Raw genomic sequence first — 55,198 nt, 5'->3', positions numbered from 1 at the left:
CTCCTGGGCCCCCGATAGCGTGCTAATGGACTCCAAGATGTGGTTGGCCGCGTACACCCGCTCTTCGGCTGGGAGATTCTGCAGGACGCGTCGTACCGTCCCTGCCACATGGCGAGCCAGGACATGAGGTACAGATTCCGCGCCCACCGAGTCACTCACGGGGTGCCATCCCAGGCTGGCGAGCTCCTTCAACTGCTGCTCAAAGCGGAGAGTGATGAGCTGCTCGTACAACCCAGCGTGAGTGACAGAGGCGTCGTGGCGGCCCTGAGCCATGGGTCTAATCCCCCGTTGAACGTGTAGCGGACAATGCACGTGTTCTATCCAGCGAGAGCCGACAACACATGGCTTTCTGGGATAACGGTGGTTGACCCGCACGCCGCGACTGTGGCCCTACGTGCTGGCCTGATCCGTGCTCAGCTGGATAAGACGCGGCACCGGCCCTGTTTGCTTGACCGCATCGTTGCCGACTCGCCGCGGCGTACTCCTCGGCTTGGCCTATCAGGCCAGGGCCCCGTGACACTCCCGATACGATTCTCCCGACCCACACCAACACCCCGCCCCCCGCTCCGGCGGCCACGACACCGCCCGCCCCCGAGCCGCCAACGTCGTCGCATACTGCGGCAGCAGTGACACGTCCTCCGGGGACGTGCCCTCCGACGCCGCGAAGGCCTCGTATGACGGGACCGTGCCCGGCACGATGCCCAGGTTGGGCGTGCCGGACGTGGCCAGTTCGCGCAGGGACGTTTCTATCGTCGTCAGGTGGGCCTCGTGTGAGGGGTACTCCGTGGCCAGTGACGGATACGCGTCCACCAGCTCCGCCAGTTCGTCCGCCGGCCAGTGGAGGACCGCTACCGGGAACGGGCGGGAGAGGGCCTCGCGGTAGGTGCCGAGTTCCGCTCTCAGGCGGGAGATCTCCGCTTCCAGTTCCGCCGGGTTGTCCGAGCCGAGGGACCAGACGCGCTTCGGGTCGTGGAGTTCGTCCAGGGACACCGGGGACGAGTGCAGGGTGTCCGCGAGTACGTCCCAGTCGTCGTGGGGGACGCCCAGCATGCGGCGGACCCGGTGGCGGCCGAACAGGAGCGGGTGCATGGAGTACGGGGGCTGCTGGACGTCCGCCAGCAGCAGCCTCGCTCCCTGCGTGAAGGTCTCCTGGGCCGCCTCCAGCTCGTCGTGGGATTCCAGGGCCTCCGCGACGATCACCCAGGGGGCCGGGTCGCGGGGGGACGCGGCGCGGACGCCCTCGATGATCGCTCGGGCCTCGGCCTCGTGACCGTACTCCCAGAGGTTCGCGGCCTTGAGGGCTCGTACCAGATGGGGGTTCTCCAGGCCGGTCGGTGACGACAGCAGGCGGTCGTAGAGGGTGCTCGCGGCGGGGCGGTCGCCGGCGAGTTCCAGGTGGGCCGCGGCCTGCAGGAGCAGGGCCTCGGCGTCCTCGGGATACAGGCCGGCGGTCCGCTCCAGGCGTGCCGCTTCGGCGGGGTGGTCGACGTTCTCGGCAGGCGTGTCGGGGCGCATGGGGGACACCGTACTGCCGAGAGGTGTCGGAGGAGAGGTACGTGCAGGCCAGGGCGGGCCAGAGGGCCATGTCTCCCGTGCACGGGTACCGGGCCGCCGGGCGGGGTGGGGTCGCCCCCGCCCCCCACCCCGGGCTGATCCGAACGACGGCCCCAGGGCCGCGGCGCGGGCGCTCCGCCGATGAGTTTCCGGCGGTCGCGCCGTCTAACCTTTCGACGAAGGGAGCGCACCATGCGCAAGATCATCGTTTGTACGTTCCTGACGCTGGACGGCGTCATGCAGGCGCCGGGCGGTCCGGACGAGGACGCTGAGAGCGGCTTCGAGCACGGCGGCTGGCAGAAGCCGGTGTCCGACGACGAGGTCGGCGCGGCCATCGCCGGTTGGTACGAGCACTCCGACGCGATGCTGCTCGGCCGCAAGACGTACGAGATCTTCGCGTCGTACTGGCCGACCGCCGATCCCGGCAATCCGTTCACCGACCGGATGAACAGCATGCACAAGTACGTGGCGTCTCGGACCCTGACGTCCGTCGAGTGGCAGAACTCCACGCTGCTGGAGGGCGACACCGTCGACGCCGTACGCGAGCTGAAGGCGTCCGACGGCGGCAACATCAACGTCGTCGGCAGCGGCGACCTCGCCCAGACCCTCATGCGGCACGGCCTCGTCGACGAGTACCGGCTGACCATCCATCCGGTGATCATCGGCACCGGCAAGCGGCTGTTCGCCGACGGAGCGATCCCCACCGCGCTGGAGCCGGTCAGCGTCTCGACGACGAAGGGCGGCACCGTCGTCGGCGTCTACCGGCCCAGCGGCAAGCCCACCTACGACAGCTACTAGGCGGCGTCCGGCCCGGTGCGGGGCCGCCCACGGCGGCGGGGAACGCACAGGCGTGCCATCGCCTCCATGAAGGGGGGCTCGCCGGCCGGGGCCCCTTCCGCGGGCCCCGGCCGCCTGGAACCACCTAGATCGTCACCCCGTCGATCTGCAGCGTCTGTACCGCCTTCGCCGCGAACGGGACCGCCACCGTCTTGCCGCTGAGGCGGGTGTCCGAGTACGCCGTGTACTTGTCGCCGCCCGTGGTGACCGTGTTCCAGCGCGGGACCAGGCCGCCCGAGCCGCCGCTGACCGTGGTGAAGCGGGAGAGGTCGAAGGTCAGGGTCTGGGCGGCGGTGGAGGTGTTCAGGGCGACGATCACCAGGCGCTTGGCCGAGGCGTCGTAGGCCGCGGCGGCGTAGCTGACGCCGGTGTCGAGGATCCGCATGCCGGGGCGGATGTGGCGGCTGAACTGGGCCATCACGTAGTGCTTCGTCTGGACCGTGGTCGGCTGCAGGGTGTTCGCGTCGTACGCGATCATCGCCCAGCCCGCGGACGGGTCCATGACCTGCCAGTAGACCCAGGCGGTGGGGTGCAGCCAACGGAAGTCGTAGAGCAGGTTGCTCGCCATGGTGAAGCCCGTGCCGTCCTTGTCGCCGGTCTCCGAGTTCCACAGCGCCTTGCCCGACGTGGTGACGACGTCCGAGTAGAGCAGGTCCCTACGGCCGCCCGAGCCCTGGTAGCCGTGTACGTTGACCCGGTTCACCAGGGCCTTCGTGGACGAGCTGAAGGAGTTCCAGGTGGTGCGCGCGAGGTCGTAGCTCGTCTCGTCCGAGGCCGAGATCCTGGTGGCGGTCAGACCGCGCTTGTCCAACTCGCTGCGCATGTAGGGGAGTACGGCCGACTGGACGGTGGCGTCCATGTGGCAGCCCTCCTGGGTGCCGGTCGCCGTCCACCAGGACGACGAGGGCTCGTTGAAGGGGTCCACGGTCGCGAAGTTCACGCCCCAGTTGTTCTTCGCGCGCAGCGCCACCGCGGCCAGATGGGAGGCGTGCTGGCGGTAGTTCCAGGACTGGAGGTTGTTGCCGCCGTCCGAGGCGCCCGACGGGTTGTGGTTGAGGCACATCCACCACATCGGGGAGTTCGCGAAGAGTTCGGTCGTCGCGCCCCGGGACGTCGCCTTCACCAGCATCGCGCGCTGCTTGGCGTCCGCGTTCCAGTTCCAGGCCGAGGACGCGGGGTCCTCGTTGTTCCAGTCCTGCCAGTAGCCCTCGATCTGCTTGAAGGAGGGGATGTTCGGCGAGGCGGTCATCGACGTGCCGCCCACGCTGTTCCAACTGCACGCGCCCAGGTTGTAGCGGGCGATGTTCAGCCCGAGGCCGGGCAGCGCCGTGCCGTTGTACGACACCGACTTGGTGGTGAAGAAGAGGTCGGCGAAGTCGTCCCGGGCGCCGAAGACGTTCGCCCACCAGGCCAGCGAGGTGCCCCAGCCCTCCCAATTGCCGTACGACGTACCGGGGTTGACGGCGATGGTGGCGTCCGCTCGCGCGGTGCCGGTCGCCAGGGCGCTGCCGAGGAGGGTGCCGCCCGCGGCCGTGAGCAGCGTTCTGCGTCGGATCATGGCTTCTCCGAACTCCGAGTCGATCGACGCCGGTCCCTGAACCGGGGTCGTGGCCTGTCCCGCTGATGCCAGGACGAAGCATCGGGTGTGGCGCGTGAGGTTGTCGAGGGTTCTGCAAGCCCTTTCTAAAACCTCTGGAGGAAGTCCGGTATACCGAACGGGCCGCCACACCTTGGGCGTTCGGGCTGGTGACTTCGAGGCCCCGCGCCTATCGTGCGGGCGGCCCCGGTCGAGGGCGTACAAAAGGGCGGGAGGCGGGAGGCGTCCGCATGCGGCTTCACGTCGTGCACCACGGCATACGACGCCGGCGCGCCCTGCGCCGACGGGCGCTGTGGGCCGGGGGCGAACTCCTCGTCACCGTCGGGGTCCTGATGCTGCTGCTCGTCGCGCACCAACTGTGGTGGACCAACCGCCAGGCCCGGCAAGGCGCCGAGCACCAGGTGGAGGCGCTGGAGCGGGAGTGGGAGGGCGGTCACGGCGACCCCGGCGGCAGCAGCGACACCGGCGAAGGCGGCGACCCCGGCGGCAGCAGCGACATCAGCGAAGGCGGCGACCCCGGCACCGGCGATGGCCGCGATTCCGGTACGTCCGTCCCGTCCGCGTCCCCGGACCCGCCGAGGGAGCGGCCCGCCGCCGACGACCGGCCCTCCACACCCCGCCGCTCCCAGGCCTACGCCATCCTCACCGTCCCCCGCCTCGACCTCCGCGTCCCCGTCGCGGAGGGCATCAGCAAGCCGAACGTCCTCAACAAGGGGTACGTGGGCCACTACCCCGGCACCCAACAGCCGGGCCAGGCAGGGAACTTCGCCCTCGCCGGGCACCGCAACACCCACGGCGAGCCCTTCCGGTACATCAACCGGCTGCGGCCGAAGGACACCGTCGAGGTCGAGACCGGGACCGCGACGTACACGTACACCGTCGACCGGACCCTCCCGCAGACCTCGGCCCGGGACGCCGGCGTCATCCAGCCGATCCCGCGGTCCACGGTCCACCCGGGCCACGGCTACACCGACCCCGGCTTCTACCTCACCCTGACGACCTGCACCCCCGAGTACACGTCCAGGTACCGGCTCGTGGTGTGGGCCAAGCTCGCAAAGGTGCGGCCGCGCTGACTTACCATGGCCGTGGCAGGCGCAAGAGTCGCAACAGCCGTACGAGGGGAGGGGAGTGGCCGTGATCCGTCGCTGGACAAGCTGGACGAGCTGGAGCAGTTGGACCAGCCCGCGCCCCTCCGCCGTACTGCTGATCCTGGTCCTCGGCGTCGCGCTGCTCGACGCCGGCGGCAGCCTCCCGGCCACTGTCGCGTTCGCCGCGACCGCCGCGGCCGGCGCCGCACTCGGCGTCTGCTGTCTGCTCGCCTCGCGCGCCGCGCCCGCCGTCCCGCCCACCCGGGTGCGTACGGCCATCCGCGACCGCGCCCGCCGTACGGCGTTCCTGCCGCAGCGAGACCCCGACGCCAAGGGGCGCAGTCGCCCCCGAGCGCCCGGGCACGCCCTCCCGACGACCGTCGCGTAGGGCACCCTCTTCCACGGGCCGGACCCCGCGCGGGTCGTCATGCCGTCCTCACCACTCCCGGCACGACGAGACCCCCGGAGGGCTCACCCATGTCCGTTTTCGCCGACCTGGTCCAGCACCTGGCCGACCTGCTCCAGCCGCTGTTCGGCGCCACCGCGGCCGCCGCCGCGATCGTCCTGTTCACCGCACTCGTACGACTCCTCGTGCACCCCCTGTCCCGGGCGGCGGCCCGCGGCCAGAAGGCGCGCACCCGGCTCCAGCCGAAGATCGCCGAGCTGCGGAAGAAGCACGCCAAGAACCCCGAGAAGCTGCAGAAGGCCGTCCTCGCACTGCACGCCGAGGAAAAGGTGTCGCCGCTGTCCGGCTGTCTGCCCAGCCTGCTCCAACTGCCCGCGTTCTTCCTGCTCTACCACCTGTTCTCCAGCACGACGATCGGCGGCCGGACGAACGAACTGCTCACCCACCGGCTGTTCGCCGCGCCCCTCGGGGACCGCTGGACGGACGCGCTCGGCGGCGCCGGGATGTTCGGCGGCGCGGGACTCGTGTACGTCGGCTTGTTCGTGCTCGTCGCCGCGGTCGCCGCGTTCAACTACCGCCGTACGAAGGCGATGACGGCCGCCGGTGCGACGGTGCCCGTGGCGGGCGGCGAGCAGCTGCCCGGGCTGGGCGCGATGAGCAAGGTCATGCCCTTCATGTCCTTCTTCACGCTGTTCACCGTGGCGGTGGTGCCGCTCGCCGCCGCGCTGTACGTGGTGACCAGCACGACCTGGAGCGCGGTGGAGCGGGCGGTGCTGTACCGCTGAGCCGGGGCCGCACCGAGAAGTACCGGGACCTGCGCCGGTCCAGTCCGTGAACCGGGTATTGCGGACTGGACGCCCAGCTTGGAGGATCGACCAGTCCTCCGATGGCTGCACCCGTCGGCGGAGCGCCCGCGATCGAGGGAGATTGGGATCATGAAGCTGCTGCGAGTCGGTACGGCGGGGTCGGAGCGGCCCGCGCTGCTGGACGCCGAGGGAGTCCTGCGGGACCTGTCCGGTGTCGTTCCTGACATCGACGGTCCGCTGCTCGCCGACGAGACGGCCCTGAGCCGGATCCGCGCCGCCGCCGACGAGGGCTCGCTGCCCGTGCTCGACGCCACCGGGCTGCGCGTCGGACCGCCGCTCGCGCGGATCGGCAAGATCGTGTGCATCGGGCTGAACTACCACGACCACGCCCGTGAGACGGGGGCCGAGCCGCCGCCGGAGCCGGTGATCTTCTTCAAGGCCGCGGACACGGTGGTCGGACCGCAGGACACGGTGCTGGTCCCGCGCCGGTCGGTGAAGACCGACTGGGAGGTCGAACTGGCGGTCGTCATCGGACGTACGGCCCGGTACGTGGAGTCGGCCGAGGCCGCGCTCGGGCATGTCGCGGGGTACGCCATCTCGCACGACGTGTCCGAGCGGGAGTTCCAGATCGAGCGGGGCGGAACCTGGGACAAGGGGAAGAACTGCGAGACGTTCAACCCGCTCGGGCCGTGGCTGGTGACCGCGGACGAGGTTCCCGACCCGCAGGACCTGTCACTGCGGCTGTGGGTCAACGGGGAACTGAAGCAGGACGGGACGACCGCGGAGCAGATCTTCCCGGTGGCGGAGGTCGTGCGGTACGTCAGCCAGTTCATGACGCTCTACCCCGGAGACGTGATCAACACGGGGACGCCCGCGGGAGTGGCGATGGGGCACCCTGAGCCGAAGCCGTATCTGCGGGCCGGGGACGTGGTGGAGCTGGAGATCGCGGGGCTGGGCCGGCAGCGGCAGGAATTCAAGGACGCGTAGCGCTCCGCGGACAGAGCCGGGGAACTGCGGCGAGCCCGCCGGCCGCGGGCCGGCCACGGCCCGTCGCGAGTTCCCCGCGCGGCCGGCCGTGGCCGGTCGCGCCCACGCGGCGGAGCCGCACATCGATACGGCCCGCGCTCCTCAGGCCAACAGATCCGCGAGTCGGCTCCAAGCCGCCCTCGGCAGGATGCCTCGCGGCTCGCCGTCCACCACCTGGAGGGCCACGTGGTCCGCGCCCGCGTCGAGGAAGGCGTCGATGCGGGTGCGGATCGCCGACTCCTCGCCCCAGGCGAACAGCGCGTCGATCAGGCGGTCGCTGCCGCCGTCCGTGAGGTCGTCCTCCGTGAAGCCGTGGCGGAGGAAGTTGTTGGTGTAGTTGGGGAGGCCGAGGTAGATGGCGAGGGCCCCGCGGGCCAGGGAGCGGGCCCGGGCCGGGTCGGTCTCCAGGACGACCATCAGCTCCGGGGCGAGGAGCGGGGTCTCGCCCAGGATCTCGCGGGAGTAGGCGGTGTGCTCGGGGGTCACGAGGTACGGGATCGAGCCGGCGGCGCGGTCGCGGGCCAGCTCCACGGTCTTCGGGCCGAGGGCCGCCAGGAGACGGCGGTCCGCGGGTACGCCCGCCGCGTCCAGTGCGTCGAGGTGCGCGACGAGCGCCGAGTACGGGCGGCGGTACTGGTCCGTGGTCTTGGCGTGACTGACGCCGAGACCCAGGACGAACCGCCCGGGGTGGGCGGCCTCCAGGTCGTTGAAGGCGGCGGCGGTGTCGGCGGGCTCGTGCTCCCAGATGCTCTGGATGCTGGTGCCGACGACGATCCGCGAGGTCGCCGCGATCAGCGGGGCCGCGTCGGCGGCGGAGGTGTTGCCGCCCAGCCAGATCGCGCCGTACCCGAGCTGCTCCAGCTCGGCCGCGGCCTCGGCCGCCGCGCCGCGCCGGGCCGGGTCCTTGGAACGCATGCCACCCCACCAGATGCCGTAGCGTCCTACGGTTTCCTTCACGGCGTTGCTCATGGATTCGGTCCCTCCGGTCGAGGTGCGGTACACGGGTGCCAACGGGAGGGTGCTCGGGGATCTTCCCCTGACTTCCCGTAAGGAGCTCCCCGTATCCTCCCGTCCCGCCCGTCACAGCTCCAGGAACTGCTCCAGCGCTTCTACGACGAACCGGTGGTCCTGCAACTGCGGCAGCCCGGAGACGGTCACCGCGCCGATCACGCCCACGCCCTCGACGGTGATCGGGAAGGAGCCGCCGTGGGCCGCGTACTCGTCCGGGTCGAGGCGCGAGGACTCCTCGAACGTCGTGCCCTTGGCGCGGCAGCGGGCGCCGACCAGGTAGGAGGCGGAGCCGTAACGCTCCACGACCCGGCGCTTGCGGGCGATCCAGGCGTCGTTGTCGGGGGCCGACCCGGGCAGGGCGGCGTGGAAGAGCTGCTGGCCGCCGCGGTGGATGTCGATGGCGACCGGCGCCTGCCGCTCCCGGGCCAGCTCGACGAGGAGGGAACCCAGCGCCCACGCGTCGTCGTAGGTGAACTGCCGGAAGACCAGGCGCCGTTCCTGCGTCTCCAGTTCCTCCAGGGGCGGGGTGAGCTCCGGGTGGAACTTCGGGGTGATCTCCGGGTTGTGCGTCACAGCTTCACCGTCACTCCATCGTGGGCCGAACGGCGTGCCGCCTCCAGTACGTCGAGGGCGGCGGCCGCCTCCAGCGCGGTCACCGGGTTGGCGCCGCCGTCCGTGAGGGCCCTGGCCACGGCCGCATAGTAGGCGGGGTAGTCGCCCGGCAGCGTCGGTTCGGGACGGCCGCCGCCGGTCAGCGGGGACTCGCCGGCGCCGACCCGCCCCCACAGGTCCTCGGGTTCCCGGCCCCACCCGGCCGCCGTCGTGCCCGGGCGCTGCCCCTCCCGCAGGGCCGCCTCCTGCGGGTCCAGGCCGTACTTCACATAGCCCGCCTTGGAGCCCAGCACCCGGAAACGCGGGCCGAGCTGGGCGGTGGTGGCGGTGGCGTACAGGTGGGAGCGGACGCCGCCGGCGTGGGTGATCGCGATGAACGTGTCGTCGTCGGTCTCCGCGCCCGGGCGGCGGATGTCCGACTCGGCGTACACGGAGACGGCCGGGCCGAAGAGGACCAGCGCCTGGTCGACGACGTGGCTGCCGAGGTCGTACAGCAGACCTCCGATCTCTGCCGGGTCGCCGGACTCCCGCCAGCCGCCCTTCGGCTGCGGACGCCACCGCTCGAAACGGGACTCGAAGCGCCATACGTCGCCCAGTTCGCCCTCGGCCAGGAGCTTGCGGAGGGTCAGGAAGTCGTTGTCCCAGCGGCGGTTCTGGAAGACGGAGAGGAGCAGGCCGCGGTCCTCCGCCAGGGCGGCCAGCTCGCGCGCCTCGGCGGCCGTACCGGCGACCGGCTTGTCGACGACGACCGGCAGGCCGGCCTTGAGGGCGGTGGTGGCGAGCGGGACGTGCGTCTTGTTCGGCGACGCGACGACGACCAGGTCCAGGTCGCCGGCCCGGTCGAACAGCTCGTCCGGCGTGGCGACCGTGCGCACGTCCGGGAACTCGGCGCGGGCCTGCCCCTGCCGCTCGGGGTCGGACGTCACCACCGTGTCGAGGGCGAGGCCCTCGGTGGCGGCGATCAGCGGCGCGTGGAAGACGGCCCCGGCGAGGCCGTAGCCGATGAGGCCCACGCGCAGGGGCGTACCGGCCGTGCCGGTCGAACCAGTCGATCCAGTAGTCGTACCTGTCATGTCTCCCACTTTCGCAACGCTGTTGCCAAAGTGCAAGCGGTGGGGAGAATGGTGAGGTGAAGAAGGCGGAGAGTGGCGAGGTGGACGCGTGAGTGAGGTGGGCGGGCGGGCCGGAGGCATGCGGGGAGTCGGCCTTGGCGTGAACCTGCTCGCCCTGCGCAGTCACAACACCGCGCTCGTCCTCGATCTGTTGCGTACGGCCGGTGCGCGGGGCGTCAGCCGGCTCGAACTCGCCGAGCGGACCGGGCTCACCCCGCAGGCGGTCAGCAAGATCACCGCGCGGCTGCGGGAGGACGGGCTGGCGGCGGAGGCGGGCCGCCGGGCGTCCACCGGCGGCAAGCCGCGCACGCTCCTGCGGTTGGTACCGGAGGCCGGACACGCGGCCGGGGTCCACCTCGACCGGGACGAGCTGCGGGCCGTGCTCGTCGACCTCACCGGCACCGTGGTGGGCGAGCGCCGGGCCGCGCTGGACCTGGGGGCGGGCGCGGACGCCGTGGTGACGGCGGTGGCCCGGGAGACGGAGGGCCTGGTGGCCGACGCGCTCGGGGCCGGTGGTGCGGGCTCGCTCACGGCGGTCGGTTCCCTCCTCGGGGCCGGCGTCGCGCTGCCCGGGCCGCTCGACCACACCCGGGGCGTGCTGCACCGCGTCACCGGGTTTCCCGCATGGGACGGGTTTCCCTTGCGGGACGCCCTGGCGCGGCGGCTGGGAGTGCCGGTCGTCGTCGACAAGGACACGAACGCCGCCGCGCTGAGACTCGCGGTGGTCGGCGAGGACGAGAGTGAGGACGGGGGCCGGTCCTTCGCCTACCTGCACCTCGGTACGGGGCTCGGCGCCGGGCTGGTGATCGGCGGGAGCGTGCACCGAGGGGCGCGGACCGGGGCGGGGGAGTTCGGACACCAGGTCATCCAGCTGGACGGACCGGTGTGCGGGTGCGGGAACCGGGGGTGCGTGGAGGCGCTGTGTCTGGAAGCGGTGGCGCGGGGGGAGTGGGAACAGGCGGCGCGGGTTCTGGGGGAGGCGGCGGCGAATCTGGTGGCGCTGCTGGATATCGACCTGGTGTTGCTGGGGGGCCGGACGGTGGCCGCGGATCCGTCGGTTTTCGTACGGGGGGTCGGTGCGGTGCTGTCGGATCGGGCCCGGCGCGCAGGGGGGCGGGACGGAGGACGGGGCGAGGGAACGGACGGGAGCGTGCCCGTGCGGGTTGCCTCCGGCGGGGTGCGGGGAGTCGCGGAGGGGGCGGCGCAGTTGCTGTTGTCGCCGGTGTTCGGGCGCGGGGACGGGTAGGCGGGGCTTGTCCTGGGCCACGGTGCTCGTCCCGCCGGGTAGGCAGGGCTGTCCTGGGCCCCGGTGCTCGTCCCGCCGATCGGGCGGCATCGCGCGTCCATTCGGTGAACCCCGCCGGGGCGGCGCCGATCACCCGGCATCCCCGCCCGGCATGGTCATGTGTTTATGCGACTGCCTATGACGTCTGTTCTGCTCTGTCTCGCCGTCGCCGCCGGTGTTCAGCTTCCGTCGGTGAGTCCGGCGTACGCCGACTCGTGCGCGGCCGGGTCCCAGGGGCCGGACTTTCCGGTCAGGGCTCGGATTCACGGAGGGCCCGGGGTCTATCAAGCCGGGGGCGGGTACGGCGTCTGGTATCTCGATCTGACCAACACCACCGACCGGACCTGCGGGAACATCCACCCGGTGGTGATCCTCGTCGACGAGCGGCGGGTTCTCGAACCCGGGCAGCCCCGGCTGGAGTTCTACGAGGAGACGGGCAACGGGACAGGGAGCGGTGGTGTCCGTGCGCACCCCGTTCCGTTCGAGCGGACCGACGCCGATGAGCTCGTCGGGGTCTTCGCGGGAGAGAGGGACCGGTTCCCCGGGTTCACCGTCGGGCCGGGGAAGACACTCAGCGTGAAGGTGCGGCTCGCGGTCGGCTCGGACGCCGTGGCGAACCAGGTCACCGCCAACGCGGCCGTCGTACAACGGCACCACGATGAGGATGACGGCGACTGGGTCGGGCAGTCGAACGACTACCGATTCCGGATCGACTCCGAGGCGGACGCCCCGATGCCACCGGAACCGTCGGCGCAGTCGCCGTGGCAGTCACCATCCCAGGCGCCATCGCCATCGCCATCGCAGTCGCAGTCGCCATCGCAGTCACCGCCGCTGTCGCCGTCGCAGCCCCCGCGTGTCGATGTCACCGCACCCGGGACCAGCCGCCTCCCCTTCGCCGACGAGCTCGCCCGCACCGGTCTCGGTCCGACCACCGGAGCCCTCGCCGCCGCCCTCGCCCTGCTCCTCGTCGCCGCCGGCACCCTGCTGCTGGTCCGCAGGCGCCGCTGATCCGGCCTCTCCCGCCGCCCCTGCCCGAACCGGCCATTCCCTCAAGATCCGGCGCTGTTTAGGCTGGGGCCCCGCAGCACCGCGTACTCGCGTACTCGCGTACGGCAGGAGATCCCGCACATGGCAGAACGCAGGCCCATCGAGTCGTGGCTCACCGACATGGACGGTGTGCTCATCCACGAGGGCGTACCGATCCCCGGCGCCGACGCCTTCCTGAAGAAGCTCAAGGAGTCCGGGAAGCCCTTCCTGGTCCTCACCAACAACTCGATCTACACCCCGCGCGACCTGCACGCCCGGCTGCGCCGCATGGGCCTGGACGTGCCGGTCGAGTCCATCTGGACCTCGGCGCTGGCCACCGCCCAGTTCCTGGACGACCAGCGGCCGGGCGGCTCGGCGTACGTCATCGGCGAGGCCGGGCTGACCACCGCGCTGCACGACATCGGCTACATCCTCACCGACCACGAGCCGGACTACGTCGTCCTCGGCGAGACCCGCACCTACTCCTTCGAGGCCATGACCAAGGCGGTACGCCTCATCGAGGCCGGCGCCCGCTTCATCGCCACCAACCCCGACGAGACCGGCCCCTCCACCGAGGGCCCGCTGCCCGCGACCGGTGCCGTCGCCGCGCTGATCACCAAGGCCACCGGCAGGCAGCCGTACTTCGCGGGCAAGCCGAACCCGCTGATGATGCGCACCGGGCTCAACGCGATCGGCGCGCACTCCGAGACCAGCGCGATGATCGGCGACCGGATGGACACCGACGTGCTGGCCGGCATGGAGGCCGGAATGCAGACGTTCCTGGTGCTCACCGGCCTGACCCGGCCCGAGCAGGTGGAGAACTTCCCGTACCGGCCGTCCACGGTCGTGGACTCGATCGCGGACCTCGTGGACCGCGTCTGAACCCTCCGGGAGTCCGAGCCGGATCTGAAACCCCGCGGGCGGGGAAAACGACCCGTTCGGAGCAGTGCCGCCCCGCCCGGGATGCGGGGGCGGTGCCCCGGGGGGAGTCTCCAGGTATCTGGAGGTTCACGATGGGTTCAGCAAGAATCACTCTCTGTGCCGGCGTCCTGGCGGCCGTCGCCGCCGTGCCGGTCGTCGCGTCCGCACCGACGGCGTACGCGCAGGACGGCGGCATCTCGGTCAGCCCCTCCGCCCCGGCTCCCGGCAGCGACGTCGCCCTGCGGATGAGCGGCTGCGGGGAGAAGACCGCCACGGCCGTCTCCGCCGCGTTCGTCGCGGACGTCGAACTCGCCGTCGTGGACGGCGTGCTCGTCGGCGAGAGCCGCGTGCGCTCCACGCTCACGGCGGGCACGTACGACGTGAAGGTCAGCTGCGGCGCCGAGGCCCGCAAGATTCCGCTGACCGTCGTGGACAGACCGGCGCGGCCCACCACCCCCGCCTCCCCGGTCGCCCCCGTGCACGCCGGCGGCGGCGGCACCGCGCACCTCGTCGCCGTGGACGAGGCCCGCGAGGCCGGTCCCGGCACGGTGCACGCGGTGATCGGGCTGCTCCTCGCCGGGGTCGCCGGGGTCGCCGTCGCACTGCGCGGCTGCCGCCGGAGCCGCAGGACGGGCTGACGGCCATGTCGGAGCACGAACACCTCTCCGCCGACGACCACCCCGCCGACGGCGCACGTCCCTCCGGCACCGGCCGGCTGGTCACCGGCGTGGCCTGGGCGCTCCTGCTGCTCGGACTGTGGCTGTGGGGCCGGGAGGTGACCGACGTACGGCCCGGCATATCCGCGCCGGCCACCGGCGACATGGCGGCGGTCGGCCGACCGCCGGACGTCGAACTGCCGCCCCCGCACCGGCCGCTCGCGAACGCCCTCCCGCAACGCGTCGACGTTCCCGAACTCGGCATCCAGGCACCGGTCGTGGCCCGCGGCCTCGACGGGCAGGGCGCGATCGACCCGCCGCCCTTCGATCAGGCGGGAGTCGTCGGCTGGTACGCGGACGGGGCGAGCCCGGGCGCCGCCGGCACCGCGCTGATGGTCGGACACGTCGACACCGAGACCCGGCCGGCCGTCTTCTACAAGATCAGCGCGATGAAACCCGGCGAGACCGTCCGGGTGGTCCGCGACGACGGCAAGGTCGCCGAGTTCACCGTCGACGACGTCCAGGTCGTCACCCGCGACCACTTCGACGCCCAGCAGGCCTACGGCCCCCGCCGGACCGGACGGGCCGAACTGCGGCTGATCACCTGCGGGGGCACCTTCGACCGGGAGACCCGCAGCTACACGGCGAACGTGATCGTCTCGGCGTACCTGACGGGCACCGGACCGTGACACGCGCCGGAGTGCCACGGCACCCGGCGTGTCACCGCACCCGACTGTGAGCGCCGGGCCGGTCGACGCGCCCGGCCCGGTCGGCGGCCCGCTCCCCCTGAAGCCGTCGACCGGGCTGGTCCTCAACCGCGCGCGCACGGGCCGCGGGAGTGACCCGGCGCCGGCGCGGGAGGTCTGGAAAGCGACGGTGGTATGTGACTGTGGCCGGGGACCGGGGCCGTATGACACGACTTTAGAACGGATGCGCGCCCCGGCCTAGAGGCTGATCGACGCCAACTCCCGCGCGGTGGCGATCCGTCATCCGCCCAGGTGGCCACGGTCGCGAGTGCGGCTCCCGCGGGCCGCTCCGACAGCGGGCGCGTACAGCCGTACCGCTACGGCGTCCCGTCACCCGGTCCCGCCGGCTCGCGGCGCAGCTCGGCGTCGTCCAGGAGACCCTCGACGACCGCGCTCGCCACCTGGTCCAACGGCAGCCGGTGGCGCCGCGCGTACTGTCTGAGGGCGTTGAACGCCTGGTCGACTCCGGTCTGCCGACGCTCGGCGAGCATGCCCTTCGCCTGCTCGATCCGGGCCCTGCTGGACAGCGCCCGCTGCAACTGCCCTGACCGGGTGCGGTACTGATCGTACGTATGGTGATTGCGCAGCCCGAGGGCCGCCGCGTCCGCGAGGGCCTGCGCCACCAGCAGTTCCCCGGCCGTGCCGTCCTCCTCCGGCGCGGGCGGCGGTGTCGCCACGAACACGGTGAGCGCGCCGAGGAGCGTCTCGTGGCGGCGCAGCGGGACCGCGAAGGTCGCCAGGATGTCGTGCCTGAGGGCCCGCTCCGTGAAGTCGGGCCAGCGGGCGTCCGCGTGGGCCGCCCGGATCGACACCGGCGGCACCGGCTTCCCGGAGTCGTAGCTCTCCATGCAGGGCCCGCCGCCGCGCTGCGCCTCCAGCAGCTCCAGCGCGAGTTCCTGGTGCCGGCTGCTGCCCGCCAGGGACACCGCCCGGCCGTCGTCGATGAGCATCACGCCGGCCGCCCGCGCGGCCAGGAGGTCGACACAGTGGTCGGACACGCGTTGTAAGTGAGGGGTGGGCTCGAAGCCGTCGGCGAGGGTGTCCGCCGCCTCCACCAGTGCCGCCGCCAGCCGGAACTCCCTGGTGGTGTACCGCATGCCGAGCACTCCCCTTCTGATGACGAGCGCCCCCGCAGGGCGCGCGCGCACCCCGCCGCCGGGGCTGTAACAGCTCACCGACAAGGCTCCGGCGACCTCGTGGGCGGCGCGAGTGGTGTGTCACGATTGAGACTTGGAACGGTGCACCCAAGGGGGAGTTGGATGTACGTCAGCAACGGGGCCGGAACGCGGGCTGCCGTAGCGGTGCTGGGGGTGGCGCTGCTGGTCGCAGGCTGTTCGTCGGGGGGCGGCGGGGGCAAGAAGGAAGGCGACGCGTCCGGTGCGGCGATCAAACAGCAGCCCAAGGAGGCCGACCCGTTCTGGGTGAACCCGGACGGCAACGCGGCGAAGCAGCTGGCGGCCTACCTGAAGGCCGGCAAGAAGGCGGAGGCCGAGCAGATCCGCAAGATCGCCGAGCAGCCGACCGGCGAGTGGATCGGCCCGGAGAACCCGGAGCAGGAGGCGCGCGGCTTCACCGAGGCCGCCGAGAAGGCCGACCGCACGGCCATCCTCGTCCTCTACAACATCCCGCACCGCGACTGCGGCCAGTACTCGCAGGGCGGCGCCGCCGACGGCGACGCCTACCGGGCCTGGATCGACGGCGTGACCAAGGGCATCGGCGACCGTTCCGCCACGGTGATCCTGGAGCCCGACGCCGTACTCCACCTCGTCGACGGCTGCACCGGCAAGAAGTTCCACGAGGAGCGCTACGCCCTCCTCAACGAGGCCGTGAACAAGCTGGCGGCCCTGAAGAACACCAAGGTCTACCTGGACGCGGGCAACGCCGGCTGGGGCCACCCCGACCAGATCTTCGAACCCCTCCAGCGCGCGGGCGTCGGGCAGGCCGACGGCTTCGCCGTCAACGTGTCCAACTTCTACTCCACCGAGGACTCCATCGCCTACGGCAAGAGGCTCTCCGCGAAGGTCGGCGACAAGCCCTTCGTCATCGACACCAGCCGCAACGGCAAGGGCCCGTACAAGGACGGCACAGCGAAGGAACGCTGGTGCAACCCGCCCGGACGGGCCCTGGGAGAGACCCCGACCACCAAGACGGCGGACCCCCTGGTCGACGCCTACGTCTGGGTCAAACGCCCGGGAGAGTCGGACGGCGAGTGCAAGGGCGGCCCGAAGGCGGGCCAGTGGTGGGCGGACTACGCACTGAACCTGGCCCGGGATTCCGGCTGACGGCCAGTTCCCCGCGCCCGAAGGGGCGCGGGGCCGGCGACAAAGTGACTCTGCGGAAGCGCTACGGCACCTTCACCCACTGCGCCTTGGACGGCGTGCCCTGGTCGTCGTCGACGAACAGCATGTACCACCCCGACTGAACCAGGTTCTTGTTCTTCGGCACGGTCACCGTGATCTTGTCCCCGGACGCCTTGAAGTCCAGGGCGATCGACCGCTGGTCCACATCCGTCACATGCGTCGAGGCGCTCGGCCGGATCAACCGCGCCTTCTTCACCGACGAGGCGTGCTGGGACGTGAACGTCCCCGACCCGCCGCGCTCGATGGTCTGCGGCCCGCCCGACAGCGACGGCCGGGAGTCCCGGTACAGATACGGCGGCGTGTACATCTCGATCCGCTGCTCGAACGTTCCCGGCTTGGTGTTCGCCTTGTCCCCGTACAGCGAGTCCGATCCGAAGAACATCACCCGCCCGTCCGGCAGCAGCAGCGACCCGGAGTGGTAGTTGCGCCCCACCAGCGGATCGGCGACCTCGTCGAACGTGTTGGAGTCCGGGTGGTACAGCCGGGCCTCGAGGATGTTGGAGTCCCCGCGTCCCCGGTAGTCCTCCGAACCCCCGGACACCAGGACGGAGTCGTCCGGCAGTACCGAGGCCTGCGGGTACCGCGTGCCCTTCTCCAGCGTCGGCCCGTCCACGAACTTCGGGTCGGCCGCCTTCAGGTCGACGATCCGGGTCCGGTTGCTGGACAGCTTGGACTCGCCGACCCCGCCGCCGCCGATCACCATGAACTTCTCGTCCTGTGCCGGAGGCAGCAGCACGGTCCCGGACGTCTCCATCCGGTCCGGGTCGCTCAGCCCCGGGATCTTCGTGAACTTGTTGCCGGCCACGTCCCACACGCCCGGGTCACGGCCCACGTCGTCCGGCCCGTAGCCCGCGTTCGAGCCCGAGTAGAAGACCTTGCCGTTCTGCATCAGGAACAGCGCGGGGTACGTCGGGAACTGACGGGTCTTCGGCAGGTAGGTCCACTTCCGGGTCTTCGGGTCGAAGACCTCGTTCTTGCCGGGGACCAGCTGCCCGATGTCGTCGAGGCCGGAGACGCTGAGGATCTTCCCGTTGCTCAGGGTGGTGAGCGTCGGGTACCAGCGGGCCTCCTTCATCGGGTCGACCTTGATGTACTTCTCGGCGATCGGGTCGAACTCGAAGGCGTCGCGGATGCCCTGGAAGTCCTTCTTGTCGAGGGCGAGTTTCTGCGCGATGCCGTACGTGTTCTTCGCGTCGGCGCCGGTGAGGCCCTGGACGGTGTAGTTGTCCTGGGTACCCGTCTCGTACGTGGCGCCGCTCTTCTGCGCCTCGACGTAGATACGGCCGAGTCCCGGGGTGTTGCCGAGGAACTTGCCGGTCTCCTTGTCGAATTTCTTCGTGGCCCGCTCGACGACGACCGGGTCCTTCGACACGAAGGTCTTGCCGTTCTCCTTGCCCACGAACTTCGTGCCCGCGGGCAGCGTGATCGGCTTGTCCGGGTTCTCGTTGTGGACGATCATCAGGCCGCCGGCCTTGGTGACGTCACCCTTCAGCTTCTCGTACCGCTTGGTGCCGCCCGCGATCAGCAGATTGCCGTTGGCGAGCTGGGTGTGGCCGGTGCAGAACAGGTCCTTCGGCGTCGGGATCTTCTTGATGGTGCCCTTGACGGGATCCCAGATACGGGTGTCGAACTTCTTGTCGTCGAAGTTGTCCTGGTTGTTGCCCGAACCCGCGACGAGCAGCACCTTTCCGGTGCGCAGCAGTGCCGCGTGAATGGTGTTCTGCCGGTACTTCTCCGGGAACTGGATGATGTCCCACTTGCCGTTCTCGGCTTTGTATTCGGGTTTGTTGATCTCGTACTGGTGGTATTTCGCGGTGCCGAAGCGGTAGAGCCACGGTCCGTTCATCCCGGCCAGCGCTAGCACCACCGCCGTGCCGATGGCGAGTCGACGGACACGGCGGCGGCCGGCCTGGTCCTTCATTCCTTACGTCCCCCAAGTCCACCAAGGGCGATCTGCATGGTCTGGTCGCCCGTGCCGTTCGAGTCGGCCCAGCTCGGCTTCTGCTGCGGGGCGTGCTGGGCCGCGGTGCGCTGCGTGGGCAGCGGATGCGGCTCGTAGGCACCCGCGGCGGCGGCGGACTGCGGGGGCTGGGCGACGGGAACCGCGTCCTGCGGCTCCTGCTCGGGCACCGCGGGCTTCTTCTTCGCCTGCCGCAGCATGTGACGCCAGGCGAAGATCGGCGTCGCGGTGATCAGCGTGGCGAAGGCCGCCCAGATGATCATCGCGGGGTGCGAGTGCCCGAAGACGAAACCGGCGGTGATCGAGGCGCCGAAGATCGCGATGAAGTACCAGTGGTACCGGAAGGTCGCGAACCACCGGTCCGGGCTGGCCGAATCACCCTTGGGAGTGACCACGAACTTGCTCTTGCGGCGCAGCACGGAGTCGAGCAGCGCCTTGGCGTAGAGCGGCGCGGACAGTGCGGACATCACCATGCCGGCCACACCGCCGGAGCCCTCCGGCTCGTGCGGGGAGACGTTGTGCCGGCGGTTCCAGATGTACAGGCCGATCTGCAGCGCGGAGGCGTTGCCGTAGAGCATCAGCCACACCGTCGGGTCGATGTTGACACCCGAGGCGCCCAGGCCCAGGAACAGCGCGCAGCTCAGCGCCGCGAGGATCCAGTTGAGGGCGGACATCGGGTAGAAGATGATCATCATCGTGTAGTTGAAGAGCTTGCTCGGCGGCAGCGAGTACCAGCCCTTCCAGTACTGCTTGAGGATCGTCTCGTACGTGCCTCGCGACCAGCGCATCTGCTGGGTGAAGAAGTCCGTCCAGGCGCTGGGGCCCTCGCCGACCGCGAGCACGTCCGGGGTGTAGACCGAGCGCCACTTCTTGCCCGTCGCCGGGTTCTTGGCGCGGTGGATCTCGAAGCCGGTGGCCATGTCCTCGGTGATCGAGTCGTACAGGCCGCCGATCTGCTTGAGCGCCTTGATCCGTACGGCGTTCGAGGTGCCGACGAACATGGGGGCGCCGTACCGGTTGCCGGCGCGCTGGATCAGCGCGTGGAAGAGGAACTGCTGCGACTCGGCGGCCTTGGTGACGAAGTTGTCGTAGTTGCCGTAGACCTGCGGGCCGATGACGAAGCCGATGTTCGGGTCACGGAAGAAGCCGAGCATCCGCTCCAGGTAGTTGGGCAGCGGTACGTGGTCGGTGTCGACCGAGGCGAAGAAGTCGTAGTCGTCGCCGTGCGCGTCCAGCCAGGCGTTGTAGTTGCCGTGCTTGGTCTTGGCGCGGTGCGGGCCCGAGGGCTGGTTCCACTTCGCGACGCCCTTGCGGGAGAAGTGGTGCACACCGAGGCGCGCGCAGACCTCCTTGACCGCCGGGTCGTCGCCCTCGTCCAGGAGCCAGACGTTCATGAGGCCGCGGTGGCGGATCCGCACCGCGGCTTCCAGGGTCTTCGTCACCATCTCCAGCGGCTCCTTGCCGGGCACGAAGGAGGTGAGGAAGGCGACTCTGGTGCCGGTCTCGGGCACCACCGGGATCGGGTCGCGGGCGACCAGGGTGGCGTGCGCGTTCGACAGCACGTTCATGCAGCGGAAGAACTCGATCAGACCGATCGAGACGAGCATCACGATGTCGAGCGCGGGCAGCCAGTCGAAGGCCGGGTAGTCGCGCTCGGTCCAGTGCTCGGGCTGCAGCAGCCAGCCCAGCAGCACCAGCGACAGCAGCGGGGCGGCGGCCAGCATCAGGGCGACCCGGATGCGGTGCGGCTCCTGCGAGATCAGCGAGCGGTACTGGACTCTGTAGGGCTTGGTCGGATCGGGCTGTGTGAGGGGTCCCGCGAGCCGGCTGTAGTGCTCGTAGTCGTACTTCGGCAGCGTCTTCTTTATCCGGCGGAAGGCACCGGTCCGATGCGAAGGCACCCTCAGTTGGGTGGTCTGGGACGGGTCGTGGTTCTGCCGGGCGCCCGTCGGCGTCGACGTCATGAGTCATCCCCCCACACGCGTGTCACCGCGTGGTGTCGTTTCTTTCCACTGGTCGGGTCCCCCTAGACCCTTCACAGTCGTACCAGCTGGGCCACAGTCGTCACATCGTCCACCTTCATGGACACAGGACTGAGGCCTTCCGGTTGCATGATGCCGTCCTCGGCATCACTTCATGAACGGGGCCCCCTCTCCCCGGCAACCGGCTCCTGCCCCCCAACTGCCGCGTATACGCAGCATCTTGAAAGCCAGGGTTCTACGGTGCTCATCATGATCGCAAGATGCGAAACGCGGTGTTTACCGGTCATACGCGTTCATTGTGGCCTGTGTGGGGACCTTGTGGAGCCGTTGTGGACAGGAGGGTGCGGATGTTGCCGAAGTGCTCGCTTGTGACCACCTCCGCACATGTCGCGAGACCTGACTGTGTGCCTCGCCCGGCGGCATGTCGGCCGGACCCCGGTGGAGGTGGCGTGAAACGCGCGGTCGGTCTCGGGGAGGCCGCCCCCCGGCGGCCTCCCCCTCCGGTTCCATACGGTCGACGGGGGCGTCCAGTTCAACGAGACCCGTTTCCGGGAACATCGCGACGAGACCGCCCTCCGGAAACGCGAAAGCCCCTCGCTCCCGCGAGGGGCTTCCCACTGTCGTGCGCCGCCAGGGACTCGAACCCCGGACCCGCTGATTAAGAGTCAGCTGCTCTAACCAACTGAGCTAGCGGCGCCTGCTGACCTGCACAACCTTACCGGATCTCGGAGGGTGCCCCGGACCACCCGCCCGCCCGTCGCCGACTGCCCGCCGACCGTCAGGGAGGGCCCGCCGTACATCATTCGGACCGTCAGCATGCGCGTCGGGACGACAGTTGAGAAACTGGCGAACGTGTACAGGATCGGACATTTCACCCAGGATGTGAGGGGAATCGTATGGCGGCTCCGGTCTTCGAGGAATTCGATCCCGCGAGCGACTGCGACTGCCCCGGATGCGTTCACTGGCGGCGCGTGCCATCGCGTGCCCGGACCGGCCGTCACCCGGCCGCCCATCGTGCCGTGATCGTCGCCGCCGCGGCCTCCGCCGCGCTCGTCGCAGGTCATACGGCACCCGCCGAGGCCGCCCCGCACGCCCCCGGGCGTCCGGGCGTCGCCCCGGACGGCGAGTCCGGCACCCCGCAGGGCGGCCGGGCGCCGCTGCGCGGCCCGACCGGAAACTCTCAGAAAGCCCCGGTCAAGGTGCCCACGACCACCCGCGCGGAGATCATCGAGCGGGCCCGGCAGTGGGTCGCCGCCAAGGTGCCGTACAGCATGTACGAGTCCTGGAGCGACGGGTACCGGCAGGACTGCTCGGGCTTCGTGTCGATGGCCTGGAACCTGCCGGGGAACGAGTGGACGGGCAGCCTCGACCAGTACGGGGTGCGGATCGCCAAGGAGGACCTCCGGCCCGGCGACATCCTGCTCTTCCACAACCCGGAGGATCCCGGGCGGGGTTCCCACGTCGTGATCTTCGGCGGCTGGACCGACTACCGGCACACCTACTACATCGCCTACGAACAGGCCCGCCCGCACGCCCGCCGGCGGGTCACCCCGTACGCCTACTGGAGCCACTCCGACGACTACGTCGCCTACCGCTACAAGGGGCTCGAGGGCGCCACGGCGGGCGCGACACCAGGGACACCAGGGACACCAGCGATGCCGACGACGTCAGCAACCCCAGCCACCTCGGCTACGTCGGCCACGTCGGCAGGCGCGGAACCCGACACCGCCAAGCCCGGTGCGGCCGCGCCGACGCCGTACCCCGGGCGGGCGTACTTCGGTCCCGGGGCGAACAACAAGTACGTCACCCAGCTCGGCCGGATGCTCGTCGAGCGCGGGGCCGGGCGGTACTACACCTCCGGGCCCGGCCCCCGCTGGTCGGACGCGGACCGCAGGGCCACCCGGGCGTTCCAGGAGGCGCAGGGCCGGCGCGGCCGGGGCGCCGGCGGGCTGCCGGGCCCGCTGACCTGGGAGCTGCTGGTGACGGGCGCGGGCCGGGACATCGGCGCGGGCGCGGCGGGTGCGCCCGCGCCCTCCTCGCGCGGGGTGCCCGCCTATCCGGGACGGGCGATGTTCCGGCCGGGCGCGCAGAACGAGTACGTCACCCGGCTCGGGGAGCAACTTCTGAAGAAAGGGTTCGGCATGTACGGCACCACCGGCCCGGGACCGCGCTGGGGGGAGGCGGACCGGCGAGCCGTCGAGGCCTTCCAGCGCGCCCAGGGCTGGCGTGGCGGCGCGGCGGACGGCTTCCCGGGCCCCGAGACCTGGCGTCGGCTCTTCTCCTGACCACGATTTCTTTCGCCGGCCACGGCCTTCTGTCCTTGGCAACGGCTTTCTGCTTTGACACGGCTTCCTGCCGTGACCCCCTGTTGTGAAGCACCTGCCGCGGAGGCTGGAGGCACCCATGAGTACGACCACTTCCCACATCCCCGAATCCGAGGGCCCGGCCGGGAGTACGTCCCGGCCCGCCCGGCTCATCCAGAACGAGGCGACCACCGAGATCCCCGTCCATCTGCTGTTCCGCGACGAGCCCGACCAGGTGACGGTGCCGCTGGAGCCCGCGGTCGTGGCACGCCGTCAGGGAACAGGCGAACAGCCGCGCGTGCGACGGCCGATGCCGTCCACGCCCCGGCCCGAACCGGAGGTCGACCCCGAACTGACGGAACGCCCCGCACGGGTGCTGCCCGGCGCGGTGGGTGTGCTCGCCGGTGCCTGCGGGGTGACGGGGGGCGTGGCCACCTCGTGGTGGACGGGCGTGCTGCCGCCGCTCGCCGTACACGCCCTCGGGCTGCCGGCGTCCACGGCGGCCGGACTCGGTCCCGTGCAGTGGGCGGCGTACGCCGGGGCGGGCGCCCTCGGGCTGTTCGGCTTCGGCGGGCTGGCCCGGGGCCGGGCCGGACGAGCCTGGGTGCTCGGCCTGTTCGGCCGCTACCGGGGCACGGTCCGGCGCACCGGCCTGCTGTGGGTCAACCCGCTGCTGCTGCGCCGCCGGGTGGACGTACGGCTGCGGCACTGGCGCAGCGAGGAGATGCGTGCCGCCGACGCGAGCGGGGTCGCGCTGCGGGTGGTGGTGCTGGTGGTGTGGCGGGTACGGGACACCGCGCTGGCCACGCTGGGTGTCGAGGACCATGAGACGTATCTGCGCGAGTGCGTGGAGACGGGCCTGGCCCGGGTGGCGGTGGAGGTGCCCGGCTCGGGCCGGGGGTCCGCCGACGCCGCCGCGGAGGCACTGACCCGGCGGGTCGCGGCGGACGCGGCTCCGGTCGGCATCGAAGTGTTCTCGGTGCAGCCGCTGCGGGTGGAGTACGCCCCCGAGGTCGCCGCCGTGATGAACCGCCGCCGGATCGCCGCGCTGGACGCCCAGCAGCGGGCGAGCGTGCTGACCTCGGTGGTGGACTCGGTGGAGGACACGGTGACCCGGCTGACCATGCGGGGACTGGTGGAGCTGGACGACTACGAACGCAAGGCGCTGGTGAAGGACCTGACGGTGGCGTTCTGTTCGGGACGAGGGGAAGCGGGCTGCTGATTGGTATGGACATGTTCAAGTAACCGCAATAATCTGGCACTTGGTCTAGACCTACCTGCACAGCTCACTGAACTTCCCCCACGTTCTCCAGGAGCGGCAGCATGCGCAAAAAGACCAAGTGGTACGCCGCCGTGCTCGGTCTCGCGACGACCGGAGCGCTGGTTCTCTCGTCCCAGGGCGCGAGCGGGCACGGCTACACCGACCTCCCCGTCAGCCGTCAGAAGCTCTGCCAGAACGGCTCCGTGGCCAACTGCGGTGACATCCAGTACGAGCCGCAGAGCGTCGAGGGCCTCAAGGGCTTCCCCGGCTCCGGTCCGGCCGACGGCCGGATCTGCTCCGGCGGCAACACCCGCTTCGCCCAGCTCGACAGCCCGAAGACCCCGTCGGGCGGTGCCTGGCCCACCACCAGGGTGACTGGCGGTCAGAGCTACACGTTCCGCTGGCAGTTCACCGCCATGCACGCCACCACCGACTTCAAGTACTACGTCACCAAGCCGGGCTGGAACCAGAACCACAACCTGGCCCGCTCCGACCTCAACCTCACCCCGTTCCTGACCGTCCCCTACAACGGCCAGCGCCCCCCGTCCACGCTCTCCCACTCCGGCACCCTGCCGTCCGGCCTGAGCGGCCACCACGTCATCGTCGCGGTGTGGACGGTCGCGGACACGACCAACGCCTTCTACGCCTGCTCGGACGTCACGTTCTGACCCGGCTCGGGGGGTGCCGCAACCTTGAGGGTTCCTTGAGGCCGTCCGGCACTCCCCGCGGGTAGGTTCCCCTCACGCCGCCGAACGGGACGGCGTACGGATCTCGGGGGACACCATGGAAGCGTTCTTCTACGTCGTGCCGCTGCTCATGATCGGTCTCGTGTCGTTCAGCGCGTTCACCGTGATCCGCCGGGCCCGGGACATCAGCAGTGCCTGGGGCAGCGGCCTGACGGCGGAGGCGCGCTGTCTGCGGACGTACACGACGACCAGCGGCGGCGGCCAGACGTCCGTGAGCACGACACTGCACCACGTCTACGAGTTCGCCACCCGCGAGGGCCGTCTCGTCCGGTTCGACGAGACGGGCGGCCCGGGCACCACCGTCGAGGGCGATTTCGTCACCGTGCGCTACGTGGCGGACCGCCCCGAACGGGCCACCGCCAAGGCGCCGGCGCCCGGGAAGCTGGCGGCGGGCACCGGCTGCCTGCTGACGCTCTTCGCGGTGATCATCCTTATCTGCCTCGGTTTCATGGTCGTGGCCCACACGATGTTCGGCGCCATGGGCGACTCGGTTCCGTAGCCGCTCTCCACATCTGACGGTACGTCAACTACCGTGCCCGCCCATGGAGTCCAGTCGGCGCGGCACGGTGGCGGAGTTCGTGGCGGCACGGTGGGACGACCACCGGCCGGGGCTGTGGTGCGGGGAGCGGACGCTCACGCACCACGACGTGGCGGCGGGGGCCGCGGCCCGGGCCGCCCTCCTCGAAGATCTCCTGCCACCCGCCTCACACATCGGCGTCCTGCTCGACAACACCCCCGAGTACCCGCTGTGGCTGAGCGCGGCCGCCTTCGCCCGAGCCGCCGTCGCCGGCATCAACCCCACCCGCCGAGGCCCCGAACTGGCCCGCGACATCCTGCACACCGAGTGCCGGGTCCTGATCACCGAACGCACCCACCTGCCCCTGCTCAAGGGCCTCGACCTGCCCGGGGTACGCCTGCTGGTGACGGACACCGAGGAGTACGACGCCCTGCTCGCGCCCTACGCCGACGCCCGGCCGGACCCCTCCCGCGCCGCCCCCGCCGACCGCCTCCTCCTCTACTTCACCTCGGGCTCGACCGGCGCCCCCAAGGCCGCGCTCTGTTCCCAGGGCCGGCTGGCGGCGGCCGGCCGCTCGCTGGCCGACCAGTTCGCCGTACGTCCCGACGACGTGCACTACGTCTGCATGCCGATGTTCCACGGCAACGCGGTGATCGCGGACTGGGCGCCCGCCCTGGTGGCCGGGGCGGGCGTGGCCCTGCGCCCGCGGTTCTCGGCGTCACGGTTCCTGGCGGATGTGCGGCGGTACCGGGCGACGTACTTCACGTACGTGGGCCGTGCCGTGCAGTACATCCTCGCCACCGAGGAGCGCGACGACGACCGGGACAACCCCCTCCGCCTGGGCTTCGGCACCGAGGCCGGCGCGGTGGACGCGGCGGCCTTCGAGCGGCGGTTCGGGGTGCGGCTGGTGGAGGGCTACGGCTCCTCGGAGGGCGGGGCCGCGATCCAGTGGCGGCCCGGCACACCGTCCGGCGCGGTCGGCCCGGCGACACCCGGCCTGGTCGTGCTGCACCCCGAGACGCGTCAGGAGTGCCCGCCGGCCGTCCTCGATCCGGCGGGGCGGCTGCTGAACGGGGACGAGGCCATCGGGGAGCTGGTGAACTTCGGGCCGAACCCCTTCGAGGGCTACTGGCGCAACCCTCAGGCGGAGTCCGAGCGCCGGCACGACGGCGGCTACTGGACCGGCGACCTCTTCTACCGGGACACCGACGGCTTCCTCTACTTCGCGGGCCGCACGGACGACCGCCTCCGCGTCGACGGCGAGAACCTGGCCGCCGCGATGATCGAGAACATCCTCGCCCGCTACGGGGGTGCGGAGGCCGTCGCCGTCTACGCCGTCCCGGACCCGGTGACCGGGGACCAGGTGATGGCGTCGATCGCGGGCGACTTCGACCCCGGCGACTTCGCGGACTTCCTGGACGCCCAGCCGGACCTGGGCACGAAGATGGCACCCCGGTTCGTACGGGTGGTGCGGCGGATGCCGGTCACGGCCACGAACAAGATCCACCGTTCGCGGCTCAGGAAGGAGGGGGTCCGGTGCGCCGACCCGGTGTGGTGGCGGCCGCCCGGGGAACAGACGTACCGGCGGCTGACCAGGGAGGACGCCGAAGGGCCCCTCGTATCCCGAGAGGCCCTTCACCGGTGCGCCGCCAGGGACTCGAACCCCGGACCCGCTGATTAAGAGTCAGCTGCTCTAACCAACTGAGCTAGCGGCGCGTGACTCCCGTCGACCGCGCTCGGCGGTCGACGACGGAGAAAATACTACCTGGTGTTCAGGGGTGCTCCCGACCACCCCAGGGTGCCTAGATCGCGAGGGACAGCAGGACCGGTGCCGCGCCCCGGTTCAGGCGGTCCGCGGCCTGGCGCAGGCGGTGGGCGTGCTCGACCGGGAGGGACAGGGCCAGGCAGCCGACCGATGATCCGGCCGTGATCGGGACGGCCGCGCAGACCGTGCCGACCGCGTACTCCTGGAGGTCGAGGTGGGGCACGGTCGGCGGCTGGGACTCCAGTCGGGACAGCAGCAGCTTGTCGCTGGTGATGGTGCGCGAGGTGAGGCGGGCCATCTTGTGCCGGGAGAGGTGGTCCCGCCGGCTGTTGTGGTCGAGCTGGCCGAGCAGGCTCTTGCCGATCGCGGTGGCGTGGGCGGAGTAGCGGAAGTCCACCCACTCGTTCACCGCGGGAGTGGTGGGGCCGGCGGCGTACTGGGTGACGTTGATCTCTCCGTCGACGTACCGGCTGATGTAGACGGCGGCGCCGACGGAGTCGCGCAGCCGGTCCAGGGCACCCTGGAGCTTCTCGCGCAAGGCCTGGTCGCGGTCCTGGGCGGAGCCCAGGCGGGTGAGGGCGGCGCCGGTGACATAGGCGCCGTCGGTGACCTGCTCGACGTAGCCCTCGCGGCGCAGCAACCTCAGGAGCGTGGTCAGGCGCTCCGGGTCGATGCCGGTCAGGCGGGCGAGCAGGCTGTCGGTTACTCCGGTGGTGTGCCGTGCCACGGTCTCCAGGACGCGCAGGGCGTCCTGGGTCGAGTGGTACGGCGCGGTCGGCTCGTGCATCAGCGCCACGGTGTTCCCCCTGCGCTCGCTCGGTCGCTCAACGACTGGGCCGTAATCCGGACAGCGGATCCCTCCACGATAACCGGCAAGAGGCTTGCGGTGAGCGGTTGTTGGGGAGATTGCGACGGGCCCGTGCCGCTCTCAGCAGGGGCGCTGACCCCTGCCATATGCCAGCGGCAGGACCCGGCGCCGCGACCTCGGAAGTTGAACGTCGTTCACTTCTCAGGGGGCCTCAGGGACCTCGGAGATCAAAGCACCGCCCCGAGAAACTCGCGCGTCCGGTCGTGCTCGGGCTCGCCGAAGATCTTCTCCGGGGGCCCGGACTCGATGACCCGGCCCGAGTCGAACATCAGGACCTGGTCGGAGATGTCGCGGGCGAAGTTCATCTCGTGGGTCACACAGAGCATCGTGATGTCGGTGGTTTGCGCGATGTCCCGCAGCACGTCCAGGACACCGGCGACCAGCTCCGGGTCCAGCGCGGAGGTGACCTCGTCAAGGAGCAGCACCTGCGGCCGCATCGCCAGCGCCCGCGCGATCGCCACCCGCTGCTGCTGCCCGCCGGACAGCTGGCTCGGGCGGGCGTCCGCCTTGTCCGCGAGGCCCACCAGGTCCAGCAGGTCGCGGGCCCGTTCGTCCGCCTCGTCCCGGGACATCCCGAGGACGGTGACGGGGGCCTCGGTGATGTTCCTGAGGGCGGTCATGTTCGGGAACAGGTTGAACTGCTGGAACACCATCCCGATCTTCTTGCGGACCTCGCGGACCTGCTTCTCCGGCGCCGGGAACAGCTTGCGGCCGTCGACGGTGATCGTGCCCTCGTCGGGCTTGGTCAGCGTCATCAGCAGCCGCAGGATCGTCGTCTTGCCGGAGCCGGACGGACCGATCAGCGTGACGTGCTTGCCGGAGTCCACGGAGAAGTCCAGCCGGTCCAGGACCGTGTTGGACCCGAACCGCTTGGTGACGTGCTCGAGACGGATCAGCTCGCTGCCGTCCACCGGCGGGTTGGAGTGGGAGTCGGGCTCTTTCATCAGGGGGGCGTCAGTGGACAAGACGTCGCTCCAGTGCTCGCAGGAGAAGGGAGGCCAGATAGGAAATGACGATGAAGGCCACGCCGATCACGGTCAGGGGCTCGGTGAACTGGAAGTGCTCCTGGGAGTACAGCCGCGCCTGCCCGAGCATCTCCAGCACCGTGATCACCATCAGCATCGGCGTGTCCTTGAGCATCGCGATCACGTAGTTGCCGAGCGCCGGCACCACGCGGCGGATCGCCTGCGGCAGGATCACCACCCGCCAGGTCCGGGCCACCGGCAGGTTCAGCGCCGTCGCCGCCTCCCACTGACCGGCGGGCACGGCCTCGATACCGGCCCGGTAGACCTGCATCGTGTACGTCGAGTAGTGCAGCCCGATCCCGATGACGCCGGTGGTCAGGGCCGACAGGGTCACGCCCCACTCGGGCAGCACATAGAAGAGGAAGAACAGCTGCACCAGCAGCGGGGTGTTGCGCACGAACTCCGTGATCACCCCGACCGGCCAGCGCACCCAGCGGGTCGGCGTGCGCATCAGCAGCGCCCACACCAGGCCCAGCAGGAAGGAGATGACCGACCCCAGCGCCAGCGCCTGCAGGGTGACCAGCACACCGTCCCAGAAATGCGGCATGAAGCCGCTCACCGCGTCCCAGTCCCACTTCACTAGATACCACCTCCGACCCCGGTCGTCTCGGCGCGCTTCAGCTCATGCGCGGACACCTCGCGCTGCGGCGCCTTCCCGACGCCCGTCTTCAGCTTCTTCTCCAGCCCGCGCATCAGACGGGTGAGCAGGAAGGCGATCGCGAAGTAGATCACCAGCAGATACGAGTAGATCTCCGCGCTCTCCTGCAGCGCGAGGCGCACCAGGTTGCCGCTGAACGCCAGGTCGCCCATGCCCATCACCGACACCAGCGCGGTGCCCTTGAGCAGTTCGATCAGCAGGTTGGAGAACGGCGGGATCATCTCCGGCACCGCCTGCGGCAGCAGGATCAGCCGCATCCGCTGCCAGGGTGTGAAGCTCAGCGCGATCCCGCCCTCCTGCTGCGCCGGGTCGACGGCCTTCAGCGCACCGCGCACGATCTCCGAGCCGTACGCCCCGTAGGTCAGCCCGAGCGCGAGCGTGCCCGCCCACATCGGCACCAGCTGCCAGCCGAAGGCGATCGGCAGCACGAAGAACACCCAGAAGATCATCACCAGCGCGGAGGTGCCGCGGAACACCTCGGTGTAGAGGCCCGCGAGGAAGCGCACGATCCACAGCCGGTGGGTGCGGGCCACGCCCGCGACGAAGGCGACCGCCGCGCCCAGCAGCGCGCTGAACACGAGCAGCTGGACCGTGGTCCATATGCCCTTGAGTACGAGTTCCCACAGTCCGGAGGTCATCCGCCGCACAGCTCCTTCGCGGTGAGGTCGGTCATTTCGGCCTGGGTGAACCCGAAGGGCTTGAGGATCCGGAACAACTCCCCACTCTTCTTCAGCTTCCGCAACTCCACGTTGAAGGCGTCCCGCAGCCCGGTCTCGGTCGGCCGGAACGCGAAGGCCCCCCCGTCGACATGCGGCTTGCCGTCGACGAGCGGGGCGAAGGCCTTGGTGGCCTCCGCCTTGCCGGACTTCTTCACCACCTCACGGGTGGTCAGCGCGGTCCCGGCGAAGGCGTCGACGCGTCCGGCCTCCACCGCGTTCAGCCCGGCGACCTGGTCCGGCACGATCAGGATGTCGCTCTCCTTGTACCCGGCCTCGACGGCGTACTGGATCTCCGCGTATCCGGTGCCGGTCGCGAACTTGGCCTTCTTCTCGACGATGTCCTTGTAGTCGTGCAGGCCTTTCGGGTTGCCCTTGCGCACGATGAAGGAATCGAGCATCTGGTAGTCGGGATCGGCGAAGATGACCTGTTCGCAGCGCTCGGGATTCACGTACATCCCGGCGGCGACGACATCGAACTGCTGGGAGTTCAGACCGGGAATCAGCGAGCCGAACTCGGTCGGCACCGGCTGGACCTTGTCGATGCCGAGCCGTTTGAAGATGACCCGGGCGAGTTCGGGTGCCTCGCCGGTCAGGTCGCCGTTCTTGTCGATGTACCCGAAGGGAATCTCACCCGCGATTCCCAGCCGTACGACACCGGCGGCCCTGAGCCGGCCGAGGAGATCACCGCCCTCGGTGGTCGAGGCGGTCGCCACGCGCGAGCAGCCCGCCGCACCCAGCGCGCCGAGCGCCGCCACCCCCGCGAGCAGCGACCGGCGTGTGGGTCCGGACGTGTGTGCGCCATGTTCCGTAGGTGGAGCCATGGCGGCGCAGCTACCCGAGAGCATGCGAGTTATGCAGGCCGATTTCAGCCCCGATCTTCGACCGGGCCCTCTTGACTGCCGGGAGACCATGGAACGCATGGCTGACCGATTTATCGAAGTCTCGCTGGTCAAGCGCGGAATCACCGCTACGGCAAAGCTGCTCGACGATCGCGCGCCGATCACCTGCGCGGCTGTCTGGGACGCCCTTCCGCTCGCCGGAGACGTCTACCACGCCAAATACGCACGCAACGAGATCTACGCCCTGTTCCCGCCTTTCGCGACATCAGAGCCACCCCTGGAAAACCCGACAGTCACCCCCATTCCCGGCGACCTCTGCTATTTCTCCTTCGCGGGCGCGGAGTTGGGCACCAAGGCCTACGGCTACGACCGCGAGGTCCGCCCCGGCACCACGGTCGTCGACCTGGCCCTGTTCTACGAGCGCAACAACCTGCTCCTCAACGCCGACGTCGGCTGGGTGCCGGGCATCGTCTGGGGCCAGATCGTCGAGGGTCTGCCGCAGCTCGCGGACGGGTGCAACGACCTGTGGCGGACCGGGGCGGCGGGGGAGTCCCTCAGCTTCCGCCGGGCGTGATCCCGACCCCCGCCTCGTACAGGGCGTGGGCCGCCCGGAGCACCAGGTCGTCGCGGTGCCGGGCGGCCACCAGCTGGAGCCCGACGGGCAGCCCGTCACCGTCCGTGCCCACCGGGACGGAGGCGGCCGGCTGCTGGGTCATGTTGAAGGGGTACGTGAACGGCGTCCACCCCGTCCAGCGGCGGTGGCCGGAACCTTTCGGCACCTCGGCGCCCGCCTCGAACGCGGTGATCGGAAGCGTCGGGGTGACCAGCAGGTCGTACGCGTCGTGGAAGCGGCCCATACGGCGGCCGAGTTCCATCCGGACGTCGACCGCGGCCAGATAGTCCAGGGCGCTGTAGCGGGCGCCCCGGTCGCAGATCTCCCGCAGCCCCGGGTCGAGCAGCTCCCGCTGCCGCGGTCCCAGGGACTGGGTCACCCGGGCCGCGCCGCTGAACCACAGGGTGTGGAAGGCGTCCACCGGGTCCGTGAAGTCGGGGTCGGCCTCCGTGACGTACGCCCCGAGCTCCGCGAGCCGCTCCACGCCCCGCCGCACCGCCGCCTGGACCGCCGGCTGCACCGCCACCTGCCCGCCGAGGGACGGCGAGTAGGCGACCCTGAGCCCGCGCACCCCGCCCGTCAGTCCCGCGGAGAAGGCGCCGGGTGCGGGGCTCAGCGCCGACCAGTCCCGGGAGTCCGGGTTGCCGATGACGTCGAGGAGCAGGGCCGCGTCCGCCGCGTCCCGGGTCATCGGGCCCACATGCGCGAGGGTGCCGAAGGCGCTCGCCGGGTACAGCGGCACCCGGCCGTACGTCGGCTTCAGGGCGAAGATCCCGCAGAACGCCGCCGGGATACGGACACTGCCGCCGCCGTCGGTGCCGAGGGCGAGCGGTCCCGCGCCGAGGGCCACGGCCGCCGCCGCGCCGCCGCTGGAGCCGCCCGCGGTGCGGGCCGGGTCGTGCGGATTGCGGGTCACCCCGGTCAGCGGGGAGTCGGTGACGCCCTTCCAGCCGAACTCCGGGGTGGTGGTCCTGCCGACGAAGACGGCACCGTGCTCCCGCAGCCGGGCCACGGACGGAGCGTCCTCGTTCCATGGGCCCTGCTCGGAGATGGTCCGCGAGCCCTTGAGGGTCGGCGTCCCGCGCTGCAGCAGGATGTCCTTCACCGTCACCGGAACCCCGTCCACCAGCCCCGCCGGCTCACCCCTGCGCCACCGGTCGGCCGACTCCCGGGCCCGCGCGAGCGCGTCGTCCGCGGTGAGCCGTACGAACGCGTTCACCTCCGGCTGGATCTCCGCCGCCCGGTCCAGGGCCGCGCGGGTCGCCTCCACGGGGCTGAAGTCGCCCTTGCGGTAGCCGTCGACGAGTTGCAGTGCGGTCAGTTCGGTGAGCTCCGTCATCCGGCCCCTCCATAGGACGTCAGTGCCCGGGTACATACCCCCGCTGCTTGTCCACCACGTTCGGCAGCGATCCGCCCGCCTCCCAGCGCTCGTACAACTCCACGAACTGCGCGCCCAGTTCGTCCCGCCAGCCGACCGTGTCGCCGCTCATGTGCGGGGACACGATCAGGTTCGGGACCTGCCACAGCGGGCTGTCGGGGGTGAGGGGCTCGTGCTCGAAGACGTCCAGGGCGGCGCCCGCGATCCACTGCTTGGTCAGCGCCTCGACCAGCGCGTCCTCGACGACCAGCTGTCCCCGGCCGATGTTGATGAAGCGGGCGGACGGCTGCATCATCCCGAAGCGGCGCGCGTCGAACATGCCGTGCGTCTGCTCCGTCAGCGGCGCCGCCGCGATCACCCAGTCCGCGCGGGCCATCAGCCGGTCCAGGTCCTCCGGGCCGTGGACACCGGTCCGCGGGGTGCGGCCGACCAGGACGGCGGTGATGCCGAGCGCCTTCAGCGTGGAGACGATCGCCCGTCCGATCGGCCCGGCCCCGACCACGCACGCGCGCGTGCCGGCCACCCGCTGCGACTCCCGGTGCCGCCAGGTCCGGTTCCGCTGCAGCTCCAGGGTCCGCGGCAGGTCCTTGGCCATCGACAGCACCAGCGCGGCGACGTACTCGGCGATCGGCCGGTCGAAGACGCCCCGCGCGTTCGTCACCACCGTGTCCGAGGCGGCGAGTTCCGGACACATCAGGTGGTCCACGCCCGCGCTCGCCGTGTGCACCCAGCGCGGCCGCGGCCCTTCGCCGGGCCAGGCCGCGCGCACAGCGTGCGAGGTGAAGTCCCACACCAGCAGCACATCGGCCGACGGCAGCCGCTCGGCGAGCGTCGACGCGTCCGCGTGCTCGATCCGGGCGCGGCCGGTGAGCTTGCCGAGCCGGGGCAGCGGGTCGGCGTCCAGGACGAGCACGGTGGGGGAGGCTGCGGGGTCGGAAGGGGACGCGGAAGCGGGCATTTCCTGAGCCGTTTCTCGGACGGTGACGGCCGTCTGACGTGGGGCGGACACGAGCGGGTCACCGATGCGTGACGCGGGTGTGACAAGGGCGGATTGACCACGCTCGCACCCGAACCTACCTTCGTCAACACGGGCGTGCGTACGGTCCGTTGTCCCCTGGTCCCTCAGTGTGAGGCCGGTGTCTGTCATGGACGTTTCGTTTCTGGGGGGCCCACGCCCCCAGCGCGGTGTCGGGGTCGTCGCCCCGTTCGACTTCGCCCTCGACCGCGAGCTGTGGCGCTGGGTGCCCGATGAGGTCTCCCTCCATCTGACCCGGACGCCGTACGTCCCGGTCGAGGTCAGCCTCGACCTCGCCCGCCTGGTCAGCGAGCACGAGACCCTGCACGACGCGGTGCGCACGCTCACCGCCGTCGAGCCCGAGGTCGTGGCCTACGCCTGCACGTCCGGCAGCTTCGTCGGCGGGATCGCCGGGGAGCGGGCGATGTGCGAGGCGATGACCCGGGCGGGCGCGCTGCCGTCGGTGACGACGTCGGGGGCGCTGCTGGAGGCGCTGGTGGAGCTCGGCGCACGCCGGGTGGCCCTGGTGACGCCGTACACCGTCTCCGTCACCCGCGCGCTGGAGGAGTACGTGGCCCAGGCGGGCGTCACCGTCAGCGGGTGCGCGTACATGGGCCTGACCAGGCACATCTGGAAGGTCCCGTACCGGGACGTGGCGACCATGGCGCGCAAGGCCGTCCGCGGCGGAGCCGACGCGCTGTTCATCAGCTGCACCAACCTCCCGACGTACGACGTGATCCCGCAGTTGGAGGCAGAACTGCGGATCCCGGTGATCTCAGCCAACCAGGCCACGATGTGGGCGGCGCTGCGCCGACTGGGTACCCGAGCGGTGGGACCGTACCAGGCGCTGATCGATCCGGCCGCCCGGCTCGGTCCCGCACTGCCGGACGTGCCGGGCCTCCCGGACGTGCCGCGACTGCCGGACGAAGAACAGCAGCAGGAAGGCTGGACATGACAGCACTGGGATTCCTCTACCCGGGCCACTCCGCCGAGGACGACTATCCACGCATCGAGCAACTGCTCGGGAGCGACATCCGGCTGGACCTGGTGCACACCGACATCGGCGAGGACGCCCACCGGGTCGACGCCCTCCTCGAGATGGGCTCGGCGGCCCGGCTCGCGGCGGGCGTCGAGGAACTGCGCATGTCGGGCGCCGAGTCGGTGGTGTGGGCCTGCACCAGCGGCAGTTTCGTGCACGGCTGGGAGGGCGCCCACGAACAGGTACGCACCCTCGCCCGCACCGCCGGCCTGCCCGCCTCCTCCACCTCCTTCGCCTTCGTGTACGCGGCACGGGAACTCGGCGTGAGCAGGGTCGCCGTCGGCGCGACCTACCCGGACGACGTGGCCGGCCTCTTCGCCGACTTCCTCCGCGCGGCCGGCATCGAGGTGACGGGCGTCCGCGGCTCCGGCATCATCACGGCGGCGGAGGTCGGCACGTGGGGCGAGGCAGAGGTCGTCGCCCTGGCCCAGGAGGCGGACACCCCCGACGCGGAGGCGCTGCTGCTCCCGGACACGGCCCTGCACACGGCGGCCCACATCCCGACCCTGGAAAAGAACCTGGGCAAGCCGGTCCTCACCGCGAACCAGGTCACGGTCTGGGAGGCCCTGAGGCTGGCGGACCGCCGGGTGAACGCGCCGGCACTGGGCGCCCTGTTCACCAGGGAACCGATCATCCAGGCCTGACACGGCCCCGACACCGGCACGGGTACCAGGGGTGCTCCGCCCCTGGACCCCGGGCCGGGGGGCGGAGCCCCCGGAAACCCCCGCACCAGCGCCGCCGCCGACCAGGAAATAAACGGAGACCCCCTCCTGTTAACCCCCGGAGGACATCACACCGGCCCACACCAGGAGGCACCACAGTGACGGCAACGGCAGACGAGATCCGGGGAACCACCCACGGCACCGCCCCCACCCCCCTGTCCGTCCTGGATCTGGTCACCGTAGGCGCGGGCCGCACCGCCACCGACGCCCTTCGCACCAGCGTCGAGATCGCCAAGCTCGCGGAGTCCCGCCGCTTCCACCGCTACTGGGTCGCCGAACACCACTCCATGCCGGGCGTGGCCTCGTCCTCCCCCGCCGTGATCCTCGCCCACCTCGCCGCCCACACCACCCGCATCCGCCTCGGATCGGGCGGCGTGATGCTCCCCAACCACGCCCCGCTGGTCATCGCGGAGCAGTTCGGCACGCTGGAGGCGATGGCCCCCGGCCGCGTGGACCTGGGCCTCGGCCGTGCCCCGGGCACGGACGGCGCCACCGCGGCAGCCCTGCGCCGTACCGACCGCCTCAACGAGGGCGCCGACGACTTCCCCCAGCAGCTCGCGGAGCTCATCCGCTTCCTCGACGACGACTTCCCCGACGGCCACCGCTACCGCCGTATCCACGCGGTCCCCGGCCCGGTCCAGGCGACCTCCCCCGGCGGCGTGCAGTCCCCGCACCGCCCGCCCGTCTGGCTGCTCGGTTCCTCCGGATTCAGCGCCCGCCTCGCCGGCGCCCTCGGCCTGCCCTTCGCCTTCGCGCACCACTTCTCGGCCCAGAACACCGTCCCGGCCCTTGACCTGTACCGCGAGTCCTTCCAGCCCTCCGCCGTCCTCGACGAGCCGTACGCCCTCATCGGCGTCTCCGCCCTCGCCACCGACGACGAGAAGGAGGCCCGCCGCCAGGTGCTGGCCGCCGCGCTGAACATGGTCCGCCTGCGCACCGGACGCCCCGGACTCGTACCGACCCCGGAGGAGGCCGAGGCCTACGAGTTCAGCCCGATGGAGCGCGAGTTCGTCGACTCCTGGAACTCCAACGTCATCCACGGCACCGCCGACGAGGTCCGCTCCGGCCTCGACGACCTCCACAAGCGCACCGGCGCCGACGAGCTGATGATCACCGCCAACGCCCACAGCGGCGACGTACGCCTGCGTTCGTACGAACTCATCGCGGACGCCTACGGACTGCCGGCCGCCTGAGCCCGCACCCGCACCTCAGACCCGGACCCCCAGCAACCCGGAGATACGATCCGGCGGCACCGGCCGTGAGTACAGCCACCCCTGGCCGGTGTCGCAGCCGATCCGCCGCAGCCGGGCGGCCTGCGCCGAGGTCTCCACGCACTCCGCGGTGACCGTCAGCCCGAGCCGGTGGGCGAGCTGGATCATCGCCTCGACGACGACCTCGTCGGCCGGGTTGGGAGCAACGCCCTCCCCCTCGTACTGGAAGCCCCGGACGAACGAGCCGTCCAGTTTCAGCACCGACACCGGCAGCCGGCTCAGATACGCCAGGTTCGAGTAGCCCGTACCGAAGTCGTCGATGGCGATGTGCACGCCCATGTCGCTGAGGGCCTGGAGCGCCTGGAGCGGGCGGCCCGCCGAGCCCATCACCGCCGACTCCGTGAGCTCCAGCTGCAGCAGGTGCGGCGCCAGGCCCGTCTCCGCGAGGATGTCCGCCACGTCGGCGACCAGGTCGGAGTCCCAGACCTGACGGACCGCCACGTTCACGCTCACGAAGATCGGCGGCTCGCCGGGGTGGTCCACCTGCCACCGCCGGGCCTGCCGGCAGGCCGTGGCCAGCACCCAGCGGCCGAGCGGCACGATCGAGCCGTCCTCCTCGGCCAGTCCGATGAACCGATTCGGCGTCAGTAGGCCGAACTGGGGATGGTTCCAGCGCACCAGCGCCTCCACGCCCCGCAGCCGGCTGTCCTCCATGCGGACCAGTGGCTGGTATTCGAGGGTGAACTCTCCGCGTTCGATCGCCGGGCGGAGGGTCGAGGCGAGGGCCTGCCGGGTCATGCGGTGCGCGTTGCGCTCCGGGTCGAACAGGGTCCAGCGGGCCTTGCCGTCGGCCTTCGCCCAGTACAGCGTGGTGTCGGCGGCCTGCATCAGGCCGGTGGCGCTGGTGCCCTCCGCCCGGCGCTCCACCACGCCGATCGAGGCCGACACCGACAGCCGCTGCCCCAAGAGGTCGAAGGGAGCCTGGACCGCGTTCAGTACGGCCTCGGCGAGATCGGCGAGCTGCTCGGTGCCGGTGGAGTCCTCGACGAGCAGGGCGAACTCGTCGCCGCCGAGCCTGGCCACCAGCGGCGCGCTGACCCGGCCCCGCCCGGCCTCGTCGGCGCACCGGGTGAGCCGGTCGGCCACGGCGGCCAGCAGCCGGTCGCCGACGCGGTGGCCGAGGGTGTCGTTGACCGCCTTGAAGCCGTCGAGGTCCAGGTAGCACAGGCCGACCCGGCCGGTGCCGCCCGGCCCGTACGCCTCCGCCTCCAGCGCGGCTGTCAGGCGCTCGAAGAACAGGGTGCGGTTGGGCAGCCGGGTCACCGGGTCGTGCATCTGCAAGTGCCGCAGCCGCGCCTGCAGTTCACGGCGGGCGCTGATGTCGGCGACGGACAGCAGTACCGTGCCGGGCTCCTCGCCCCGGAGGGGAGCGACCGTGACCTGCGCCCAGAGGGACCGGCCGTCGGGGTGCTTGAGCCGGCGGGTGCAGCGCAGCCGGGCCTGCCGGCCGCGCAGGACCTCGCGGTAGGCGTGCCAGGTGCGGGCGTCGGAGGCCAGGTCCACCAGGTCGGCGGCGATCCGTCCGGTCAGCGCGTCCGGCTCGCTGCCGAGCAGGTCGCCGAGGGCGGAGTTGGCGCCGACGACCAGGCCCTCACGGTCGACCACGGCCATCGCGAGCGGGGCGGACGTGAACGCCGAGCGGTAGGTCCGGGGCTCGGTACGGCCAGCCGCGACGGCATCACTCTCTGTGACGGCTGACCGGTCGAGGTCTGCCGCGGGCGTCGGCCCTTCGGACGTTCCGCTCACCGCTCGCTCCCGCAGTGCACTCGATCGCTGTCCGGCAGGAAAGTGTGCCGATCATAGAGGCTGCCCCAAGGGCCTACCAGCCACTCCCCAGTCTCCCGGAACAATCGGCCTTTCTGACAGATCGTTTCTGCTCGGACCGTGGACGGCTTCTTCAGGCGCCTGACCAGTTGTGACGTTCCGTGAGCGGTCCGGGGGTGTGGCTTCTGGCGGCCGTTCGGCCCTTCGGTCCTCTCACTCGTCTGGTGCAGGTAAACAGGGCTTAGTACGACAAATACACACAATCTGGGTGCGGTATCCCGTGAACCGTTCCCGGAGGTCCCTGTGCCGCGTCCGTTCTCGCGCCCCCGACTGCGCAGCACCGCGGCCGTGTTCACCACCCTCTCCGCCCTCGCGGCGACCTCCCTCGTCACCGGCCCCTCGGTCGCCGAGCCGTTCTCGGCGGCGCCCTGCGCCCTCCAGCGCACCGCCGCCCACCACTCGGAGGGCCTGGACACCTGGAACGCCGCCTATCCGCGCCCCACGCGCGAGCTGGACGCGGTGATGGTCTTCCTGTCCTTCCCCGACTCGACCCACCTCACCACCCCCGCCCGGCTGGCCGCCGACCACTTCCCGGCCACCAGCCGCTTCTTCGCGCGTGCCTCCTACGGCCGGTTCGCCCTGCGCCCGCACCCGCTGCGGCACTGGATCCGGATGCCGAAGCCGTCGACCTCGTACGCCATACAGCGCGACTGGAGCGCCTCGCACCGCTCCGCCTACCTGCGCGACGCACTCGCCGCGTCCGACGCGCAGGTCGACTTCTCGCGGTACGACATCGTCTACCTCGTCGCCGACCCGGACGCGCCCGGTGTGGACTCGGACGCGACGAAGGTGGTCAACCTGGACACCCCGCTGCGGGCCGACGGCACGGACATCCGGCGGGTCGTCACGGTGTTCGAACAGCATCCGCCGGACCGGCTGGTGCTGGCCCATGAGACCGGGCACGTCTTCGACCTGCCGGACCTCTACCACCGTCCGGTCGACGGCAAGGGCGACTGGGACACGTACGTCGGCGACTGGGACCTGATGGGCAGCCAGTTCGGGATGTCACCGGACCTGTTCGGCTGGCACAAGTGGAAGCTCGGCTGGCTGGATCCCAGGCAGGTGGTGTGCGTACGGCGGAGCGGACCGACCTGGCTGACACTGGAGCCGCTCGGTGCGGGGCCGGGCGTCGAGGCGATCGGTACGGCCGGGGCGCCGGCCTTCGGGCTCGGTCAGGGGACCAAGCTCGCGGTGGTCCGCACCGGCGCGGACAGCGCGCTCGCCTTCGAGGCGCGCGGCCCGGTGGGCAACGACACGGGGGCCTGCCGGCCCGGCATCCTCGTCTACCGGATCAGCGGCGCCGCGGAGTCCGGCCGCGGCCCCATCGAGGTGATCGACGCCCATCCGCACACCGACGCCTGCTGGGAGAGCTCCGTCTATCCACCCCTCGCGGACGCCCCGGTCGCCCTCGGTGAGACCTTCACGGTCCCCGGCGAGAACGTCCGGGTGGAGGCGGAGGGACGGACGGCTTCGGGGGCGTGGACCGTGGAGATCACGGTGACGTAGTCCGGGCCCGGGGGTTGGGTGGTCCGGACACGCGATAGGCCCCTCGCTCTCGCGAGGGGGCTTCACCGGCCGGGTGGCGCTCGGCCTACGGCCGCGATGGCCGACGGTGGGGGGGTGTGGGTGGCGAAGCCCCACGGCGCGCGGCGAAGCCGCGCAAAAACGACGAGGGCGAGACGGTTCGCGCTTTCCGCGAACACTCCTCGCCCTCGACATCGTGCGCCGCCAGGGACTCGAACCCCGGACCCGCTGATTAAGAGTCAGCTGCTCTAACCAACTGAGCTAGCGGCGCCTGCCGACGTCGTAGACCTTAGCACCCTGATCGGCGCGAGGAAAAATCGATATCCGCACGGCCGCGCGGGCCGCTCGGACGGCCGCCCAGAGCAGGATTTCCGGGCCCGGCAGCCAGGGGTGGCGGGTGTCCGGGGCGACCAGCCAGCGGGCGTCGGGGCGGGCGGGGGAGCCGTCGGCGGTGATCGGCGCGGGGACGGTCACCGCGTCGCCGGTGCCGTGGCACAGCAGCGGCGGGATCGCCGCCGTACGGCCGAACTCCTCCCAGTGCAGCAGCGAGGGCAGCCGCTGTGCCGTGCCGGGCGGGGCGAACAGCAGCATCCGGCCCCGGAACGCCGCGACCGGTCCGGATCCCGGGCCCTCCGTCCACAGCCGGTCGACCATGCGGCGCCCGAAGACCGCGGGCGCGCTGACCACGTCGAAGGCGGAGCCGCAGGGCAGGACGACCGGCGCGTCCGGCCGCTCCTCCCAGAGCGCGAGGGTGCTGCGCGGGTAGGCCCCGGCCGAGGCGAGCCAGGCCGCCCCGTCCGGGGTGACGCGCGTCTGCTCATCCCGTGCGGTGCAGACATCCCGTGGACCGCCCGGATTCGGTGTATCGCACATATCCCTTGCACTGCTCATGGGGATATATCTACGGCCCGTGAGCGTTCCCTTCCCCAGAGTTGCCGAAAAACCGGACGGGAAGGGGTGAGGAGGAGTATCTTGCCCGCCTGGCATATGCCATGGCGTGAGCTCGGGGGAGTCCGCGGGGAGGCGTCTCAGACCGGGTCGGCCGTACCCCGGCCCTCCGCGTCACCGCGCATCAGGTCCCGGCCGAACTCGACCATCTTCTTCGCGTAGTCCTCGGTCCACTCGGCCCGCGCGGCGATGTCCGCCGGCGTCAGCCGGTCGAAGCGGCGCGGGTCGGCCAGCTGGGCCGCCGCCATGGCCTGGAACTCCACGGCGCGGTCGGCGGCGGCGCGGAACGCCTGCGTCAGTTCCGTCGCCCGGGCCAGCAGCGCCCGGGGGTCGTCGATCGACTCCAGGTCGAAGAAGTGCTCGGGGTCCTCGGCGGCCTGCGCGGGCTCGAAAAGCAGGGGCGCGGGGCGTAGCCGCGGTTCGTTCCGACGCGGCGTTGGCTCCGCCATGTCTTCTCCTCACTCGTACGTACCGGATGACCCCCTTCGGAAGGGCCACCGTCCATTGTCCCGCGCCCGTGCAAGAGGGCCGGGGAGTCCGGCGAAGTCGATGGACACTCCAGCGGTGTCAAGGTATGCGGACCACGCGATGTTCCCCGGAATGCTCCGGCACCGCGTGATGCGCCCCTCGTCCGTGGGCATGACCAGCGCGTTCACGGCTGCCAGGTGACCCGGTGTTCCGCCAGGTGTGCGAGCACCGCGTGGTTGGCCTCCCAGCCGTCCGGGAACTTCACCACCGTCCCCAGCTGGACCGGTTCCGTGGACGGGTAGGCGTCGAGGAGGTCGGTCACGCCCGCCCGGCAGACCACGACGCAGGCGTGCCGGTGGCGGGAGGCGAGGACGCACAGGCGGCCGGTCTCCAGGTGGAACGCGGTGGCGTCGGGGCGGCCGGAGAGCGGGTGGAGGACGACCGTGACGTCGTACTCGCGGCCCTGGAGCCGGTTCGCCGTGTCGACGGTCACGTCCGTCACGCCCAGCTCGGCCAGCGCGGCGCGGACCGCTGCCGCCTGGTCCCGGTGCGCGGTGCCGACCGCGATCCGGCCGGCGGTCAGCGGCGTGGGGTCGGGGGAGCGCTCCGAGGCGGCCGCCCCGCCCCGGTCCAGCAGCCGGCGCACGACGGTCGCCACCGCCCGCACCGCCTCAGGATCCGTGCGCGGGGTGTGCCGCGCGGGCAGCTCCAGCAGGCCCCAGCCCGACTCGGCGGCCTCGTCGATCACCTTGTCGGGGCCCGAACCGTCCGAGGGGACCGCGAAGGCGAGGCGGCGGTCGTGGTCACCCGTGCCGCTGCGGAAGGGGGTGTACGGGTAGAACGCGGCCGAGACCAGCGGCGCCGCCGACGCCGGGAGGCGCCAGGACACCGGCAGGCGGTGCTGCGGCAGCTCGGGATTGTGGGCGAGCAGGGTCGTCACGGCGGAGGCCGAGGGGTCGTACGACAGCCCCGCCCACTGTTCGCTGCCGACGATCGCGAACGGGTCCAGCTGGCCCGGGTCGCCCACGAACAGCGCCCGCTCGAAGAGACCGGCCACGGCGAGCAGCGCGTCCGAGCGCATCTGGTAGGCCTCGTCGACGATGGCGTGCCGCCACGGCTCGTCGACCCGCACATGCCCCCACTTTGCGGCCGTCGAGATCACCACCGCGAGCCCGCCCAGATCGGACGCCTTCGAGGACTTGCGGACGTTCGGCAGGTCGTCGAGCGCCTTGTCGTACGGATCGCTGTCGCTGCTGTGCAGGCGGCCCACCGGCAGGTCGGGGCTCTTCTCGGCGAGCCTGAGCACCAGGTCGTCGACCTGGGCGTTGGTCTGCGCGACCACCATCAACGGGCGCCCAGCGTCGGCAAGTTCGAGCGCGGCCCGGACGACGAGCGTGGACTTGCCGGCGCCGGGCGGGGAGTCGACGACGACACCGCGGTGCATGCCGCGCAGGGTGTCGTGGAGGATCGCGTCGGTGGCGCGGGAGGCCTCGGCGCCGGGATCGAAGGGCCCAGTCGTCACAGCAGGTCCTCCTCGGTCACGGGGTCGGGATCGGGCACCGTCGCCTCACCGGGCGGTCCGCCGTGTGTCCACGGGGTGTCCTCCGGGTCGGGCAGTTTCGCGCCGCCGCGCTGCTCGTGCTCGAAGAGGGTGAAGCAGACCCGGTCGCCCTTCTCCGGCACGGATCCGGGCTCGGGCTCCTTGCCGCGGCCCATCTTGTCGACGATCCGCAGGACCAGCAGGTCCTCCGCCTCCAGGCCCACGAACTCGGCGGCCTGCGGTTTGCCGCCCAGCGAGCGGAACGCCTTCGCGCGCTCGCCCAGATGCGGCCGGTCGTCGGTGCGGACGGTCACCAGCGGACGGGGGCTGGGCCGCTTGCCCTCGCTGTACGCCATGACGACATCCGTGACCTCGCCGGCGAACGCCTCCCCGGCCAGCCGCCGCCCCGCCATCACCAACGGGTCGTCGAGGGCCTCCTGGGCCTCCAGGCGGGCCTGTTCACGCTCGCGCGCGGCGAGCTTGTTCGCGGCGGTCACCGCGTCGTCGCGACGCGGCTGCGGGGGCTCACCGGCCAGCACACGGTCGCGGTGGGCGGTGAACGACCAGCGGTCGCGCGTCCACCGCTCCTCGACGTGCGCGCCTTCCGGCAGCGCCCGCAGCAGGTCCAGGCCCCGCCACACGGCGTCCCAGGTGGGACGCGTCCGGCTCTCGACCAGGGCGTGCAGTTCGCGTTCGGCGGCGGTGAGGATGCCGAGCCGGTCGTCGGCCTGCGGACCGTCCTCGGCGGTGGCGAGGGCGGTGCGGGCGCGGTCGTAGCGCTCGATGGCGGGGGCGAGGAGTTTGTTGTCGAACGCCGGGTCGGTGGCCGGGCCGGCGGGCGGGCACACCAGCTGGCCGTGCGCGTCCCGGCGCAGCTCGGCATCGAGGGCCGCCTCGGCGCCGGAGACGCCCTCGGGCGGGTCGATCCAGGCGAGCAGGGCACCCAGGTGCTGGTCCTCCAGGGTGGACTGACCGGTGGCCCAGTGCCGGGCGAGCACGTCGGTCATGGCCAGCAGCAGGGAGGAGCCGGGCACCCGGGCGCGCTCCCCGAAGTGGGTCAGCCACCGGCCGAGCAGCGGCAGCCGGGGCGGGGCGGGGTAGGGGGTTTCCGGGTCCTGCTCCGCCGTACGCCGGAAGCGCATGGAGCGGCCGAGCAGTCGTACGAACTCGACGCCCGCGCGGCTCGGCACGATCAGCTGCGGGGCGTCCGTGCACAGGTCCACCTCGACCTTGACCCGCTTGCCGGTCTCCGGGTCGGTCTCGGTACGTTCGGCGGCCTCGACGGACTCGGCGTACGTGTCGACGTACGGCAGGACGATGTCGGCGAGTTCCGCGAGGAACGCGAACCTGAGGTCGCGGTCGCGGGGCTGCGGTACGACCAGCAGCCGCGGCGCGTCCCGGTCGGTGCCGACCAGCGCGCCGAGCGGGGCGCCGGCCTCACCGGCGGTGGTGAGCGGCACGAAGACGAGCGGCCGCTCGGCCAGCCGCCGGTGCCGGACGGTGGCCGCGGGCTGGGCCCGGCCGGTGCTGACGGCTTCGAGACGGGCGAGAGTGGCGATCAGCGACACTGGGCACCCTCCGGGCCGGAGGCCGGTGCCCCCGCCGAGCTGAGGGCTTCCGCCCTCAGTTCGGCCGCCCTCCTGAGCGCTGCCACCGCCGGGTCGTCCGGGTCGCCGGCCTGTCCGTGGGCCGCTGCCAGGACGTCGTCGACCGTGGTCAGGCCGCCCAGTTCGGCGCGGACCGAGCGGCCGAGGTAGGTCACCGCGCCGGCCGTGCGGGAGCGGCCGCGGCAGTGGAAGGCCAGCTCGCAGGCGGACAGGCACTCGGGCGCGTACGTCGCCGGGACCGCCTCGACGGCCGCCGTGAGCTCCTCGGCGGGCAGCTCGGGGGAGAAGCAGATGCCCTCGGGCAGGGTGTCGGCGATGTCTTTCAGGCGCGTGAGACGGGTCAGCTGACGGGCGGTCACCGCGCGCTGCTTGCGGATGTCGACGGCGGAGGCGGTGGCCAGGTTGGAGAAGTCCTTGGGGCAGACCAGCAGGACGTGGTGACGTACGCGCGCGGGTGGGTCCAGCCGGGCTGCGACCTCCTCCAGGGCCAGGACGTACACCGCGGCCTGCCGGGCGGCCGCGCCGACCTTCGCCGGGTCCGCGGAGCCGTCCAGCATCGGGAAGGACTTGATCTCGACGACCGTCCAGCCGCCGTCCGGGTGCACGACCACCGCGTCCGGCTCCAGGAACGCGGGGGAACCCGCCACGTCGAGCGCCAGCATCGGGTGGTCGAGCAGGGTCCAGGCGCCGGCCGCGGTGGCCTCGCGCAGGGCGAGCGCCGTACGCGCCGTGCGGCCCTCGGGGCCGATCGCGGTGAGGTCGGGAACCTCGGCGGCCGACGGCGGTTCGGCCCCGCGGTCCAGTTTCTCGTGCACCAGTCGCAGCAATTCCGCGCCGCCGTCCGACTTCACCCGTGCCTCGAACGCGTTGCCCCGGGTGAGGGCGAACTGCGACTGCCCGAACGCGGACGGCGCGCCCAGAGCGCTCGCCAGGGCTGTCTTGTTCACCCCGGCGCCGTCGAGGATCGCGCGCCGCTCGCAGCCCGGGTTGGCGGCGAGCGCCGCCAGGGCGCGTGCGTCCAGCGCCTTGGCCGGGATCTCGGGGCCGCGCAGCTCAGCGAGCCGGTGCCGGAGCGCCGTCCCCCGCGTCCGTGGGGGAGGCACTCGGCTCGGCTCCGTCTGCGAACCGGGACTCGCGCTGCCGTGGAATGTGCTCACCCGCGGAAGTCTTGCATCCGGCACTGACAAGTGGGGCCGGTGCGTCGGCAGAGCCCGCCGGGACGCCCGCGAACCGGGCCCGTGCGCTCGCCGTCGCCCGCTGAGCGATCCGCATGACGTAGGGCGCGAGCAGCAGTCCGACGCCCATCACGGCGGCGCCCGCGACCGCGTCCAGGGAGTAGTGGTTGGCGGTGCCCATCACCACGATCGTCGTCACCAGCGGGTAGACGACACCGGCGGCCTTGGCGGTAGGCGTCCTGCCGTAACGCCACAGCAGTACTCCGCACCACAGAGCCCAGCCCACGTGCAGGCTCGGCATGGCCGCGTACTGGTTGGTCATACCGCCCATGCCCCGCGGGGCACTCGCCTCGCCGCCCCACCAGCCGTACGAGCTGTACTGGGCCATCGTGTCCACGAAGCCGTGGCCCGAGGAGAGCAGGCGAGGCGGACAGGTCGGCAGCAGGGTGAAGCCGATCAGGCCGATGAAGGTCGAGGTCATCAGCCAGGTGCGGGCCATCCGGTAGTGCTCGGCGTGCGACCGGAACACCCAGATGAGGACGGCCGGCGTGACCACGTAGTGCAGCGACGCGTACCAGAAGTCGGCCGGGACACCCAGCCAGGCCTCGCGGGTGAACAGCCGGTTGAGCGGGTGCTCGGCGTTGATGCGCAGGAACTTCTCGATGCGCAGGATCGTCAGACCGTGGTCGACGGCGGTGGTCACGTCGCCCCGCGCCAGCAGCCGGCCCGCCGAGTAGCAGGCGTACACCAGGAGGATCAGCGGCAGCTCGGTCCACCAGCGCAGCCGGGTCCGAGGGGCCGCCTCGATGCCCGGTGTCACGGTCTGCAGCATCCGATCGCCTCCCCCTTCGTCTCGCGCGCCCGGTGATGTCTGGCCCGTCGGGTCACCTTACGGCGTGTTCACACTCCCCCATGGAGTGGCCCCCGGCCCTCAAAGACGCAGAGATCGCCCGCCGGGTTGCCCTCGCACAGCGTGCGGGATGATGGAGGGATTCCACCTGCGATTCACCCGGAAAGGTCCCCCATGGCACCGCGCATCCTGCTGGCCCGGCACGGACAGACGGAGTGGTCGCTGTCCGGACAACACACCGGCAGGACCGACGTCCCCCTCCTGGAGGAGGGCCGGCGCGGCGCCAAACTGCTCGGCGAGCGTCTGCACCGGGCGCCGTACGACGGCCTCGACGGGGTGGAGATTCGCACCAGCCCGCTGGCCCGCGCGCGGGAGACGTGCGAACTCGCCGGCTTCGGCGAGCGGGCGCACACCTGGGACACGCTCATGGAGTGGGACTACGGCGCCTACGAGGGTCTGACCCCGCAGGACATCCAGGCCCGTCGGCCCGGCTGGCTCATCTGGCGCGACGGCGTGCCGGAGGGCGAGTCCCCCGCCGAGGTGACGGCCCGCGCGGACGAGGTGGTCGCCTGGGCGCGGGAGGCCGACCGGGACGTGCTGGTCTTCGCGCACGGGCACATCCTGCGCTCCATAGGCGCGCGCTGGCTCGGCCTGCCGCTGGACTTCGCGGCGCGGATCCGGCTGAACCCGGCCTCGCTGTCGATACTCGGCTGGGCGTACGGCGAACCGGCCATCGAGAGCTGGAACGACCTGGGGCACCTGTCCTGAGACGCTGACCCGCGCGGGCGGTCCGCGGCGGCGAGGCGTGTCGCCTTGGGCACGTGTCCTGAGGCGGGCGGCCGGTTCAGGCGGTACGCGGTTGTCAGGCCTGCTGACCTGGCGCACGTGATCCTGAGGCCTGGTGACCCGCCCGGGCGGTCCGCGGCGGCGAGGCGTTTCTGATCTTCGGCACCTGTCCTACCGCCTCCTACCGCCGGCGGCACTCTCAAGCGGTCCGCGGCTGTGAGGCGTGCCTCTCCAAGAAGGCCGACACCCCGGACGCGCGCCGGTGCGGACGCAGGACCCGTGCCGTGGCCGCCAGCATCGTCTGGACGCGGGACGACTGGACCTCTCCCAGCAGGTCCAGCACCTTCATGCCCGCCGCGGCGGCCTCGTCGGGTCGGCCCCCGCGCGCGAGGTCGTCGGCCAGCTCCGCCGTGTACAGGGCGATGTTCCGGGTGAAGTGCGGATCCTGTAGGCGGGCCGCCCGGCGCGCGTGCCGGGCCGCGCGCGGCCAGTCGCCCAGCGTCGACCAGCACTGCGCCTCCAGGCCCTCCAGCTCGGCCTCTCCGTAGAAGCTCATCCACTCGGGGTCGGCGTCCGAGTGGCCTCGCTCATAAAGGGCCTGCGCGCGGGCGAGCGCCTGTTCGCAGCCGGTGCGGTCGGCGAGCCCCGCCCAGCCGCCCGCCTCGCGCAGCGCGAGCAGGGACATCAGCCGGGCCGAGCCCAGCGGGCGGGCGACGCGCTGCGCGGCCTGCGCCGCCCGGACCGCCTCACGCGGGCGTCCGGCGTCACGCGCGAGGAACGCCGTGTTGCAGAAGGCGTGTGCCTCCAGGGCGTCGTCGCCGCTCATCCGGGCGGTCGCCAGGGCCTCCGCGTAGTGCGAGCGGGCGTCGTCGTAGCGGCCCGAGTCATGGGCCAGCCAGCCGACCGAGATGGCCAGTTCACCGGCCCCGGAGTGGAGCCGGTCGGCGGTCGTCTGGCGGGTCACGCCGGCGTCCAGCAGCGCGTACGCGGCGCGCAACGGAACCGCCGCGCGCCGGTAGAGACCGTCCGCGCCGTGCCGGTCGTCGAGCAGCCGGATTCTGCGGACGGCCTCCTCGAGGGCGGTCGCCTCGCTCCCGCCGACCCGGCGGACGGGACGGTCCGCGGCCGCGGCGTCGAATGCGAGACCCAGCGGGCCCAGCGAGGCGGCGGCCACCGTGGCGCCCCCGCCGGTCATGAATGCGCGACGCAGCACGTCGCTCTCCTCGTAGTTGTCGTGCGTCTCGTACGGTCCATGTGTGCCGTACGGATCTTGTGTGTCCTGTGTGTCATACGGCTCGTCCGCCCCCCGCGTCTCGCCCGGGGTGTCCGCCGGGCTTGAGGTGCCTGCGGGGGGCGGGTGCTCGGCTGCGAGCGGCCGGCGTCCGCGTACGGACGAGCGGGGCGCGAACCCGAGGTCGGTGAGCGTGCGGCCGGGGAACATATGCAGGAACACCCGTTCGTACGCGTAGTTGGGGCAGCGGATCTCACCGGCCTCGACGCGGCCGACGTAGCGCGCGTCGCAGCTGACCCGCTCACCGATCTCGCGGGCGGCCCGCCGTACCGCCGCGGCGAACTCGGCCGGCGAGCGCTGTCCGCGCAGCTGCCGGAACGCGAGATTCGGCCGAGGTGGTGTGGGGGGCTGAGACGAGGTCACCATTGACGACGCCATGGCCGGGTCCTCTCGTGCGAACCGTCGAACCATGCCGGAAGCGGGGTGAACGCGCGGTGAGCCGACTGCTGTGCCGACGTGGTCACCCTGGTTTCCGGCGGGCAAGAACGTACCCGCTGTGCACGGTCCGCCACGCAGGGTTTGGCTACAAACCGGATATCTCATACGGGATCTGCCATGAACTGCCATCCTTTGCGGCGTACTTCGGCCGTAGCCGTTGACGTGTCGCCGCGTTGGACTCGGTGGACCGGGAGCCGCCCGACTCCCGACCAGGTCGTTGGAGGAGGGGTTCCGTGGTGGAGGCCGCGATGGAGACCAGCCAGAGCACCGATCCGTGTACGCAGGCCGCGGCCGGCGTGCCGCCTTCCTGTCCGGACACCGCGTGCGATCTCGTGACGGTGCCGACCCGACAGGGGCTGGAGGCGGTCGACATCCTGCGCCGGGGGGTGGGCGACGCGGTGGGGCCCGTACTGCACGACGACGGCGGCGGCACGCTGGGGTTCCTGGTCCCGCCGGGCACCGCGGCGGCGTGGGACATGCCGGGAAGCACCTGCACGGAGACAGACGGGCAGGGCCTGAGACTCAGCCCCGAGCCGCCGGTCGAGGGCTCGGACTGGCTGCTGCCGCCGGGGGACGCGGACCTCGCGACGGATCCGGCGGTGCTGCGAGCGGCACTGGGGGAGGCGGCACGTTTGATCGAGGTGGCGGACAACTGCCGGTGACCTTGACGCGGGCTGAGGCCGTGGACCGGTGTGATGATCTCGGCGTGGGCTTCGGTTGTGGACCGGTGTCGATGATCTGGGCGCGAGCCGAGGCTGTGGACCGGTGTCGATGATCTGGGCGCGGGCCGAGGCGGCGGACCACCGCCGGTGAACTTGGGCGCGGGCCGAGGCGGCGGACCACCGCCGGTGACCTGGGCGCGAGCCGAGGTGGCGGCCAAGCGTCCATGACCCCTGCGCGAGATCGCTGAGCCGTCCCCTCCGCCGCACCGGATAATGGCGCAATGGGAAAGTCCAGGAACCCCCGGCGCCAGAGCGCGGCCGTGAGCGCCGTCGTCGAGGCCGTCGACGGTGGGCTCGCCGAGCTCATACCGGACCGGGACCGGGCACGGGCCTGGACGTTGCTCCTCGACGGAGCGCCGCAGTCGCATGTGGACCTGGACGATCCGGCGTATCTGTCCTTCGAGTACCAGCGGCGGCTCGGGCATGTCGTCGACCTGATCGCACCGCCCGGCCGGCCCGTGCACGTCGTGCACCTCGGCGGCGGCGCGCTCACCCTCGCCCGGTACGTCGCCGTCACCCGCCCCCGCTCCACCCAGCAGGTCGTCGAACGGGACACGGCCCTGGTCCAACTGGTCCGCCGAGAGCTGCCGTTGGCGCCGAACGCACGTATCCGGGTCAGGTCGGCCGACGCCCGCGAGGGCCTCGCCAAGGTGCCCGACGGCTGGGCCGACCTCGTCATCGCCGACGTGTTCAGCGGGGCCCGCACCCCCGCCCACCTCACCTCCACCGAATTCCTGGACGATGTCCGCCGGGCCCTGAAACCCGGCGGCTGCTACGCCGCGAACCTCGCCGACGGACCGCCGCTGGCCCATCTGCGCGGTCAGATCGCCACCGCGGCGGCTCGTTTCGGGGAACTCGCACTGGTCGCCGACCCGACCGTGCTGCGCGGCAAACGCTTCGGCAACGCGGTCCTCGTAGCCTGCGACCACCCGCTCCCGCTCGCCGAACTCACCCGCCGCGCCGCTTCGGACCCGCACCCGGCCCGCGTCGAACACGGCAAGCAGCTCACCGACTTCACGGGCGGGGCGGTCCCGGTGACGGACGCGGCGGCCGTGGCGTCGCCCGCACCACCGCCGTCCGTCTTCCGGTGACCCCGCCGTCCGTCATCGGCCGACCCGGCCGTCCGCGGTCCGGTGCCCCCGCGGTCCGGCGGCCCAGTGGGTCGTGCGGTGGCTCAGTAGGTCCCGATCTCCACCCGCGGCGGCCCGTCGTGCCAGGTGCAGAACACCGACACCCGGTCCACGCCCGAGGCGAACTCCACCCGGATCCACGACTCCGTCTTCCACACCTGCATCGACCAGCCCGTGCCCGGCGTCGCCGAAACGAGCGTCGCGGAGGTCTTCCCGAGGTCGAACACCGCGCGCCCGCCGTCGGTGTCGTAGCTCTTGACCTGGCCGGATGTGGTGGCGGAGGGGCTCGCGGCCGGGGTTTTGGAGGGAGCGGAAGCCGACTCGCCAGACCGCGTCCCGCTCGGGCCCGGGGACGGACTGCTCGCCGACGGACCGCTCGGTGACGGACCGCTCGGTGACGGACCGTTCGTCCGCGAAGGAGTCGGCCGGCTCGTCGAGGACACCGGCGGCTTCGACTCCCGCGCGGTCGCGCCCGCCGCCGTGACGGGCAGGGCGCGCGGCGGATCGTAGGCCGTGCCGGCCATCACCGTGTGGACGCCCCACCACGACAGCGTGACCGCCGCGCCGGTGGCGAGGAGCCAGGCAAGCAGGTGTACGAATCCTCTGCGCATCGCGGGCCATCCTGCCTCACCCGCCCCACCCGTGTACCCCGGCCTCCCGGGGTTGTCCACAACCGGGAAGTTGTCCACAGGCGCCGGAAGGGCCTGTGCCGCATGGCGTACGGTGCGGCGCATGGCAAGTGTTCTCGTGGTCGAGGACGACCAGTTCGTACGCTCGGCGCTCATCCGGCACCTGACCGACGCCGCACACACCGTGCGCAGCGTCGGTACGGCACTGGAGGCGCTGCGCGAGGTCGCCCACTTCCGTTTCGACGTGGTCATCCTGGACCTCGGGCTGCCCGATCTGGACGGCTCCGAGGCCCTGAAGATGCTGCGCGGCATCACCGACGTCCCCGTGATCATCGCCACCGCCCGGGACGACGAGACGGAGATCGTGCGCCTGTTGAACGCGGGCGCGGACGACTACCTGACCAAGCCGTTCTCCGTCGACCACCTCTCGGCCCGCCTGGCGGCCGTCCTACGACGGTCCCGCACCGCCTGGGGGGAGGCGCCCTCGGGCACCGTGCTGCGCGTCGGCGGCCTGAACGTCGATCCGCTGCGCCGGCAGGCCGAGTTGGACGGCGTAAGGCTGGACCTCACCCGCCGCGAGTTCGACCTGCTGGCCTTCCTGGCCGGCCGGCCAGGAGTCGTCGTCCCCCGCAAGGAACTCCTCGCCGAGGTGTGGCAGCAGTCCTACGGCGACGACCAGACCATCGACGTCCATCTGTCCTGGCTGCGGCGCAAGCTCGGCGAGACGGCGGCGAACCCGCGCTATCTGCACACCCTGCGGGGAGTCGGCGTGAAGCTGGAGCCGCCGGGAGCGGAGGCACCGCGATGAGATGGGCCCTGGTCAAGGTGTCGTTGGCGGTCACCACCATGGTCGTGGTCGCCTTCGCGATTCCGCTCGGTCTCGTCATCAGGGAGATGGCCCGGGACCGCGCCTTCTCCAACGCCGAACGGGAGGCCGCGGCCGTCGCCCCGGCCCTGTCCATCACCACCGACCGCGACCAGTTGGAGCGGGTCGTCGCCTCCGCGGGCTCGGACGCGGGCATGGCCGTGCACATTCCGGCGTCCGGATCCGCAGCGGCGGTCGACCTCGGGCGCCGGCGCGCCGCCGACGCGGACATCGCGACCGTACGCAGGCTGGGCCGGGCCTCCACCACCGAGGTGCCCGGCGGTTCCACCCTGCTCCAGCCGGTCGCGCTGAGCTCCGGCGAGATAGCGGTCGTCGAGGTGTACGTCCCCGAGTCCGAGGTCAGCAACGGTGTCGCCACCGCCTGGGCGGTGCTCGCGGGCGTCGGGGTCGCCCTGGTCGTCGGGTCGGTCGCGGTCGCCGACCGGCTGGGCGTACGGATGGTGCGGCCGGCCCAGCGGCTGGCCGAGGGCGCGCACGAACTGGGGGAGGGGAAGCTGGGCGCACGGGTGCCGGAGGAGGGGCCGAGCGAACTGCGGCTGGCGGCGGTGGCGTTCAACTCCATGGCCGACCAGGTCGTCCAGTTGCTGGCGAACGAGCGGGAGTTGGCGGCCGATCTGTCCCACCGGCTGCGGACCCCGCTGACCGTGCTGCGGCTGAACGCGGCCTCGCTCGGGGACGGGCCGGCCGCCGAGCAGACCCGGGCCGCGGTCGCCCAGTTGGAGCGCGAGGTGGACGCGATCATCCGGACCGCCCGGGACGCCAAGCCGCAGACCGCGGCCGCCGGACCCGGTGCCGGGTGCGACGCGGCCGAAGTGGTGCGGGAGCGGATGGCGTTCTGGTCGGCGCTGGCGGAGGACGAGGGCCGTAAGTGGCGGATGGCCGGGGCGGACCGGCCGGTGCGCATACCCGTGGCCCGCGCGGACCTGGCCGCCGCCCTCGACGCCCTGCTCGGCAACGTGTTCCGGCATACCGCGGAGGGCGCCGCCTTCGCGGTCGACCTGCACAATGGCGAGGACGCGGTGATCGTGCTCGTCTCCGACGCGGGGCCCGGTATACCCGACCCGGAGGCGGCGATGGCGCGCGGCCGGGGTTCGGGAAGCGAGGGCTCGACCGGGCTCGGGCTGGACATCGTGCGCCGGCTCGCGGAGTCGACGGGCGGCGACGTACGCATCGGCTCGTCCGTGCTCGGCGGGACGGAGGTGCGGATCTGGATCCAGCTGGACGGGCGGGAGGGGGCGCCGCCGAGACGGGGGCATCGAGGCTCGGTACGACGCCGTCGGCCCGGCCGATCGGTCACTGCCTTCAACCGGTCCCGATCCCTTCCTTAAGGGCGCCCTGCGATCCTCAACGCCCAACCCGACAGGCCGTTTGCCCGATTCCGGATCGCCGGCGTGCTGCCGCACCCCACCCCGGGGAACGCCCGGAAGCCCCGGGAAACCCCCGGGACCCCGGGAAACCCCGTGAGCAGCGAAGGCAGGTACGCGCATGAGCACGCGTCGACGCGAGGTCAGTGGCAGGAACAAGGCGATGGGCGGGGCCCTCGCCGCGGCCGTGGTCGGCGCTGGCGCGCTCCTGTCTCTGAAGGGTCCCGCCAGGCCCCCCAGCCGCACCACTCGGGGCGCGGCACCCCCGCCGGATGCCGCGCCCCGTCCCCCC

At 71.7% G+C, this 55,198-nt stretch carries 51 protein-coding genes and 3 tRNA genes (1 of these 54 only partly in view); 26 read left to right on the top strand and 28 right to left on the bottom strand.

All coding sequences use genetic code 11. The features are described 5' to 3' along the window. Together ACIBK3_RS24335 and ACIBK3_RS24330 are read right to left on the bottom strand one after the other, a co-directional pair. Positions 1-273, bottom strand: partial view of a DUF3427 domain-containing protein gene (locus tag ACIBK3_RS24335; RefSeq protein ID WP_399368643.1) — the start only. It extends 2,892 nt beyond the left edge of the window; the window shows 273 of its 3,165 coding nt (coding positions 1-273); the start codon lies at positions 271-273; the stop codon falls past the left edge of the window. A gap of 225 nt (positions 274-498) precedes the next feature. Then, positions 499-1,515, bottom strand: a complete 1,017-nt coding sequence (locus ACIBK3_RS24330; RefSeq protein WP_399368641.1) for an SEC-C domain-containing protein — start codon at positions 1,513-1,515, stop codon at positions 499-501. Positions 1,516-1,746: 231 nt separating this feature from the next. On the opposite strand from ACIBK3_RS24330, the gene ACIBK3_RS24325 reads away from it, so the two are divergent. Then, positions 1,747-2,352, top strand: coding sequence for a dihydrofolate reductase family protein (locus ACIBK3_RS24325; protein WP_399368639.1), 606 nt, complete (start codon positions 1,747-1,749; stop codon positions 2,350-2,352). A gap of 124 nt (positions 2,353-2,476) precedes the next feature. Here ACIBK3_RS24325 and ACIBK3_RS24320 read toward each other — a convergent pair whose 3' ends face one another. After that, complete coding sequence (locus ACIBK3_RS24320) at positions 2,477-3,949, bottom strand: beta-1,6-galactanase (RefSeq protein WP_399368638.1); 1,473 nt, start codon at positions 3,947-3,949, stop codon at positions 2,477-2,479. A 269-nt stretch (positions 3,950-4,218) separates the two neighbouring features. On the opposite strand from ACIBK3_RS24320, the gene ACIBK3_RS24315 reads away from it, so the two are divergent. The 4 genes from ACIBK3_RS24315 (at position 4,219) to ACIBK3_RS24300 (ending at position 7,275) form a co-directional block, all read left to right on the top strand. Then, entirely contained in the window at positions 4,219-5,061 is an 843-nt protein-coding gene (locus tag ACIBK3_RS24315) for a class E sortase (RefSeq protein ID WP_399368636.1), read from the top strand. 61 nt (positions 5,062-5,122) lie between these two features. Next, positions 5,123-5,464: a DUF6412 domain-containing protein gene (locus tag ACIBK3_RS24310; RefSeq protein ID WP_399368634.1), complete on the top strand. Its 342-nt coding sequence runs from the start codon at positions 5,123-5,125 to the stop codon at positions 5,462-5,464. A gap of 89 nt (positions 5,465-5,553) precedes the next feature. After that, positions 5,554-6,267: a YidC/Oxa1 family membrane protein insertase gene (locus tag ACIBK3_RS24305; protein WP_399368633.1), complete on the top strand. Its 714-nt coding sequence runs from the start codon at positions 5,554-5,556 to the stop codon at positions 6,265-6,267. A gap of 150 nt (positions 6,268-6,417) precedes the next feature. Beyond that, entirely contained in the window at positions 6,418-7,275 is an 858-nt protein-coding gene (locus tag ACIBK3_RS24300) for a fumarylacetoacetate hydrolase family protein (protein ID WP_399368631.1), read from the top strand. 141 nt (positions 7,276-7,416) lie between these two features. Here the strand turns inward: ACIBK3_RS24300 and ACIBK3_RS24295 are convergent, their stop codons facing one another. From ACIBK3_RS24295 to ACIBK3_RS24285, 3 genes are all read right to left on the bottom strand, one after another. After that, positions 7,417-8,283, bottom strand: a complete 867-nt coding sequence (locus ACIBK3_RS24295) for an LLM class F420-dependent oxidoreductase (protein ID WP_399368629.1) — start codon at positions 8,281-8,283, stop codon at positions 7,417-7,419. A gap of 111 nt (positions 8,284-8,394) precedes the next feature. Continuing rightward, positions 8,395-8,898 (bottom strand): heme-degrading domain-containing protein, encoded by a 504-nt coding sequence (locus ACIBK3_RS24290; RefSeq protein WP_399368627.1) that lies wholly within the window; start codon positions 8,896-8,898, stop codon positions 8,395-8,397. Further along, positions 8,895-10,010, bottom strand: coding sequence for a Gfo/Idh/MocA family oxidoreductase (locus ACIBK3_RS24285; protein ID WP_399368625.1), 1,116 nt, complete (start codon positions 10,008-10,010; stop codon positions 8,895-8,897). Before ACIBK3_RS24285 ends, ACIBK3_RS24290 begins: the two co-directional genes overlap by 4 nt. 118 nt (positions 10,011-10,128) lie before the next feature. Between ACIBK3_RS24285 and ACIBK3_RS24280 the strand changes: the two genes are divergently transcribed. From ACIBK3_RS24280 to ACIBK3_RS24260, 5 genes are all read left to right on the top strand, one after another. Next, on the top strand, positions 10,129-11,295 hold the full coding sequence (locus ACIBK3_RS24280) for an ROK family protein (RefSeq protein WP_399368928.1): 1,167 nt from the start codon (positions 10,129-10,131) through the stop codon (positions 11,293-11,295). A gap of 177 nt (positions 11,296-11,472) precedes the next feature. Beyond that, positions 11,473-12,342, top strand: coding sequence for a hypothetical protein (locus ACIBK3_RS24275; protein ID WP_399368623.1), 870 nt, complete (start codon positions 11,473-11,475; stop codon positions 12,340-12,342). A 120-nt stretch (positions 12,343-12,462) separates the two neighbouring features. Beyond that, positions 12,463-13,242, top strand: coding sequence for an HAD-IIA family hydrolase (locus tag ACIBK3_RS24270; protein ID WP_030683721.1), 780 nt, complete (start codon positions 12,463-12,465; stop codon positions 13,240-13,242). A gap of 131 nt (positions 13,243-13,373) precedes the next feature. Beyond that, on the top strand, positions 13,374-13,919 hold the full coding sequence (locus tag ACIBK3_RS24265; protein ID WP_399368621.1) for a hypothetical protein: 546 nt from the start codon (positions 13,374-13,376) through the stop codon (positions 13,917-13,919). Between the two features lie 5 nt (positions 13,920-13,924). Beyond that, positions 13,925-14,626, top strand: coding sequence for a class F sortase (locus ACIBK3_RS24260; RefSeq protein WP_399368619.1), 702 nt, complete (start codon positions 13,925-13,927; stop codon positions 14,624-14,626). 374 nt (positions 14,627-15,000) lie between these two features. On the opposite strand, the gene ACIBK3_RS24255 is transcribed toward ACIBK3_RS24260, so the two are convergent. Beyond that, positions 15,001-15,780: a GAF and ANTAR domain-containing protein gene (locus ACIBK3_RS24255; protein ID WP_399368617.1), complete on the bottom strand. Its 780-nt coding sequence runs from the start codon at positions 15,778-15,780 to the stop codon at positions 15,001-15,003. Between the two features lie 162 nt (positions 15,781-15,942). Here ACIBK3_RS24255 and ACIBK3_RS24250 point away from each other — a divergent pair, with 162 nt between their 5' ends. Continuing rightward, complete coding sequence (locus ACIBK3_RS24250; RefSeq protein ID WP_399368615.1) at positions 15,943-16,965, top strand: glycoside hydrolase family 6 protein; 1,023 nt, start codon at positions 15,943-15,945, stop codon at positions 16,963-16,965. Between the two features lie 61 nt (positions 16,966-17,026). Here ACIBK3_RS24250 and ACIBK3_RS24245 read toward each other — a convergent pair whose 3' ends face one another. The 3 genes from ACIBK3_RS24245 to ACIBK3_RS24235 form a co-directional block, all read right to left on the bottom strand. Then, complete coding sequence (locus ACIBK3_RS24245; RefSeq protein ID WP_399368613.1) at positions 17,027-18,964, bottom strand: galactose oxidase-like domain-containing protein; 1,938 nt, start codon at positions 18,962-18,964, stop codon at positions 17,027-17,029. Then, positions 18,961-20,967, bottom strand: a complete 2,007-nt coding sequence (locus tag ACIBK3_RS24240) for a glycosyltransferase family 2 protein (RefSeq protein ID WP_399368611.1) — start codon at positions 20,965-20,967, stop codon at positions 18,961-18,963. The genes ACIBK3_RS24245 and ACIBK3_RS24240 overlap by 4 nt, the downstream gene beginning before the upstream one ends. Before the next feature lie 641 nt (positions 20,968-21,608). Next, positions 21,609-21,682 (bottom strand) — tRNA-Lys (locus ACIBK3_RS24235). A gap of 199 nt (positions 21,683-21,881) precedes the next feature. On the opposite strand from ACIBK3_RS24235, the gene ACIBK3_RS24230 reads away from it, so the two are divergent. The 5 genes from ACIBK3_RS24230 (at position 21,882) to ACIBK3_RS24210 (ending at position 27,493) form a co-directional block, all read left to right on the top strand. Beyond that, the gene (locus tag ACIBK3_RS24230; protein ID WP_399368609.1) at positions 21,882-23,270 is read left to right on the top strand and encodes a peptidoglycan-binding protein; all 1,389 of its coding nucleotides are present in this window, start codon (positions 21,882-21,884) and stop codon (positions 23,268-23,270) included. Between the two features lie 118 nt (positions 23,271-23,388). Next, entirely contained in the window at positions 23,389-24,510 is a 1,122-nt protein-coding gene (locus tag ACIBK3_RS24225; protein WP_399368607.1) for an SPFH domain-containing protein, read from the top strand. Positions 24,511-24,611: 101 nt separating this feature from the next. Then, positions 24,612-25,217 carry a lytic polysaccharide monooxygenase gene (locus ACIBK3_RS24220; RefSeq protein ID WP_399368605.1) on the top strand — a complete coding sequence of 202 codons (606 nt, stop codon included), beginning with the start codon at positions 24,612-24,614 and terminating at the stop codon, positions 25,215-25,217. A 115-nt stretch (positions 25,218-25,332) separates the two neighbouring features. Then, positions 25,333-25,794, top strand: coding sequence for a DUF3592 domain-containing protein (locus ACIBK3_RS24215; protein ID WP_399368603.1), 462 nt, complete (start codon positions 25,333-25,335; stop codon positions 25,792-25,794). Positions 25,795-25,837: 43 nt separating this feature from the next. Continuing rightward, positions 25,838-27,493 (top strand): long-chain-fatty-acid--CoA ligase, encoded by a 1,656-nt coding sequence (locus ACIBK3_RS24210; protein ID WP_399368926.1) that lies wholly within the window; start codon positions 25,838-25,840, stop codon positions 27,491-27,493. Here the strand turns inward: ACIBK3_RS24210 and ACIBK3_RS24205 are convergent. The 6 genes from ACIBK3_RS24205 to ehuB form a co-directional block, all read right to left on the bottom strand. Next, positions 27,455-27,528 (bottom strand) — tRNA-Lys (locus ACIBK3_RS24205). The two genes, ACIBK3_RS24210 and ACIBK3_RS24205, sit on opposite strands and share 39 nt — an antisense overlap. Before the next feature lie 86 nt (positions 27,529-27,614). After that, on the bottom strand, positions 27,615-28,373 hold the full coding sequence (locus tag ACIBK3_RS24200; RefSeq protein ID WP_399368601.1) for an IclR family transcriptional regulator C-terminal domain-containing protein: 759 nt from the start codon (positions 28,371-28,373) through the stop codon (positions 27,615-27,617). 239 nt (positions 28,374-28,612) lie between these two features. After that, the gene (gene ehuA / locus ACIBK3_RS24195) at positions 28,613-29,389 is read right to left on the bottom strand and encodes an ectoine/hydroxyectoine ABC transporter ATP-binding protein EhuA (RefSeq protein ID WP_399368925.1); all 777 of its coding nucleotides are present in this window, start codon (positions 29,387-29,389) and stop codon (positions 28,613-28,615) included. A gap of 10 nt (positions 29,390-29,399) precedes the next feature. Then, positions 29,400-30,050, bottom strand: a complete 651-nt coding sequence (gene ehuD / locus ACIBK3_RS24190) for an ectoine/hydroxyectoine ABC transporter permease subunit EhuD (RefSeq protein WP_399368599.1) — start codon at positions 30,048-30,050, stop codon at positions 29,400-29,402. Beyond that, positions 30,050-30,766 (bottom strand): ectoine/hydroxyectoine ABC transporter permease subunit EhuC, encoded by a 717-nt coding sequence (gene ehuC, locus ACIBK3_RS24185; protein WP_399368596.1) that lies wholly within the window; start codon positions 30,764-30,766, stop codon positions 30,050-30,052. The genes ehuD and ehuC overlap by 1 nt, the downstream gene beginning before the upstream one ends. Next, entirely contained in the window at positions 30,763-31,668 is a 906-nt protein-coding gene (gene ehuB / locus ACIBK3_RS24180; RefSeq protein WP_399368595.1) for an ectoine/hydroxyectoine ABC transporter substrate-binding protein EhuB, read from the bottom strand. The genes ehuC and ehuB overlap by 4 nt, the downstream gene beginning before the upstream one ends. A gap of 97 nt (positions 31,669-31,765) precedes the next feature. Between ehuB and ACIBK3_RS24175 the strand changes: the two genes are divergently transcribed. Continuing rightward, on the top strand, positions 31,766-32,260 hold the full coding sequence (locus tag ACIBK3_RS24175; RefSeq protein WP_399368593.1) for a DUF3830 family protein: 495 nt from the start codon (positions 31,766-31,768) through the stop codon (positions 32,258-32,260). Here the strand turns inward: ACIBK3_RS24175 and ACIBK3_RS24170 are convergent. Together ACIBK3_RS24170 and ACIBK3_RS24165 are read right to left on the bottom strand one after the other, a co-directional pair. Continuing rightward, on the bottom strand, positions 32,241-33,638 hold the full coding sequence (locus ACIBK3_RS24170; protein WP_399368591.1) for an amidase: 1,398 nt from the start codon (positions 33,636-33,638) through the stop codon (positions 32,241-32,243). The two genes, ACIBK3_RS24175 and ACIBK3_RS24170, sit on opposite strands and share 20 nt — an antisense overlap. A gap of 19 nt (positions 33,639-33,657) precedes the next feature. After that, complete coding sequence (locus ACIBK3_RS24165) at positions 33,658-34,635, bottom strand: D-2-hydroxyacid dehydrogenase (protein ID WP_399368589.1); 978 nt, start codon at positions 34,633-34,635, stop codon at positions 33,658-33,660. Between the two features lie 187 nt (positions 34,636-34,822). Here ACIBK3_RS24165 and ACIBK3_RS24160 point away from each other — a divergent pair, with 187 nt between their 5' ends. The 3 genes from ACIBK3_RS24160 (at position 34,823) to ACIBK3_RS24150 (ending at position 37,646) form a co-directional block, all read left to right on the top strand. Then, a complete protein-coding gene (locus ACIBK3_RS24160) occupies positions 34,823-35,647 on the top strand; it encodes an aspartate/glutamate racemase family protein (RefSeq protein ID WP_399368588.1) in 825 nt (274 codons plus the stop codon). Continuing rightward, positions 35,644-36,375, top strand: a complete 732-nt coding sequence (locus tag ACIBK3_RS24155) for a decarboxylase (RefSeq protein WP_399368586.1) — start codon at positions 35,644-35,646, stop codon at positions 36,373-36,375. The genes ACIBK3_RS24160 and ACIBK3_RS24155 overlap by 4 nt, the downstream gene beginning before the upstream one ends. Positions 36,376-36,551: 176 nt before the next feature. After that, a complete protein-coding gene (locus ACIBK3_RS24150) occupies positions 36,552-37,646 on the top strand; it encodes an LLM class flavin-dependent oxidoreductase (protein WP_399368584.1) in 1,095 nt (364 codons plus the stop codon). A gap of 15 nt (positions 37,647-37,661) precedes the next feature. On the opposite strand, the gene ACIBK3_RS24145 is transcribed toward ACIBK3_RS24150, so the two are convergent. Further along, positions 37,662-39,470 carry a putative bifunctional diguanylate cyclase/phosphodiesterase gene (locus ACIBK3_RS24145; protein ID WP_399368582.1) on the bottom strand — a complete coding sequence of 603 codons (1,809 nt, stop codon included), beginning with the start codon at positions 39,468-39,470 and terminating at the stop codon, positions 37,662-37,664. Positions 39,471-39,791: 321 nt separating this feature from the next. Here ACIBK3_RS24145 and ACIBK3_RS24140 point away from each other — a divergent pair, with 321 nt between their 5' ends. Beyond that, positions 39,792-41,054 (top strand): M6 family metalloprotease domain-containing protein, encoded by a 1,263-nt coding sequence (locus tag ACIBK3_RS24140; RefSeq protein WP_399368580.1) that lies wholly within the window; start codon positions 39,792-39,794, stop codon positions 41,052-41,054. Positions 41,055-41,269: 215 nt separating this feature from the next. On the opposite strand, the gene ACIBK3_RS24135 is transcribed toward ACIBK3_RS24140, so the two are convergent. The 7 genes from ACIBK3_RS24135 to ACIBK3_RS24105 form a co-directional block, all read right to left on the bottom strand. Then, positions 41,270-41,343, bottom strand: a tRNA-Lys gene (locus tag ACIBK3_RS24135). Further along, positions 41,334-41,945: a bifunctional DNA primase/polymerase gene (locus ACIBK3_RS24130; RefSeq protein WP_399368923.1), complete on the bottom strand. Its 612-nt coding sequence runs from the start codon at positions 41,943-41,945 to the stop codon at positions 41,334-41,336. The genes ACIBK3_RS24135 and ACIBK3_RS24130 overlap by 10 nt, the downstream gene beginning before the upstream one ends. 155 nt (positions 41,946-42,100) lie before the next feature. Next, positions 42,101-42,469, bottom strand: a complete 369-nt coding sequence (locus tag ACIBK3_RS24125; protein ID WP_399368578.1) for a hypothetical protein — start codon at positions 42,467-42,469, stop codon at positions 42,101-42,103. Between the two features lie 203 nt (positions 42,470-42,672). Then, the gene (locus tag ACIBK3_RS24120; RefSeq protein WP_399368577.1) at positions 42,673-44,010 is read right to left on the bottom strand and encodes an AAA domain-containing protein; all 1,338 of its coding nucleotides are present in this window, start codon (positions 44,008-44,010) and stop codon (positions 42,673-42,675) included. After that, the gene (locus tag ACIBK3_RS24115) at positions 44,007-45,596 is read right to left on the bottom strand and encodes a hypothetical protein (RefSeq protein ID WP_399368575.1); all 1,590 of its coding nucleotides are present in this window, start codon (positions 45,594-45,596) and stop codon (positions 44,007-44,009) included. The genes ACIBK3_RS24120 and ACIBK3_RS24115 overlap by 4 nt, the downstream gene beginning before the upstream one ends. After that, positions 45,587-46,738: a hypothetical protein gene (locus ACIBK3_RS24110; RefSeq protein ID WP_399368573.1), complete on the bottom strand. Its 1,152-nt coding sequence runs from the start codon at positions 46,736-46,738 to the stop codon at positions 45,587-45,589. The genes ACIBK3_RS24115 and ACIBK3_RS24110 overlap by 10 nt, the downstream gene beginning before the upstream one ends. Then, positions 46,689-47,642, bottom strand: a complete 954-nt coding sequence (locus tag ACIBK3_RS24105) for a phosphatase PAP2 family protein (protein ID WP_399368572.1) — start codon at positions 47,640-47,642, stop codon at positions 46,689-46,691. The genes ACIBK3_RS24110 and ACIBK3_RS24105 overlap by 50 nt, the downstream gene beginning before the upstream one ends. Positions 47,643-47,834: 192 nt before the next feature. On the opposite strand from ACIBK3_RS24105, the gene ACIBK3_RS24100 reads away from it, so the two are divergent. Continuing rightward, on the top strand, positions 47,835-48,428 hold the full coding sequence (locus ACIBK3_RS24100) for a histidine phosphatase family protein (RefSeq protein WP_399368570.1): 594 nt from the start codon (positions 47,835-47,837) through the stop codon (positions 48,426-48,428). A gap of 217 nt (positions 48,429-48,645) precedes the next feature. Here the strand turns inward: ACIBK3_RS24100 and ACIBK3_RS24095 are convergent, their stop codons facing one another. Further along, positions 48,646-50,115, bottom strand: a complete 1,470-nt coding sequence (locus ACIBK3_RS24095) for a tetratricopeptide repeat protein (RefSeq protein WP_399368568.1) — start codon at positions 50,113-50,115, stop codon at positions 48,646-48,648. Between the two features lie 308 nt (positions 50,116-50,423). Between ACIBK3_RS24095 and ACIBK3_RS24090 the strand changes: the two genes are divergently transcribed. After that, a complete protein-coding gene (locus tag ACIBK3_RS24090; RefSeq protein ID WP_399368921.1) occupies positions 50,424-50,837 on the top strand; it encodes a hypothetical protein in 414 nt (137 codons plus the stop codon). Between the two features lie 281 nt (positions 50,838-51,118). Then, positions 51,119-51,988: a spermidine synthase gene (locus tag ACIBK3_RS24085; RefSeq protein ID WP_399368566.1), complete on the top strand. Its 870-nt coding sequence runs from the start codon at positions 51,119-51,121 to the stop codon at positions 51,986-51,988. 83 nt (positions 51,989-52,071) lie between these two features. Here ACIBK3_RS24085 and ACIBK3_RS24080 read toward each other — a convergent pair whose 3' ends face one another. After that, positions 52,072-52,638 carry a hypothetical protein gene (locus ACIBK3_RS24080; protein ID WP_399368564.1) on the bottom strand — a complete coding sequence of 189 codons (567 nt, stop codon included), beginning with the start codon at positions 52,636-52,638 and terminating at the stop codon, positions 52,072-52,074. Positions 52,639-52,759: 121 nt separating this feature from the next. On the opposite strand from ACIBK3_RS24080, the gene ACIBK3_RS24075 reads away from it, so the two are divergent. Beyond that, positions 52,760-53,464: a response regulator transcription factor gene (locus ACIBK3_RS24075; protein WP_399368562.1), complete on the top strand. Its 705-nt coding sequence runs from the start codon at positions 52,760-52,762 to the stop codon at positions 53,462-53,464. Then, the gene (locus tag ACIBK3_RS24070) at positions 53,461-54,870 is read left to right on the top strand and encodes a sensor histidine kinase (protein WP_399368561.1); all 1,410 of its coding nucleotides are present in this window, start codon (positions 53,461-53,463) and stop codon (positions 54,868-54,870) included. The genes ACIBK3_RS24075 and ACIBK3_RS24070 overlap by 4 nt, the downstream gene beginning before the upstream one ends. The last annotated feature ends 328 nt before the right edge of the window (positions 54,871-55,198 follow it).

Origin of the sequence: Streptomyces sp. NPDC050287, assembly GCF_044459385.1 — a bacterium.
GTDB lineage: Bacteria > Actinomycetota > Actinomycetes > Streptomycetales > Streptomycetaceae > Streptomyces.
The sequence above is the reverse complement of the archived record's forward strand: the minus strand, read 5'-3'. Positions and strand labels throughout refer to the sequence as shown.

Coding starts and splice junctions, on each gene's coding strand:
- ACIBK3_RS24295 (WP_399368629.1), bottom strand. CDS start 8,283: ATGAGCAACGCCGTGAAGGAAACCGTAGGACGCTACGGCATCTGGTGG.
- ACIBK3_RS24280 (WP_399368928.1), top strand. CDS start 10,129: ATGCGGGGAGTCGGCCTTGGCGTGAACCTGCTCGCCCTGCGCAGTCAC.
- ACIBK3_RS24160 (WP_399368588.1), top strand. CDS start 34,823: ATGGACGTTTCGTTTCTGGGGGGCCCACGCCCCCAGCGCGGTGTCGGG.
- ACIBK3_RS24250 (WP_399368615.1), top strand. CDS start 15,943: ATGTACGTCAGCAACGGGGCCGGAACGCGGGCTGCCGTAGCGGTGCTG.
- ACIBK3_RS24245 (WP_399368613.1), bottom strand. CDS start 18,964: ATGAAGGACCAGGCCGGCCGCCGCCGTGTCCGTCGACTCGCCATCGGC.
- ACIBK3_RS24130 (WP_399368923.1), bottom strand. CDS start 41,945: ATGTGCGATACACCGAATCCGGGCGGTCCACGGGATGTCTGCACCGCA.
- ACIBK3_RS24305 (WP_399368633.1), top strand. CDS start 5,554: ATGTCCGTTTTCGCCGACCTGGTCCAGCACCTGGCCGACCTGCTCCAG.
- ACIBK3_RS24325 (WP_399368639.1), top strand. CDS start 1,747: ATGCGCAAGATCATCGTTTGTACGTTCCTGACGCTGGACGGCGTCATG.
- ACIBK3_RS24315 (WP_399368636.1), top strand. CDS start 4,219: ATGCGGCTTCACGTCGTGCACCACGGCATACGACGCCGGCGCGCCCTG.
- ACIBK3_RS24320 (WP_399368638.1), bottom strand. CDS start 3,949: ATGATCCGACGCAGAACGCTGCTCACGGCCGCGGGCGGCACCCTCCTC.
- ACIBK3_RS24170 (WP_399368591.1), bottom strand. CDS start 33,638: ATGACGGAGCTCACCGAACTGACCGCACTGCAACTCGTCGACGGCTAC.
- ACIBK3_RS24270 (WP_030683721.1), top strand. CDS start 12,463: ATGGCAGAACGCAGGCCCATCGAGTCGTGGCTCACCGACATGGACGGT.
- ACIBK3_RS24275 (WP_399368623.1), top strand. CDS start 11,473: ATGACGTCTGTTCTGCTCTGTCTCGCCGTCGCCGCCGGTGTTCAGCTT.
- ACIBK3_RS24165 (WP_399368589.1), bottom strand. CDS start 34,635: ATGCCCGCTTCCGCGTCCCCTTCCGACCCCGCAGCCTCCCCCACCGTG.
- ehuB (WP_399368595.1), bottom strand. CDS start 31,668: ATGGCTCCACCTACGGAACATGGCGCACACACGTCCGGACCCACACGC.
- ACIBK3_RS24240 (WP_399368611.1), bottom strand. CDS start 20,967: ATGACGTCGACGCCGACGGGCGCCCGGCAGAACCACGACCCGTCCCAG.
- ACIBK3_RS24265 (WP_399368621.1), top strand. CDS start 13,374: ATGGGTTCAGCAAGAATCACTCTCTGTGCCGGCGTCCTGGCGGCCGTC.
- ACIBK3_RS24085 (WP_399368566.1), top strand. CDS start 51,119: ATGGGAAAGTCCAGGAACCCCCGGCGCCAGAGCGCGGCCGTGAGCGCC.
- ACIBK3_RS24155 (WP_399368586.1), top strand. CDS start 35,644: ATGACAGCACTGGGATTCCTCTACCCGGGCCACTCCGCCGAGGACGAC.
- ACIBK3_RS24300 (WP_399368631.1), top strand. CDS start 6,418: ATGAAGCTGCTGCGAGTCGGTACGGCGGGGTCGGAGCGGCCCGCGCTG.
- ACIBK3_RS24220 (WP_399368605.1), top strand. CDS start 24,612: ATGCGCAAAAAGACCAAGTGGTACGCCGCCGTGCTCGGTCTCGCGACG.
- ACIBK3_RS24175 (WP_399368593.1), top strand. CDS start 31,766: ATGGCTGACCGATTTATCGAAGTCTCGCTGGTCAAGCGCGGAATCACC.
- ACIBK3_RS24210 (WP_399368926.1), top strand. CDS start 25,838: ATGGAGTCCAGTCGGCGCGGCACGGTGGCGGAGTTCGTGGCGGCACGG.
- ACIBK3_RS24255 (WP_399368617.1), bottom strand. CDS start 15,780: ATGCGGTACACCACCAGGGAGTTCCGGCTGGCGGCGGCACTGGTGGAG.
- ACIBK3_RS24215 (WP_399368603.1), top strand. CDS start 25,333: ATGGAAGCGTTCTTCTACGTCGTGCCGCTGCTCATGATCGGTCTCGTG.
- ACIBK3_RS24080 (WP_399368564.1), bottom strand. CDS start 52,638: ATGCGCAGAGGATTCGTACACCTGCTTGCCTGGCTCCTCGCCACCGGC.
- ehuC (WP_399368596.1), bottom strand. CDS start 30,766: ATGACCTCCGGACTGTGGGAACTCGTACTCAAGGGCATATGGACCACG.
- ACIBK3_RS24125 (WP_399368578.1), bottom strand. CDS start 42,469: ATGGCGGAGCCAACGCCGCGTCGGAACGAACCGCGGCTACGCCCCGCG.
- ACIBK3_RS24090 (WP_399368921.1), top strand. CDS start 50,424: ATGGAGACCAGCCAGAGCACCGATCCGTGTACGCAGGCCGCGGCCGGC.
- ACIBK3_RS24095 (WP_399368568.1), bottom strand. CDS start 50,115: ATGGCGTCGTCAATGGTGACCTCGTCTCAGCCCCCCACACCACCTCGG.
- ACIBK3_RS24225 (WP_399368607.1), top strand. CDS start 23,389: ATGAGTACGACCACTTCCCACATCCCCGAATCCGAGGGCCCGGCCGGG.
- ACIBK3_RS24105 (WP_399368572.1), bottom strand. CDS start 47,642: ATGCTGCAGACCGTGACACCGGGCATCGAGGCGGCCCCTCGGACCCGG.
- ACIBK3_RS24330 (WP_399368641.1), bottom strand. CDS start 1,515: ATGCGCCCCGACACGCCTGCCGAGAACGTCGACCACCCCGCCGAAGCG.
- ACIBK3_RS24230 (WP_399368609.1), top strand. CDS start 21,882: ATGGCGGCTCCGGTCTTCGAGGAATTCGATCCCGCGAGCGACTGCGAC.
- ACIBK3_RS24075 (WP_399368562.1), top strand. CDS start 52,760: ATGGCAAGTGTTCTCGTGGTCGAGGACGACCAGTTCGTACGCTCGGCG.
- ehuA (WP_399368925.1), bottom strand. CDS start 29,389: ATGAAAGAGCCCGACTCCCACTCCAACCCGCCGGTGGACGGCAGCGAG.
- ACIBK3_RS24100 (WP_399368570.1), top strand. CDS start 47,835: ATGGCACCGCGCATCCTGCTGGCCCGGCACGGACAGACGGAGTGGTCG.
- ACIBK3_RS24285 (WP_399368625.1), bottom strand. CDS start 10,010: ATGACAGGTACGACTACTGGATCGACTGGTTCGACCGGCACGGCCGGT.
- ACIBK3_RS24070 (WP_399368561.1), top strand. CDS start 53,461: ATGAGATGGGCCCTGGTCAAGGTGTCGTTGGCGGTCACCACCATGGTC.
- ACIBK3_RS24260 (WP_399368619.1), top strand. CDS start 13,925: ATGTCGGAGCACGAACACCTCTCCGCCGACGACCACCCCGCCGACGGC.